General features: G+C 67.1%; 54 protein-coding genes and 1 pseudogene (1 of these 55 running past the window's edge). 41 read left to right on the forward strand and 14 right to left on the reverse strand.

Annotated elements, in window-relative coordinates:
• The 3 genes and pseudogenes from ureC to QZV81_RS04375 all read right to left on the reverse strand — a co-directional run.
• Positions 1-398 (reverse strand): annotated as a pseudogene (gene ureC / locus QZV81_RS04365) (urease subunit alpha); the annotation flags it as partial.
• Positions 385-735 (reverse strand): urease subunit beta, encoded by a 351-nt coding sequence (gene ureB, locus QZV81_RS04370; RefSeq protein ID WP_292833074.1) that lies wholly within the window; start codon positions 733-735, stop codon positions 385-387. The pseudogene ureC and the gene ureB, both read right to left, overlap by 14 nt.
• 9 nt (positions 736-744) lie before the next feature.
• On the reverse strand, positions 745-1047 hold the full coding sequence (locus QZV81_RS04375) for an urease subunit gamma (RefSeq protein WP_292833077.1): 303 nt from the start codon (positions 1045-1047) through the stop codon (positions 745-747).
• 413 nt (positions 1048-1460) lie between these two features.
• Here QZV81_RS04375 and urtA point away from each other — a divergent pair, with 413 nt between their 5' ends.
• The 8 genes from urtA to QZV81_RS04415 all read left to right on the forward strand — a co-directional run bounded on the left by urtA (position 1461) and on the right by QZV81_RS04415 (position 9279).
• Positions 1461-2768, forward strand: a complete 1308-nt coding sequence (urtA, locus tag QZV81_RS04380; protein WP_292833080.1) for an urea ABC transporter substrate-binding protein — start codon at positions 1461-1463, stop codon at positions 2766-2768.
• A 91-nt stretch (positions 2769-2859) separates the two neighbouring features.
• A complete protein-coding gene (gene urtB / locus QZV81_RS04385; RefSeq protein ID WP_292833083.1) occupies positions 2860-3750 on the forward strand; it encodes an urea ABC transporter permease subunit UrtB in 891 nt (296 codons plus the stop codon).
• Positions 3747-4847: an urea ABC transporter permease subunit UrtC gene (gene urtC / locus QZV81_RS04390; protein WP_292833086.1), complete on the forward strand. Its 1101-nt coding sequence runs from the start codon at positions 3747-3749 to the stop codon at positions 4845-4847. The genes urtB and urtC overlap by 4 nt, the downstream gene beginning before the upstream one ends.
• Positions 4844-5611: an urea ABC transporter ATP-binding protein UrtD gene (gene urtD / locus QZV81_RS04395; protein ID WP_292833089.1), complete on the forward strand. Its 768-nt coding sequence runs from the start codon at positions 4844-4846 to the stop codon at positions 5609-5611. The genes urtC and urtD overlap by 4 nt, the downstream gene beginning before the upstream one ends.
• Position 5612: 1 nt before the next feature.
• The gene (locus tag QZV81_RS04400; RefSeq protein WP_292833092.1) at positions 5613-6296 is read left to right on the forward strand and encodes an ATP-binding cassette domain-containing protein; all 684 of its coding nucleotides are present in this window, start codon (positions 5613-5615) and stop codon (positions 6294-6296) included.
• Positions 6297-6365: 69 nt separating this feature from the next.
• On the forward strand, positions 6366-8096 hold the full coding sequence (locus QZV81_RS04405) for a hypothetical protein (RefSeq protein WP_292833095.1): 1731 nt from the start codon (positions 6366-6368) through the stop codon (positions 8094-8096).
• Positions 8093-8689 carry a TetR family transcriptional regulator gene (locus QZV81_RS04410; RefSeq protein WP_292833098.1) on the forward strand — a complete coding sequence of 199 codons (597 nt, stop codon included), beginning with the start codon at positions 8093-8095 and terminating at the stop codon, positions 8687-8689. The genes QZV81_RS04405 and QZV81_RS04410 overlap by 4 nt, the downstream gene beginning before the upstream one ends.
• 2 nt (positions 8690-8691) lie before the next feature.
• A complete protein-coding gene (locus tag QZV81_RS04415) occupies positions 8692-9279 on the forward strand; it encodes a TetR/AcrR family transcriptional regulator (protein ID WP_292833101.1) in 588 nt (195 codons plus the stop codon).
• A 39-nt stretch (positions 9280-9318) separates the two neighbouring features.
• Here the strand turns inward: QZV81_RS04415 and QZV81_RS04420 are convergent, their stop codons facing one another.
• The 5 genes from QZV81_RS04420 to QZV81_RS04440 all read right to left on the reverse strand — a co-directional run bounded on the left by QZV81_RS04420 (position 9319) and on the right by QZV81_RS04440 (position 14307).
• Positions 9319-10101 (reverse strand): SDR family oxidoreductase, encoded by a 783-nt coding sequence (locus QZV81_RS04420; RefSeq protein ID WP_292833104.1) that lies wholly within the window; start codon positions 10099-10101, stop codon positions 9319-9321.
• A 43-nt stretch (positions 10102-10144) separates the two neighbouring features.
• Positions 10145-10726, reverse strand: a complete 582-nt coding sequence (locus tag QZV81_RS04425; protein ID WP_292833107.1) for a hypothetical protein — start codon at positions 10724-10726, stop codon at positions 10145-10147.
• Positions 10727-10734: 8 nt separating this feature from the next.
• Positions 10735-11079, reverse strand: coding sequence for a hypothetical protein (locus QZV81_RS04430; protein ID WP_292833110.1), 345 nt, complete (start codon positions 11077-11079; stop codon positions 10735-10737).
• A gap of 8 nt (positions 11080-11087) precedes the next feature.
• A complete protein-coding gene (locus tag QZV81_RS04435; protein ID WP_292833113.1) occupies positions 11088-12860 on the reverse strand; it encodes a TIGR03767 family metallophosphoesterase in 1773 nt (590 codons plus the stop codon).
• 121 nt (positions 12861-12981) lie between these two features.
• Positions 12982-14307 (reverse strand): NAD(P)/FAD-dependent oxidoreductase, encoded by a 1326-nt coding sequence (locus QZV81_RS04440; RefSeq protein ID WP_292833116.1) that lies wholly within the window; start codon positions 14305-14307, stop codon positions 12982-12984.
• A gap of 247 nt (positions 14308-14554) precedes the next feature.
• On the opposite strand from QZV81_RS04440, the gene QZV81_RS04445 reads away from it, so the two are divergent.
• The 3 genes from QZV81_RS04445 (at position 14555) to QZV81_RS04455 (ending at position 19053) form a co-directional block, all read left to right on the forward strand.
• Entirely contained in the window at positions 14555-15367 is an 813-nt protein-coding gene (locus tag QZV81_RS04445; RefSeq protein WP_292833119.1) for an A24 family peptidase, read from the forward strand.
• 85 nt (positions 15368-15452) lie between these two features.
• Positions 15453-16448, forward strand: coding sequence for a YihY/virulence factor BrkB family protein (locus QZV81_RS04450; RefSeq protein ID WP_292833122.1), 996 nt, complete (start codon positions 15453-15455; stop codon positions 16446-16448).
• A 148-nt stretch (positions 16449-16596) separates the two neighbouring features.
• The gene (locus tag QZV81_RS04455; RefSeq protein ID WP_292833274.1) at positions 16597-19053 is read left to right on the forward strand and encodes a glycogen/starch/alpha-glucan phosphorylase; all 2457 of its coding nucleotides are present in this window, start codon (positions 16597-16599) and stop codon (positions 19051-19053) included.
• A 79-nt stretch (positions 19054-19132) separates the two neighbouring features.
• On the opposite strand, the gene QZV81_RS04460 is transcribed toward QZV81_RS04455, so the two are convergent.
• Complete coding sequence (locus tag QZV81_RS04460) at positions 19133-19999, reverse strand: LysR family transcriptional regulator (RefSeq protein WP_292833277.1); 867 nt, start codon at positions 19997-19999, stop codon at positions 19133-19135.
• A 149-nt stretch (positions 20000-20148) separates the two neighbouring features.
• Here QZV81_RS04460 and QZV81_RS04465 point away from each other — a divergent pair, with 149 nt between their 5' ends.
• The 3 genes from QZV81_RS04465 to QZV81_RS04475 are packed head-to-tail and all read left to right on the forward strand — an operon-like array spanning position 20149 to position 22583.
• On the forward strand, positions 20149-21669 hold the full coding sequence (locus tag QZV81_RS04465; RefSeq protein ID WP_292833125.1) for a CoA-acylating methylmalonate-semialdehyde dehydrogenase: 1521 nt from the start codon (positions 20149-20151) through the stop codon (positions 21667-21669).
• Positions 21670-21726: 57 nt separating this feature from the next.
• On the forward strand, positions 21727-21954 hold the full coding sequence (locus QZV81_RS04470; protein WP_292833128.1) for a response regulator: 228 nt from the start codon (positions 21727-21729) through the stop codon (positions 21952-21954).
• A complete protein-coding gene (locus QZV81_RS04475) occupies positions 21951-22583 on the forward strand; it encodes a CYTH domain-containing protein (RefSeq protein WP_292833131.1) in 633 nt (210 codons plus the stop codon). The genes QZV81_RS04470 and QZV81_RS04475 overlap by 4 nt, the downstream gene beginning before the upstream one ends.
• Before the next feature lie 51 nt (positions 22584-22634).
• Here QZV81_RS04475 and lpdA read toward each other — a convergent pair whose 3' ends face one another.
• Complete coding sequence (gene lpdA, locus QZV81_RS04480; RefSeq protein WP_292833134.1) at positions 22635-24032, reverse strand: dihydrolipoyl dehydrogenase; 1398 nt, start codon at positions 24030-24032, stop codon at positions 22635-22637.
• 147 nt (positions 24033-24179) lie between these two features.
• Between lpdA and QZV81_RS04485 the strand changes: the two genes are divergently transcribed.
• The 3 genes from QZV81_RS04485 to QZV81_RS04495 all read left to right on the forward strand — a co-directional run bounded on the left by QZV81_RS04485 (position 24180) and on the right by QZV81_RS04495 (position 25970).
• Positions 24180-24644, forward strand: a complete 465-nt coding sequence (locus tag QZV81_RS04485) for an FHA domain-containing protein (RefSeq protein WP_292833280.1) — start codon at positions 24180-24182, stop codon at positions 24642-24644.
• A complete protein-coding gene (locus tag QZV81_RS04490; protein WP_292833137.1) occupies positions 24641-25321 on the forward strand; it encodes a MerR family transcriptional regulator in 681 nt (226 codons plus the stop codon). The genes QZV81_RS04485 and QZV81_RS04490 overlap by 4 nt, the downstream gene beginning before the upstream one ends.
• 103 nt (positions 25322-25424) lie before the next feature.
• Positions 25425-25970 carry a MerR family transcriptional regulator gene (locus QZV81_RS04495; protein ID WP_292833140.1) on the forward strand — a complete coding sequence of 182 codons (546 nt, stop codon included), beginning with the start codon at positions 25425-25427 and terminating at the stop codon, positions 25968-25970.
• Between the two features lie 19 nt (positions 25971-25989).
• Here the strand turns inward: QZV81_RS04495 and QZV81_RS04500 are convergent, their stop codons facing one another.
• Entirely contained in the window at positions 25990-26796 is an 807-nt protein-coding gene (locus tag QZV81_RS04500) for a ParA family protein (protein WP_292833143.1), read from the reverse strand.
• A 95-nt stretch (positions 26797-26891) separates the two neighbouring features.
• On the opposite strand from QZV81_RS04500, the gene QZV81_RS04505 reads away from it, so the two are divergent.
• From QZV81_RS04505 to def, 3 genes are read left to right on the forward strand one after another with little or no spacing between them, the layout of a single operon-like run.
• Positions 26892-30299 carry a pyruvate carboxylase gene (locus QZV81_RS04505; RefSeq protein ID WP_292833146.1) on the forward strand — a complete coding sequence of 1136 codons (3408 nt, stop codon included), beginning with the start codon at positions 26892-26894 and terminating at the stop codon, positions 30297-30299.
• Positions 30300-30349: 50 nt separating this feature from the next.
• Positions 30350-31612 carry a MinD/ParA family protein gene (locus tag QZV81_RS04510; RefSeq protein WP_292833149.1) on the forward strand — a complete coding sequence of 421 codons (1263 nt, stop codon included), beginning with the start codon at positions 30350-30352 and terminating at the stop codon, positions 31610-31612.
• Positions 31612-32103 (forward strand): peptide deformylase, encoded by a 492-nt coding sequence (gene def / locus QZV81_RS04515; RefSeq protein ID WP_292833152.1) that lies wholly within the window; start codon positions 31612-31614, stop codon positions 32101-32103. The genes QZV81_RS04510 and def overlap by 1 nt, the downstream gene beginning before the upstream one ends.
• 59 nt (positions 32104-32162) lie before the next feature.
• Here def and QZV81_RS04520 read toward each other — a convergent pair whose 3' ends face one another.
• Positions 32163-33998 (reverse strand): AMP-dependent synthetase/ligase, encoded by a 1836-nt coding sequence (locus tag QZV81_RS04520; protein WP_292833155.1) that lies wholly within the window; start codon positions 33996-33998, stop codon positions 32163-32165.
• Positions 33999-34378: 380 nt separating this feature from the next.
• Between QZV81_RS04520 and QZV81_RS04525 the strand changes: the two genes are divergently transcribed.
• Positions 34379-35716, forward strand: coding sequence for a class II 3-deoxy-7-phosphoheptulonate synthase (locus QZV81_RS04525; RefSeq protein WP_292833158.1), 1338 nt, complete (start codon positions 34379-34381; stop codon positions 35714-35716).
• A 162-nt stretch (positions 35717-35878) separates the two neighbouring features.
• Here the strand turns inward: QZV81_RS04525 and pknB are convergent, their stop codons facing one another.
• The gene (gene pknB / locus QZV81_RS04530; protein WP_292833161.1) at positions 35879-37810 is read right to left on the reverse strand and encodes a Stk1 family PASTA domain-containing Ser/Thr kinase; all 1932 of its coding nucleotides are present in this window, start codon (positions 37808-37810) and stop codon (positions 35879-35881) included.
• A 115-nt stretch (positions 37811-37925) separates the two neighbouring features.
• Between pknB and QZV81_RS04535 the strand changes: the two genes are divergently transcribed.
• Complete coding sequence (locus QZV81_RS04535) at positions 37926-38276, forward strand: Rv2175c family DNA-binding protein (RefSeq protein ID WP_292833164.1); 351 nt, start codon at positions 37926-37928, stop codon at positions 38274-38276.
• 10 nt (positions 38277-38286) lie between these two features.
• On the opposite strand, the gene QZV81_RS04540 is transcribed toward QZV81_RS04535, so the two are convergent.
• Entirely contained in the window at positions 38287-39378 is a 1092-nt protein-coding gene (locus tag QZV81_RS04540; protein WP_292833167.1) for a polyprenyl synthetase family protein, read from the reverse strand.
• A 62-nt stretch (positions 39379-39440) separates the two neighbouring features.
• On the opposite strand from QZV81_RS04540, the gene QZV81_RS04545 reads away from it, so the two are divergent.
• From QZV81_RS04545 to QZV81_RS04635, 19 genes are all read left to right on the forward strand, one after another.
• A complete protein-coding gene (locus QZV81_RS04545; RefSeq protein WP_292833170.1) occupies positions 39441-39818 on the forward strand; it encodes a DUF3040 domain-containing protein in 378 nt (125 codons plus the stop codon).
• A 174-nt stretch (positions 39819-39992) separates the two neighbouring features.
• Entirely contained in the window at positions 39993-40424 is a 432-nt protein-coding gene (gene mraZ, locus QZV81_RS04550; RefSeq protein ID WP_292833172.1) for a division/cell wall cluster transcriptional repressor MraZ, read from the forward strand.
• A 62-nt stretch (positions 40425-40486) separates the two neighbouring features.
• The gene (gene rsmH / locus QZV81_RS04555; protein WP_292833174.1) at positions 40487-41482 is read left to right on the forward strand and encodes a 16S rRNA (cytosine(1402)-N(4))-methyltransferase RsmH; all 996 of its coding nucleotides are present in this window, start codon (positions 40487-40489) and stop codon (positions 41480-41482) included.
• Entirely contained in the window at positions 41479-42060 is a 582-nt protein-coding gene (locus tag QZV81_RS04560) for a hypothetical protein (protein ID WP_292833196.1), read from the forward strand. Before rsmH ends, QZV81_RS04560 begins: the two co-directional genes overlap by 4 nt.
• A gap of 5 nt (positions 42061-42065) precedes the next feature.
• On the forward strand, positions 42066-43877 hold the full coding sequence (locus QZV81_RS04565; RefSeq protein WP_292833199.1) for a penicillin-binding protein 2: 1812 nt from the start codon (positions 42066-42068) through the stop codon (positions 43875-43877).
• A 30-nt stretch (positions 43878-43907) separates the two neighbouring features.
• A complete protein-coding gene (gene murF / locus QZV81_RS04570; protein ID WP_292833202.1) occupies positions 43908-45320 on the forward strand; it encodes a UDP-N-acetylmuramoyl-tripeptide--D-alanyl-D-alanine ligase in 1413 nt (470 codons plus the stop codon).
• A complete protein-coding gene (mraY, locus tag QZV81_RS04575) occupies positions 45317-46426 on the forward strand; it encodes a phospho-N-acetylmuramoyl-pentapeptide-transferase (protein WP_292833205.1) in 1110 nt (369 codons plus the stop codon). Before murF ends, mraY begins: the two co-directional genes overlap by 4 nt.
• Positions 46423-47970 (forward strand): UDP-N-acetylmuramoyl-L-alanine--D-glutamate ligase, encoded by a 1548-nt coding sequence (gene murD, locus QZV81_RS04580; RefSeq protein WP_292833208.1) that lies wholly within the window; start codon positions 46423-46425, stop codon positions 47968-47970. Before mraY ends, murD begins: the two co-directional genes overlap by 4 nt.
• A gap of 7 nt (positions 47971-47977) precedes the next feature.
• Positions 47978-49189 (forward strand): putative lipid II flippase FtsW, encoded by a 1212-nt coding sequence (gene ftsW, locus QZV81_RS04585; RefSeq protein WP_292833211.1) that lies wholly within the window; start codon positions 47978-47980, stop codon positions 49187-49189.
• Between the two features lie 10 nt (positions 49190-49199).
• Complete coding sequence (gene murG, locus QZV81_RS04590; RefSeq protein ID WP_292833214.1) at positions 49200-50273, forward strand: undecaprenyldiphospho-muramoylpentapeptide beta-N-acetylglucosaminyltransferase; 1074 nt, start codon at positions 49200-49202, stop codon at positions 50271-50273.
• Between the two features lie 104 nt (positions 50274-50377).
• Positions 50378-51778 carry a UDP-N-acetylmuramate--L-alanine ligase gene (gene murC / locus QZV81_RS04595; RefSeq protein ID WP_292833216.1) on the forward strand — a complete coding sequence of 467 codons (1401 nt, stop codon included), beginning with the start codon at positions 50378-50380 and terminating at the stop codon, positions 51776-51778.
• A 3-nt stretch (positions 51779-51781) separates the two neighbouring features.
• A complete protein-coding gene (locus QZV81_RS04600; protein ID WP_292833218.1) occupies positions 51782-52777 on the forward strand; it encodes an FtsQ-type POTRA domain-containing protein in 996 nt (331 codons plus the stop codon).
• Positions 52778-52940: 163 nt separating this feature from the next.
• Positions 52941-54086, forward strand: coding sequence for a cell division protein FtsZ (gene ftsZ, locus QZV81_RS04605; RefSeq protein WP_292833220.1), 1146 nt, complete (start codon positions 52941-52943; stop codon positions 54084-54086).
• 25 nt (positions 54087-54111) lie between these two features.
• Positions 54112-54795 carry a YggS family pyridoxal phosphate-dependent enzyme gene (locus QZV81_RS04610; protein WP_292833223.1) on the forward strand — a complete coding sequence of 228 codons (684 nt, stop codon included), beginning with the start codon at positions 54112-54114 and terminating at the stop codon, positions 54793-54795.
• A gap of 32 nt (positions 54796-54827) precedes the next feature.
• Positions 54828-55283, forward strand: a complete 456-nt coding sequence (gene sepF, locus QZV81_RS04615) for a cell division protein SepF (RefSeq protein ID WP_292833226.1) — start codon at positions 54828-54830, stop codon at positions 55281-55283.
• Entirely contained in the window at positions 55283-55585 is a 303-nt protein-coding gene (locus QZV81_RS04620; protein ID WP_292833229.1) for a YggT family protein, read from the forward strand. The genes sepF and QZV81_RS04620 overlap by 1 nt, the downstream gene beginning before the upstream one ends.
• Positions 55586-55714: 129 nt before the next feature.
• Complete coding sequence (locus QZV81_RS04625; protein ID WP_292833232.1) at positions 55715-56332, forward strand: DivIVA domain-containing protein; 618 nt, start codon at positions 55715-55717, stop codon at positions 56330-56332.
• Between the two features lie 5 nt (positions 56333-56337).
• Positions 56338-56946, forward strand: coding sequence for a signal peptidase II (locus QZV81_RS04630; protein ID WP_292833235.1), 609 nt, complete (start codon positions 56338-56340; stop codon positions 56944-56946).
• Position 56947: 1 nt separating this feature from the next.
• Positions 56948-57671 carry the 5' portion of an RluA family pseudouridine synthase gene (locus QZV81_RS04635; RefSeq protein ID WP_292833238.1) on the forward strand. It continues 197 nt past the right edge of the window, so only the first 724 of its 921 coding nucleotides appear in the window; its start codon is at positions 56948-56950; its stop codon lies beyond the right edge, outside the window.

Consider the following 57671-nt stretch of genomic DNA (forward strand, 5'->3'; position numbering starts at 1 on the left):
TCGATGGCGCCCGCGGTCACGATGCGCCCCTCGCCGGAGATGATGTCGGTTGAGGGCCCGATGATCATGTCGATGCCGTCGCTGATATCGGGGTTTCCGGCGTGGCCGATGCCGATGATGCGGCCGTCTCGGATACCGATGTCGGCCCGGACGATACCCCACCAGTCCAGGATGATCGCGTTCGTGATCACCGTGTCGACAGCACCCTCGGCTCGGGTCGCCGTCGACTGAGCCATCGATTCGCGGATCGACTTGCCGCCACCGAAGACAGCCTCCTCACCGCCGACGGTCAGATCACGCTCGATCTGGATCCACAGGTCTGTGTCGCCCAGGCGCACCTCGTCGCCGACCGTCGGGCCGTAGATCGCGGCGTACCGCGCCCGGTCAAGCCAGACCATCGAGCAGCTCCTGACCGTCGGTCTTGATCTGGATGCCGGGCACCCGGCGCGCTCCGCGCAGTGTGACGGCATCGAGTTCCCGGGATGCGCCCGGCTCGAAGCGCTGTGACGTTCCAGAGGCGATGTCGAGGCGAAACCCATGAGCGCGGGCGCGATCGAACTCCAGGGACGCGTTCACGTCAGGCAAGTGGATATGCGAACCGATCTGGATCGGCCGGTCGCCGGTGTTCACAAAGACGAGCCGGATGCGCTCGGCCTCGCTTCGATCGGCATTGAGCTCGATGCGTCCTGGTTGGATTCGACAGGCGCCCGGGCCCTGCGAGGGAGCAGATGACACGGCGACTCCTCAGTCGATCGGGTGGTGGACGGTGACGAGCTTGCGGCCATCGGGAAAGGTCGCCTCGACCTGCACGTCGGCAAGCATTTCGGGAACCCCCGGCATCACCTGGTCACGCGTGAGGATGGTGCGGCCCACCTGCATCAGCTCGGCGACACCGCGTCCCTCTCTAGCTTGTTCGATGACCCAGCAAGACAGCAGAGCGACTGTCTCCGGGTGGTTGAGCAGGATGCCACGTTCGAGCCGATCGCGCGCAACCATTGCAGCGACCGTGAGGAGGAGCTTCTCGGTTTCGGCGGGTGTGAAGTGCATTCGGGCCTCCGACGGGTGATGTCAGAAGTGTGCCATATTGCGCGTGTTCGGGGCAGGCGCCGCGGTGCAGCACCGACCGTGTTCGGCGCTAAGAGGCCCGTGATTACAGGCAACATATCGCCGCGACGCGTCGAACGGTTAACAGAATCGGAACAATCGAGAAATGTCAAAGTAATGTCACGCCCCCATGCTGACAACTACCGCAGCAGTCGGCGATCTCGTGTCGCCGATCGAAACCGGCACCCGAAGCCCGGCACCGTCCGGCACGAAGACGCCACCGCACCGCCCGGCCCACCCGCACTCCACACTGATTCGCCGATCAGACCGCTGGATCGGGCGTGCCATGGGGGCACCTCACCTCACCTCACCTCACCTCAAAACATCACATGCACGACACAGAAACGGAGATCCAAATGACTATGAACGGGACACGGCGGGCGCGCAGCCTGCTGGCCGTTTCCGCCCTCGCGGCGGCGACGGCTGTTGTGCTCGCCGGATGCGGTTCTCGCGCCGGCGACGCCCCCGCGTCGACCGAATCGGGAGCCGCAGCAGCCGAGAGCTGCATCGACACGTCCGGCGACACGATCAAGCTCGGCTTCCTCAACTCGCTCACCGGCGGCATGGCGATCTCCGAGAAGACGGTCTCCAACGTGCTGCACATGGCGGCGGACGAGATCAACGCCGACGGCGGAATCCTCGGCAAGCAGATCGAGTACATCCAGGAAGACGGTGCGACCGACTGGCCGACCTTCGCGGAGAAGACCGAGAAGTTGCTCACCCAGGACTGCGTCGCCGCGATCTTCGGCGGCTGGACTTCGTCCTCACGCAAGGCTGTCAAGCCGGTCGTCGAAGAGCACAACGGGCTCTTCTTCTACCCCGTGCAGTATGAGGGCCTCGAGTCGTCGCCGAACATCTACTACACCGGTGCGACCACGAACCAGCAAATCCTCCCGGCGATGGACTATCTCGCCTCGCAGGGGGTCAAGACGCTCTTCCTGGCCGGCTCCGACTATGTCTTCCCGCGCACGGCGAATGCGATCATCAAGCTCTACGCCGCAGAACTCGGCATCGAGATCGTCGGGGAGGAGTACGTGCCCCTCGACAAGGACGACTGGACCACTCAGGTGTCCAAGATTGTGGAGGCGGATCCGGACTTCGTCTTCAACACGATCAACGGCTCGTCGAACGTCGGCTTCATCAAGGCCTACTACGACGCTGGGCTCACACCGGAGACGACCCCGATCATCTCGGTGTCGATCGCCGAGGAGGAGGCGCCGGCCATGGGTCACGAAGTCACCGGGAACTACGCATCGTGGAACTATTTCCAGTCGATGGACACCCCCAACAACCCGGGATTCATCGAGCGGTGGCAGGCCTTCCCCGACACCAGCGGGGTGACCTCTGACCCGATGGAGGCCGCCTATATCTCGCTCTACCTTTACAAGGCACTTGTCGAGGCGGCTGATTCCTTCGAGGTCGATGATGTGAACGCTGCCGCCGCAGCGGGCGGAATCACTGTCGACGCGCCGGAGGGTGTCGTCACGCTGGACGGTGAGAATCACCACATCTCCAAGCCGGGCAACATCGGCAGGATCAACGCCGACAACCAGTTCGACATCGTCTGGTCGTCCGACGGCTTCATCGATCCCGACCCCTACCTCGAGGGGTACGACTGGTTCCCCGCGGACGTGCGCGATGCACTGGTAGCCGCCGCAGGCTGATCGCCACCGGTGCATGGGTCCCGCACCCGCCCGGGCACGGGACCCACGCACCGGAGCTGCCTCCAGAAACTTCCGACCGCAGAGAGAGCGAATGCACGTGGATGCACTCTTACCGCCGCTGTTGAACGGCACCGCGCTGGGCGCGCTTCTGCTGCTCGCGGCGCTCGGCCTCACCCTCACCTTCGGCCAGATGGGGGTGATCAACATGGCCCACGGCGAGTTCATCATGGCCGGCGCTTTCATCGCCTACATGACTCAGCTGGTCGTGACCTCGAGCGACGTCTCGATCCTGTTGGCCCTGCCGCTCGCGTTCGTCGGCGCGGGACTGCTCGGCCTACTTCTCGAGATCGGCATCATCCAGTGGATGTACCGACGGCCGCTGGACACTCTCTTGGTCACGGTCGGGGTGGCACTGATCCTCCAGCAGATCGCGCTGCAGGTCTTCCCGGCACAGGGCGTGCCGGTGGAGGCCCCCGGATGGCTCGACGGGCAGATCAACGTCTTCGGCTACGCCTGGCCGCTTCGCCAGGCGTTCACGATCCTGCTCGCCGCCGCATGCCTGGCTGCGCTCGCCGCCTGGCTCAGGTACTCGTCCTTCGGACGCCGGATCAGGGCAACCGTCCAGAATCGGGATCTTGCTGAGACCAGCGGCATCCGGACGCGCAACATCGACCGGATCACATTCTTCGTGGGTTCCGGCTTGGCGGGCGTGGCTGGCGTTGCGGCTTCCCTGATCGGCGGCACGAATTCTCAGATGGGCACCCAGTACATCATCCCGGCGTTCCTCGTCGTGGTTGCCGGTGGTGTCGGCCAGATCAAGGGCACCGTCGTCGCCGCATGGGGGTTCGGGATCGCACTGTCACTCTTCGCGGACTGGGCGACGGGAAGCCTTGCGCAAGTGCTCGCCTTTCTCCTCCTGGTGGCGTTCCTGCAGTTCCGTCCGCAGGGCCTGTTCACGGTCCGCACCCGGGGGCTGACATGACGAAACTCAAACCGTGGCTTCCGGTCATCGGCATTGCGCTGTTCGCCGCGCTGCTCCTGGTCGTTGCGCCGGCCGTGCTGTCTATGCACTGGCTCAACAATCTCGGCAAGTACTGCTGCTGGGCGATCGCAGCGGTGGGGATCGGACTGGCCTGGGGGCGCGGCGGAATGCTGGTCCTCGGCCAAGGGGTCTTCTTCGGGCTCGGTGCCTACGCGATGGCGATGCACCTCACGCTGGAGAGCACGGCACCCGGCAGCCTTCCCGTCTTCATGATCCTCTATGATCCGCTAGCCGCGCTCCCGCCATTCTGGGAGCCGTTCCGCAATGAGGCGTTCACGCTGGTGGCCATCGTGTTGCTCCCGGTGATCGTGGCGGGGGCGCTCGGATTCGCCCTGTTCAAGCGTCGAATAAAGGGAGCGTACTTCGCGATCCTTTCACAGGCGCTGGCAGTGGCGCTCGCCGTGCTGATCAGTTCGACGATCCGCGAGACCGGCGGCGACACAGGGCTCAGCGACTTCAAGTACTTCTTCGGGTTCATTCTGAACGACGATGCGAACAAGGTCATGGTCTTCATGATCGCCGCTTCGCTGCTGGTCCTGTGCCTGCTCGCGGTGTGGCAGCTGAACCGCAGTCGCTTCGGCGAACTGCTGATCGCGACGCGCGATGCCGAAGAGCGCGTGCGGTTCCTCGGCTATGACCCCGCCAACATCAAGCTGGTCGCCTACGTGGTCGCCGCCGTGATGGCCAGCATCGCGGGTGCGATGTTCGTCCCCATCGTCGGCATCATCACGCCGGCCGAGATCGGTGCATCCGCCTCGATCCTCATGCTCGCCGGAGTCGCGCTCGGCGGGCGTGCCTCGCTCTTCGGCCCGGCGCTGGGAGCGATGGCGATCGGCTGGGGACAGTCGAGTCTCGGCTCCACCTGGCCCGACGGGTGGATCTACATCCTGGGCCTGGTCTTCATCCTGGTGACCCTTTTCCTCCCCATGGGGCTGTCTTCACTGTTCGGCAAGGCGAAGGCTCTGCTGTGGCGCCCACGCGAATCGCCGGCCACGCCCGCGGCCAAGGCCCACGATCTCGAAGGGGTGCAGAAATGAGCCTGTCTGAGGGTTCGCTCGTCGTCACCGACCTCAGGGTCGCGTTCGACGGATTCGTCGCGGTCGACGGCGTCTCCTTCGACGCCCACCCTGGCGAGGTCCGGTTCCTCATCGGCCCGAACGGGGCCGGCAAGACGACCTGCATCGATGCCATCACGGGTTTGTCGAAGGGCACCGGTTCGGTAAAGCTCGGCGACCAAGAGCTTCTCGGCAGGTCCACCCAGAAGATCGTTCGGCTCGGGGTAGGTCGGACCTTCCAGACGGCGAGCGTGTTCGAGCAGCTCTCGGTCCTACAGAACCTCGACATCGCCGCCGGGCTGCACCGCTCCGCGCTCTCTCTCCTCCGAGCGAGACGCGGCGTGGATCCGGCGATCGAGCTGGCTCTCGAGGAGACCGGGCTCGGTGATGAGCGTGAGACGCCGGCGGGCATCCTTTCTCACGGTCAGAAGCAGTGGCTGGAGATTGGGATGATGCTCGTCCAGGAGCCGCGGGCGCTCCTCCTCGACGAACCCGTCGCCGGTATGAGTCAGGATGAACGCACCGCTACGGGCGAGCTCCTGCAGCGCATTGCCCAGCGCCGCATCGTTCTGGTCGTCGAGCACGACATGGACTTCATGCGTCGCTACGCTTCGCGCGTCACAGTGTTGCACCAGGGAAAGGTGCTCTCGGAGGGTGCCGTTGCGCAGGTGCAATCGGATCCCAGGGTTCAGGAGGTCTACCTCGGCACCGCCGCGGCCGTGACGCCCCAGGTGGAGGGAGCCTGAAGTGCTCGAGCTGAACGATATCCAGGCCGGATACGGCCGTACCCTTGTGCTCCATGGCGTGACGTTGCCTGCCGCGAAGGTGGTCGCTGTCCTCGGCCACAACGGCGCCGGCAAGTCGACGTTGCTGCGCGTCGCGATCGGACTCATCAAGCCGCGCAGCGGCAGGGTGATCTTCGACGGCGAGGACGTCACCGCGTTGCCGCCCAACAAGCGCGTCGCGCGCGGCATGGCCTATGTGCCGCAGGGTCAGCAGTCTTTCCCTCAGCTCACCACGATGGAGAACCTACAGCTCGTCGCCGACGGGCGCAGAGCAGGCAAAGCGCTGATCGAACAGCAGCTTTCGCGCTTTCCCGCTCTGGAGAAGTTCGCCACCCGAAAGGCAGGTCTGCTCTCGGGTGGCCAGCGTCAGCAGCTCGCGATCGCCCGGGCTCTCATCACCGAGCCGAAGCTGCTCATTCTCGACGAGCCGACCGAGGGCATTCAGCCGACGATCGTCGCCGAGATCGAGCAGACGCTCATGCAGCTCGCGAGTGGGGGCCTTTCCGTCCTTCTGGTCGAACAGCACATCGGCTTTGCGCTGGAAGCAGCGGACAAATACCTCGTGCTCGCGAGCGGCTTCGCGTCGAGCGCGGGTGATGGCGGATCGGCTGCCGCCGAAGGGGTACGGGCGGCGATGGCGATCTAGAACGCGGCTTGCTCGCAACACGCGTGAAACACGGTGCAGCGACAATGGCTCACGTGCGAGGCGCGGAGGGTGCAACGTGATGTGCAGGTCTCGGTGAGCAGGGCGGGCAACGCGCGGGCAGCGGCCGAGGACAGTCTCGAGGACTATGCCTTCCGCTTTGTTCCACGGACGTTCCGGAGGTGGAGCGCGGGCTCCATCGGCGTGACGGCTCTCGGCTCAATCGCGTTCCTCGCCGACTTCTCGATCGGCGCGAGTGTCGGAATCGATCACGGAACGAACAACGCCGTTCTCGGCATTCTGTTCGCATCGATCACGATCTTCATCGTCGGCCTCCCCATCGCGTACTACGCGGCTCGCTACAACCTCGATCTGGATCTGATCGCCCGCGGGTCGGGGTTCGGGTACTACGGGTCCGCGATCACGACGGTGATCTTCGCGGTGTTCACGTGCATCTTCTTCGCCCTCGAGGGGGCGATCATGGCGCAGGGGCTGCATGTCGCGCTCGCCATCCCGCTGCCGATCGGCTATCTCATCTCGACCGTCGTCGTCATCCCGATCGTGATCTATGGGATGCGCGCACTCGAGCGCCTTCAGTTCTGGACCACACCGCTTTGGCTCGCGCTCGCACTGCTGCCGCTGCTCTGGGTGATCGTGTCCGAGCCCGAAGCGGTGAGCGCATTCGGGGCGTTCACCGGCGAGTCGGATGGCGCCGTCAGCTTCGATGCAGTCGTCGCGAGCGCCGCCGTCTGCTTTGCGCTGACGCCGCAGCTGGCCGAGCAGATCGACGTCATCAGAGCCATGCCGCCGCGCACACGACGCAATCGTCGGTCGTGGTGGACTTCGCTCCTGTTCGCGGGTCCGGGCTGGGTGCTCTTCAGCGGCATCAAGCAGGTCATCGGCGTCTTCCTTGCGGTCTACCTCATCACCCGCGTCGATCCGGGTCTCGGTCAGCAGGCTGCCGAACCGGTCCGCCAGTTCATTGCGCTCTACGAATCGATCATGCCGGAGTGGCTCGCGATCGCACTGGCGCTCGTTCTCGTCGTCGTTGCCCAGGTCAAGATCAACGTGACCAACGCTTATTCGGGCTCTCTTGCGTGGTCGAACGTCTACACGCGGCTCACCAAGACCTACCCGGGCAGATCGGTTTTCATCTTCTTCAATCTCGCGATCGCCCTCGCTCTGATGCTGATGGATGTGTTCAGTCTCATCGGCTTCGTTCTCAGCCTCTATGCAAACGTCGTGATGGCGTGGCTCGTCACGATCGCGGCCGACATCGTGATCAACAAGCACATTCTGCGCATCGCCCCCGTCTACCCTGAGTTCCGCCGCGGGATGCTGCGCGACTGGAATCCGGTCGGCCTCGTCTCGGTGAGCGTGGCGTCCTTGCTATCGCTGGCTACGTTCGGAGGCGTGTTCGGGGAGGGGCTCCGGCCGTTCTCCGTGCTGATCGCCATCGGCGTTGCGGCGATTGCGACTCCGCTCATGGCGTTGGCCACGCGGGGGAGATTCTATTTGCGGCGCCAGACGGATGGCATCGCGTCGTCGAGACTTGATGCGGACGGCAACCCTTCGGGTGAGCGACTTCGCTGCCACGTCACCGGCTACACGTTCGAACGTCCGGATATGCTGGCATCGGCTGAGCGCGGACCATACGGGGAGATGCAATATGTCTCGTCTCTCGCGCTGACGCTGGACCACTCTGACCGCTATGTCCTGCCAGCCGACCCGGTGTCGCGGCGAAATCGTCCGGCGAGGCCGAAGACCAGGGCGATCAGACGAGAGAAGGGTGAGGGCGGATGATGGCGGAGGGTCTGGACACTCCGACTGCGATCCTCGCCAATGCCGCCGCGGCTCTCCGCGAGCGCGCTTTCGACGAGATCTCGTACCGGACTTTAGGTGACTCCGTCGGCGTGTCGGAGAGGACGGTCTACCGCCACTTCCCGACGAGGTCCCACCTGCTGGAGGGCGTCGCCGGTTGGATCGAATCGACAGAGTTCCCCTTGTCATCCTTCGTGACGATCGACCAGTTCCAGGATGCTGTGCGCGCCCGGTTCGTGGCGTTCGATTCGTCGCCGGCCTTCGCGTTCGTGTGCGCTCGAGCGGCATCGATTTCGCCGACCGGTGAGCCGGAACCCACGTTCTTCACTCGCGCGCTGGTGGCGATGCTCGCCGCCAGTCACCCCTCCGTGAACGAGCGGGATCTTCGCCGGGCCGCAGCGACCCTGCGCTACTTCGCCTCAGCTTCGTTCTGGGCTCGCATGCGTACCGGCTTCGAGATGAGCGCCCCAGCGATCTCCGACGTCTTCGAGCGCACGGTCGCAGAAGTTCTCGGAAATCGGTTCGCTCTCACCGCCACCGGCATGGATGGCACTTCGCAACGGGTGGCGGGCTGACGATGTCGGTGACATCCGAGTGCGACGCACGAGCAAGCCTGAACGTCAGTCGCACGCAAGAGGCGATTCTCGCAGCCTATACCGACCTGATCGAGGAACTCGGCACGGACGACGTGTCGTTCCGGCTGATCGCCAGACGTGCGGGCGTCGGTGAACGCACGATCTTTCGAAACTACCCGACAAAGGTCGATCTTCTGCTCGCGACAGCGGGATGGATCGAGGCAGAGATCTTCCCGCGGCAGGATGCTCAGAGCATCTTCGACATGCCGCTCACGATTCGGGCCGCTATGGAGTCGTACGACCATCGTCCAGAGCTCGCCCACGTGGTCGCTGAAACGACCATGCGCGGGATCAGCGGGGGTGCGCCCAGCCCGCGACGTGCGACGCTCGAGGCGATGATCGATGCCGAGATTCCTGCGCTCGGCGAGGGTGAGCGCAGGGCGATCGTCGCTGCGCTCGCCCACCTCGATTCAGCGGCGACTTGGGTCACGTTCCGCCGAGAGTTCGGGATGGGCCGCGCCGATATCGCCGATGCCGCGGGATGGGCGGCGGAGGCAGTGCTCGATCCGATTCGCTCGCGGGTCGGCTGAAGCGGGCATCGTCGCGACGCGCGGCGCGGCGCGGACCTCTCACCAGGTCGAATCGCCCCGGATGACGGCATCCGAGCCGCCGTCGATGAATACGATCTGACCGCACAGGTGCGCGTTCTCTTCGCTCGTCAGCCATGTCAGCAGGTACGCGACGTCGCGCGGTTCGAACATCCCGTTCAGCGGCATCGGCACCGTGTCGAGCACCGCCTTGCGTGCGTCGTCGGAGCCGGTGAGCTCCGCTGTCATGGGCGTGAGCACGATCCCGGGAGCGACACCGTTCAGTGGTACGCCGGCGCCGGCCCATTCGGCGGTCGCGGCGTTGCGCCGGATCCACCGGGCGAGCGCCTGCTTCGTGGTGCCGTAGATGCGGCTGGCGGTGTCGCCGCCAGCCGCTTCGAGCTCTGCTCCGCGTGCAAGCGCACCCGGCTCGTCGCCCGCGAGCAGCAGATCCAGGAGGGCGGCGTCGGGCGGGAACAATGATGCCATGGATGCCGTGGCGACAGCCCGCGGTGCGGACGAGCCGGCGAGCAGAGGGCGCAGACCCTCGAGCGTCGCGACCGTGCCGAAGAAGTTCACCGCGACCGTGGTCGCCGTCGGCGCGAGAAGGCCCGCGTTGGCGATGATCGCATCGATCGTGCCGCCGCTGAGTTCGCTGACCTTCGCGACCATGGTCTCGCGTCCATCGGCGGTGGCGAGGTCGGCGTCGATATCGGTTCCCCGAAGGTCGACGCCGATCACGCGGTGTCCGCGCTCAGTGAGAAGCGTGGCCGTGGCCTTGCCGATTCCGCTGGCGGCACCGGTGATGACATATGTCCGAGACATGCGTGATCCTCCCCTCTGGTGTCGCAGTCTGCGACGGTGCGCACTATACCCCTTCCGGGCTGACGAAGAGTGAAGGACGCATGACCAGCGACGTCCAGGCAGACAGGAGAGCGGTGCCGAGCGCGCCGAAGGCCAGCCACGTCAGTGCCGCGGCGAGCCACCCGGTGACGAAGAATCCGAGAAGCAGCGCGCCGATCCACAGCAGGCCGACGGCCAGCAGTGTGGTGAGAGCGAGGGCAGCAGCACGCAGGGGTGTGCGGCGGAACGCGGCGAACGCCGTGGATCCGTCACCCGAAGCGACCCCGGCGAGTACACCGAGGGCGATCGTCATCGCCGGCGGGACGAGCCACAACGAGGCCAGTCCGGCGAGGGCCACGGCCAGAACGACCACAAAGGCCGCCGCACCCTCGGCCCATCGGGGACGCGATCGGCGCGCGCCGGAAGCAGAAGCGCGCACCTCGGCGACAATCACAATGAGCGCGGCCCCACACGAGGACGCCGACACGAGGGCCAGCGCCACGAACGCGAGCGCGGTGGACGGCGTGGCGAACGGGGCCGCTGTCGCGGACTGCACGACAGCGTTGCCTACGACCGCGACCACGAAAACAGGCCAGCCCCGAGCCATGAGCGCGATCATCCGTTCCTCGCGGCATTGTTCAGGACGTCGATGATTGAGCCTGAGTAGAGCTCGCGATCGCCGACCGTCACCGAGACGACGGCTTGATCGTCACCGGGCGAGACCACCATGATGTCGCCGCCGTCCATCGTCTCGCCCGCGCATGTCACCTCACCCGACGAAGCCTGCACACAGACCGGGGCAACGAGGATCGCCGTCTTCTCGGCGAGCAGGACGTCGATCGCCGCATACCGCACCTCGGCCAGATGGTCGCCGCCGACGGGGGCGATCGCCGCGACCTGCGAGCATCCCGCCAGCCCCATCACCCCGGCGAGCACGATCGCCGCCGCACGCACTCTCACCCGCACCATCACAGGCCGCGCGCCCTTTCATAGGCGACGAGCCTCGCCCGCTCGGTCATGTGCTGACTCTCGAGCGCGGCATCCGTGATCGCCGAAAGATCGAACGGTGCGCGCAGCAGCAGCTCGGTGTTGCGATCCAAAGGCGAGCCGCGCCGCATCATGGGTGTCTCGGCCCAGTCGTTCGCTGCGAACTCGCGACTGCGCGAAGCGAGATCCCGCAGACTGCCGCTCGTGCCTGGCACCGCGGGGGAGGCATGATCGAGCACGGTGGTGAACAGCGAGAGCGTGCCGTCGCGGTTGTCGACGATCTCGACCACTTGCTGCTGCTGGGGGAAGTCGATGCACGACGCGGTCGTGATCTCCCAGAACCCTCCGCCGGGGGACGTGTGCGCGAGGATCTGGTTGAGGTGCGTGTGGCCGTTGAGCCATCCGACCACGGACGGATACCTCAGCAACAGGTCGATGAACTCTTCCGCACCGTGCAGCACTTCGGCATCACCGGGGCGCTGCGCGCGGTTCTCGAGGGTGAGGCTGTTGTGGTGGCTGAAGATGAGCGCGAGCTTCTTCTCCGTCCTCGCCTTCTCCAGCTCGCGTTCGAGCCAGCGGAACTGCACATCCGGTACTGCCCCGTCGGGCCCGGCGACCTGGTTGCAGGTGTCGAGACCGAAGGCGCGGACGTGAGGCGAGAGATCGGCCCGCCACCAGGTCTCGCCCGTGTTGAGGTTGTGCTGGGTGAAGCCGTGGCCGACGGGACCCGGCGCCGATTGAGTGCGGAAATGCTCGGCCATGAAGTCGCGCTGCTCGAACAGGTAGCGGTCGGGGTTGGCGGTGACGCTCCGGAATCCCGGACGGCCCAACGCGAGCCCGAGCGCGTCGACTGCCTGCTGAAAGGCGCTCCCGCTCGAGGCGTAGCCGTTCAGGATGCTGCCCGCCGTGCTCGTGAGCGTCGATGACTTCTGTCCGCCGACGGCCAGAGCGCGCAGCTGCGGGCTGAGGTCGAACGTGCCGAGCAGGAGCGTATCGTGATTGCCGTAGACGGCATACCACGGCGCAGGTAGGCCGACCGATTCGACGGGCTCGGCGATCGCCTGAGCGAGCAGTTCCGGCAGGCGCGGGAACCCGTACTCGCCGAACGCACCGCCCGACGGGTCGCCCGGCCGGTAGGCCCACGTCGCTCCGGCCCAGGCCTGCACGCCCTGGAAGCTCGGGCCGGAACTAGCCGGGTCGACGCTGCGTCCGTCCATCAGATCGATGTACCAGCGCAGCTCGAGGTGAGAGTGCATGTCGGCGCTGTCGCCCGTGACGATTGCCGCAGCCATCGGCGCACCGGTGAGCGGACTGTACCGCGCGTCGGAAAACGCCTGCACCATGGCCGCGGTGGTGTGCGGACTGAGCGGGTCGTGCGGGTGGAAGGCCGACCCCCAAGCGGGGTGGTCCTGCACGATCATCGGTTCGATGCGCCCGGGCGACTGTGCGTCTATCACATGCAGATCGGAAAGGTGCCCCAGATAGAGGAGCGACCGACGGGATCCCGAGCGAGCGGCATCGGGCTTGGCGCGCAGCACGTCGAGTCGCGGAACATAGGGCTCTCCGGGACCGATCATGAGGCCGCGGTAGCTGCGTTCGATGACCGAGCCCTGCCGGATCGTCTGGACGAGTGTCGTGGGGGTCTCCGCCGCGGTCGTCACTGCCGTCAGGCGCGGCGCAAGGTCGTCGATGCGCACTCCGGTGGCCGCTGCGAGCAGCGCGCTTCGGAACAGGAACTGCCTACGGGACAGCACGTGATTCATCCGTTTCGGGTGGAGCGAGGGAGACGATCGGCCGGTCCGCGCCGCGCGGCACGATCATAGCGTTTGCGTCGCGCCATGTGTGGACGCTTCTCGTTGCGCGCGTGCCGGTCATTCACGCCCAGACGTCGCTGATCGGGATGTCGTGTCCCAGCACGTCCTGTGCGGCGCGGTGACCAGACAGCATCGCGCCGGGCACGGTGGCCGGGTCGTCGCTCCAGGTTGCCTCGCCGGCGAGGTGCAGGACCCCGCCGATCGGAACCGCGAGCTGGTCGTGCTCTTCGGGGAGGGAGCCGATGGCCATGTACGCATAAGCGCCGTGTGAGAACGGGTCCTCCTGCCAGGAGGTCATCTTCACGTCGATCGGTTCGGGAACTCCTGCGCCGTACAGGCGGCGCAGCTGGACCATGACCGACGCGCCGACGTCGGCGGACTCCCACCCACGTGTCTGGATGGCCGCCGGGCCTGCGGCGAAGGTCAGCAGTGTCGGTGCACCGTGCAGGGCAGAGAGGTCATACCAGGAGTGCCACCACCGGCTTTCAGAGCCCTGCTGACGGATCGCGTAGACGCCGTCGTCCCAGAACTTCTGCGGGAAGGTCAGGAAGATCTTCTCGAACGCGTTCATCTTCAACCGGCTCAAAGGATCGGCGTGCGTCTCGGGCAGGGGCGGGTCGATCGTGAATGCGCCCGAGGTGAGCACTCCGATGGGAACGGTCACGACCGCGCTCGCCGCGGTGAACCCCCCGCCGCGAGAAGTGCGTGCCGTGACCCCATGGGTCGACCACTCGACCGACTCCACGACGTGGTGAAGGCGCACATCGAGCCCCTCGGCGATGTGCGCCGGCAGCCGGTCGTAACCGTCGGGAAAGACCACCTCGTCGCCGTTGACGGTGTCGTCGTCGAGACCGTGCGCGCCCAGCTCTTCGATCCAGACGCCGTATTGCTCTTCGACACGGTGTTCGAGGTACTCGCGGACACGCTCTGTGCGCTCGGCGCTCCACTTTCGACGTGCCAGGACGACCTCGGTGACGTCTCGATAGGAATCCCCGGGGGCGGATGCTTCGATCACCTCGACGAGGTCGGCGTTGACCGCGTGGATATCGGCGGCGTACGCCGCGGCCTCCTCGTCGCTCAGGCGCGTGCCGTCGGGGGAGTAGTGGGCGATGGGCCGGCTGTCCGGCTGATAGCCACCGACGGTGAACTCCACCATCCGCATGCCGAACGCGGTCGCAGCCGCCGCGACCGGGCTGTCATCGATGCCGTGGATCCACGACGCGCCCCGGTCTGTGGGATTGCCGTCGGTGCGGTCGGTCCACGTGCGTCCGCCGATGCGATCCCGTGCCTCGAGTACGACGACGCTCCTTCCCGCGCGCTGGAGCAGCTTTGCGGCCGTGACTCCCGAGACGCCGGCGCCGATCACGATGGTGTCAAACCCCTCCATGGCGTTCTCCTTCCGCTCCCTCTGACGCTACGGGAAGCCGCGATCTGGGCTTCGTCTCCATGATGGCGCACCTCGCGGGTGCGACGTACAAGCTTGCCGGCGGACGCCCAGGGGGCCGGCGCCGGGCGTGGCGCACCGGGACGCTGGGTCACCGCGAGCGCCTGAGGCGCATTTCGTCGTCTGGTCTATGATTCTGTGGACGCCGCGGGCAACGCGGTCGACACGAGCGGCGGGCGGCGGGAGCATCGTGACCGAATCTGCGGCCGCACTCGCCATACCGCTCATACCGGCCGCACTCGCGCTTCCCGTGGCCGCGGGCCTCGGCGCTCTGATCGGCTCGTTCATGACCGTGGTCGTCCAACGAGTGCCGCAAGGCATGAGCGTCGTCCGATCCTGCAGCCGCTGCCCTCAGTGCGCGCACCGGATCGCCTGGTTCGACAGCCTCCCGGTACTCTCCTACTTTGCGCTGCGCGGGCGGTGTCGGCACTGCGGAGCGCCCATTTCGTCGCGCTATCCGCTCATCGAAGCACTCACGGCCGTCGTGTTCGTGCTCGTCATCTGGGCCGCGTACCGCGGCACCCAGCCGGCGATCCTCACGCCGCTCCTGCTGTACTGGGCGGCGACCGCGGTGGCACTCGGCTTCATCGACCTCGAGCACCATCGGCTTCCGAACGTCATCGTGCTCCCGGCTTACGTCGTCTCAGCGGTGATGTTGGTGATCGCGTCGATCGTCACCGGCGAGTACGGAAGGCTCGCCTCCGCCGCGATCGGGATGCTCGCGCTCGGCGGCTTCTATTTCGCGCTCGCGACGCTCCAGTCCGGAGGTATGGGATCAGGTGATGTCAAGCTCGCGGGCGCGCTCGGCATGATCCTCGGCTGGCTGGGCTGGGCGCAGCTGGTCGTCGGCGGATTCGCCGCGTTTCTGCTGGGCGGTGCGTTCGCCGTCGCGCTCATGGTCAGTGGGCGCGCGAACCGCAAGACCGCATTGCCCTTCGGCCCCTTCATGATGCTGGGCGCCGCCGTCGGCGTGTACGCGGATCCGGCGTCCGTTCTGCTGTAGGCCGCGAACTGAGCGGGCCCGACGTTTCCGGAGGAGGCCTGTCAAGCCCTCCTCGCCGGGTCGCCGGGCGGCATAGCCTGGGCTGATGAACATTGCGCGCATGATCGCGTGGGCGTTGACCCTGGTGCCGGTACGCGCGTTCCTGCGGTACAGCGAACAGCGCGGACCCGTCCTCGCCGACAGCGTCACCTATCGCGCGCTCTTCAGTGTGTTCGCCGGCGTGCTGCTGGGCTTTTCCGCGGCGGCGCTCTGGCTCAGCGGGAACCCTGATGCGTGGAGCGCGCTCGTCGATGCCGTCGACCGCGTGATTCCCGGGCTCGTCGGCCCCGAGGGTCTCATCAAGACCGAAGCGATCGCGGTACCCGCGGGACTTTCGGTCGCCGGCATCCTGTCGCTGGTCGGCCTCATCGGCGCGGCGATCGGGGCGATCGGGTCGCTCCGCGCAGCGATGCGCGCGATCTGCGGGCAGGTCACCGACGACGTCCCCTTCTACTGGGTCATGCTGCGCAATCTCGGCCTCGCGATCGGCGCCGGCGGCGCGCTCGCGCTCTCGGCCGTCGTGACCGTGCTGGGCACAGCCGGCCTCGGCACGGTCGCGGGATGGCTCGGCATCCCTCCGGACGATGCGCTCATCGCCTGGGGCAGCCGCATCCTCGCGATCGTGGTGACGTTCACACTTGACGCCATCGCGATCGCGGTGCTCTTCCGTGCACTCTCGGGAGTCCGCGCCCCGGCCCGCGCACTGTGGACGGGCTCGCTGCTCGGTGCCGTCGGCTTGAGCGTGCTCCAGCAGCTCTCCGGCCTGTTCGTCGGCGGAGCCGCATCCAACCCGCTGCTGGCCTCATTCGGGGCGCTGATCGCGCTCCTCATCTGGTTCAACCTCTCAGCGCAGGTCATCTTGATCGCGACCTCGTACATCGCGACCCTCGTCGAAGAGGAGGGTGACCGGGTTCGCGCCCGCTTCGGCGCGACGACCTTCGCTCAGCGCCGCGTGCGCCGCGCCGAGGACGCCGTGCGCGCCGCGGCCGCCGAGCTCTCCGCGGCACGCGAGGCGGCGGAGCGGGAGCGAACGGGCGCGTGACGCTCGGGTAAGCCCTGTGTTACAAGCCGCGTTCCAGAGCGCGACGGGACGGGCGGGGCACTAGCGTGGAATCGTGCCAGAACATGAACCTGTGACTGTCCCCAGTTCCGCGGCGGCGGCCCCCCCTCCGCGCCGGGCGACCCACCCGCTGGCGCTCGCGCCGGTCGCCGGTCCGGCGAGCACGGTGGACGGTTTCGTGCGTCAGTTTCTGCGCAATCTGAACTATGAGCGTGGTGTGCCGCTCTCGGCCGCGAGCGCCAACGACCGCTACTTCGCCTTCGCGATGACGGTCCGCGACTACCTCATGGCCCGGTGGCTCGAAGACCTTCGTCGTCAGAGGGTCGCCCAGGCAAAGGGCGTCTGCTACCTTTCCGCGGAGTATCTGCTCGGCCGACAGCTCGACAACAACCTGCTTGCGAGCGGCCTCACCGACATCGCCACGACGGCGATGGCGGAGTGCGGCATCGACATCGAGGACCTGCGCGCGGCGGAGGTCGAGCCCGGTCTCGGCAACGGCGGACTCGGGCGGCTCGCGGCGTGCTTCATCGACTCGCTCGCCACGATGGGCGTGCCGAACATCGGCTACGGGATCCGGTACGAGTACGGGATCTTCCGGCAGACCTTCGAGGGCGGCCAGCAGGTCGAGCAGCCCGACTCGTGGCTGGCGATGGGCTCCCCCTGGGAGTTTCCGCACCCGGAGGCTGCTCAGCTCGTCTCATTCGGCGGTCGCACCGAACTCTACGACGACGAAGGCACCGAGCGCACCCGCTGGATCCCCGCCTGGAACGTCCTGGCGCTTCCGTACAACTACATGGTCCCGGGCTACCAGAATGGGCGCGTCAACACGCTCCGCCTGTGGAGCGCGAAGGCGACGAACTCCTTCGATCTCCGCGTCTTCAACTCGGGTGACTATGAAGAAGCTGTGCGGTCACAGACGTTCGCCGAGAACATCTCCAAGGTGCTCTACCCCGAGGACTCCACTCCGCAGGGCAAGGAGCTCCGCCTGCAGCAGCAGTATTTCTTCGTCGCGGCATCCATCAAGGACTTCTTCGACTATCAGCTCTCCGCAGACTTCGACCTTGCCGCTCTGTCCGACCGGGTCATCTTCCAGCTGAACGACACTCACCCCGTGATCGGGGTTCCTGAGTTCATGCGCGTCCTCATCGACGAGAAGAAGCTCGAATGGGATGACGCGTGGGCGATCACCCAGCAGTGCTTCGCGTACACGTGCCACACGCTGCTGCCGGAGGCACTCGAGGTCTGGTCGGTCGATCTGCTGGGGCGGCTTCTGCCCCGGCACCTCGAAATCATCTACCGGATCAACGACGAGTTCCTCGCTGCCGTCCGCGCACGCTTCGGCGATGACGAGATGCGCCTGCGCAACATGTCCATCATCAGCGAATTCCCCGATCGCTCGGTGCGCATGGCCTATCTCGCCACGGTCGCCGGAGCGAAGGTCAACGGCGTCGCGGAACTGCACTCGCAGCTGCTGCGCGACAAGGTGCTGCCCGACTTCAACGAGTTCTACCCGGGCAAGTTCACAAACGTCACCAACGGCATCACGCCGCGCCGGTTCGTCCGACTCGCGAACCCCGGCTTGTCCGACCTCATCACCGACGCCATCGGCACCGGATGGCTCACGGATCTCGAACGGCTGCGAGAGCTGGAGGCTTCGGCCGAGGACCCGCAGTTCCGCGCCGCGTTCGCAAGCGTCAAGGCGGCGAACAAGCGGCACCTGAACGACGTGTTGCACGCGCGCGACGGGTTCGACGTGAGTGACGGGCACATGCTCGACGTCATGGTCAAACGCTTGCACGAGTACAAGCGGCAGATGCTGAAGGTGCTGCACATCGTCACCGTGTACGAGAGCATCGTGTCGCAGCGGATCGCGGTGTCGGACGTCCAGCCTCGCACCTTCATCTTCGGAGCCAAAGCCGCGCCCGGCTATGCCATGGCCAAGCGGATCATCCACCTCATCAACGCGGTCGGTACGGTGGTCAACACAGACCCACGGGTCGAGGGCCGCCTGAAGGTCCTCTTCCCGCCGAACTACAACGTCACCCTCGCCGAACGGGTCATTCCTGCCGCGGACCTCTCCGAGCAGATCTCGCTCGCCGGCAAGGAAGCGTCGGGCACGGGCAACATGAAGTTCGCCCTCAACGGCGCGCTGACGATCGGCACGGATGACGGTGCGAACGTCGAGATCCGCCAGCTCGTCGGCGACGACAACTTCTTCCTCTTCGGAATGAGCGAGCCCGAAGTCGAGGCGCTGTGGGCGCGCGGCTACAAGCCGGCGGACTTCTATCAGCGCGACGAGAACCTGCGACACGCGATTGATATGATCGCCTCGGGTGTGTTCTCGGGCGGCGACAAGAGCGTGTTCGAGCCGGTCGTGTCGAACTTGCTCTACGACGACCGTTTCATGGTGCTCGCCGACTACTCGGCATATATCGCGGCCCAGGAGAAGGTCGATGCCGCATACGCCGATCAGGATGCCTGGACGCACGCGGCGATCCTCAACGTCGCTCGCAGCGGATTCTTCTCATCCGATCGGTCGATGCGCGACTACATCGATCGCATCTGGCACGCGCAGCCACTGCGCTGACGCAGAGTCGGCCGTCAGCGGGCGGGGCGATCGTCTGCGCGGGTGGACAGGAGCAGGGATCGCTTCAGAGTCTCCGGATCTAGGAGAGTGCGAACCCGCCCTGCGCCACTCGAATGTGCTCTGTGATCGCCTGGAGCGTCGCTGCGACAGCAGGATTGCGCGCACCCTCGTCGCGCGCCACGGCCCAGTACGCGAGCGGATGCTCGTACCGGCCGTCGAGCACCCGCATCAGCCGCGGATCGGGGTCACCGAGGAAGTCCGGGAGGAGCCCGATGCCCGCCCCGGCCGCGGTGGCCTCGACGTGGGCGAACACGCTCGTCGACCGCAACGACGGAGGAGATCCGGGCAACTCCTGCAGAGCGCGGTCGAGTTCGTCGACCTGCAGCGAGCTCTCGACGTAGTAGATGAGGGGATGCCCTGCGAGATCGGCGACGGAGGCCGGGGTGCTGTGCATCCCGAGGTATTCCCGGCTCGCGTAGAGCCGCAGCGCGTATGCGCACACCGGGGTCGCGTACGCGCGGAGGACCTGCGGGCGACCGACGACGATCTCGAGGTCGACGCCCGAGCGATTCTGCCGCACGCGCTGCGTCGCGGACAGGATCTCGACCGCGAGAGCCGGGTGCTCCTTCCGGAGAGCCGCCATCGCTGGTGCGAGAAACACCGACGTGAAAGCGTCGGGGGCGCCGATGCGCACCATCCCGTGCACGCGGTCGCCGTCGGCGCCGTCGATGAGCTCGCGCATCGCTCCTTCGATGCTCTCCGCGGTTCCGACGGCGCGGCGTCCGAGCGCGGTGACCTCCCACCCGCCGGTTCCGCGCACCAGCAGTCGACCTCCCATTGCAGCCTCCAGCGACGCGATCCGGCGCGAGACCGTGGAGTGGTTGACGCCGAGCACGCCACCGGCCGCCGTGTACCGTCCGAGACGCGCGACCGCGAGGAACGTCATGAGGGCATCCAAGGGAGGTTCCGGGGCGGGGGAGCTCACTCACCAAGTGTGCGCCAACGCACAGCATCAGTGCAAGAATGTCGCCCTTACGTGCATTGATCTACATGCCTTGGGCGCCTAGCCTGACTCAGCCGGAGCAGGAGAACACCATGAGCATCGAGACACCCACCCGCACTGACGCTGGTCTCACGACGGTCGCGCATTTCGTCGGCGGACGCCGAATCGCCGACACCGGCGGTCGCCGCGGCCCCGTCTTCAATCCCGCGACCGGGAGGCGGACCGGCGAGGTCGTCCTCGCGTCGGCCGAATTCGTGCGCGCGAGCGCGCGAGCCGCGCAGGCGGCGCAGCGCGGCTGGCGCGACACCGCTCTCGGCAAGCGGCAGCAGGTGATGTTCCGTCTGCGGGAGATCATCTCGTCTCGCGCCGACGAGCTGGCCCGCATCATCACGGCGGAGCACGGCAAGACGGTCGACGACGCGCTCGGCGAAGTGGCCCGAGGGCTGGAGAATGTGGAGTTCTGCACGAGCCTCATGCACCACCTCAAGGGCGACTACTCGGAGCAGGTCGCGGGCGGTGTCGACGTGCACCAGGTGCGTCAGCCGGTCGGGGTCGTCGCGTGCATCACGCCGTTCAACTTCCCTGCCATGGTGCCGCTCTGGATGGTCACCACGGCCATCGCCGCGGGCAATGCCGTCATCCTGAAGCCCTCCGAGCGCGACCCTTCGGCGGCCGTGTGGCTGGCGGAGGCGTTCGCAGAGGCGGGGCTCCCGGCGGGCATCCTCAACGTCGTCCATGGTGACAAGGAAGCGGTCGACGCGATTCTGGACGACCCGATCATCCGTGCGGTCTCGTTCGTCGGATCGACCCCGATCGCCCGCTACATCTACGCGCGCGCCGCTGCGAACGGCAAGCGCGTCCAGGCTCTCGGCGGGGCCAAGAATCACATGGTCGTCATGCCCGATGCCGACCTCGATGCCGCGGCCGATGCGGCTGTCTCTGCCGCGTACGGCTCGGCGGGGGAACGCTGCATGGCTGTTTCGGTCGTCGTCGCGGTGGGCGAGGTGGCGGGCCCGCTCGTGGACAAGGTCGCGGAGCGGATCGCCGGCCTCACCGTCGGAGACGGATTCGATCCCACCAGCGACATGGGCCCGCTCATCACTCAGGACGCGCTCGACCGTGTCACGAGCTTCGTTGCCGGTGCCGCCGCCGAGGGCGCGCGCGTCGTCGTCGACGGACGGGAGCGGCAGTTCGATGGAGAAGGTTTCTTCATCGGCCCCTCACTGGTGGACGGCGTCACCCCCGGCATGCGCGTCTACGATGAGGAGATCTTCGGCCCGGTGCTCTCGGTCGTCCGCGTCCCCGGCTTCGACGAGGCTGTCGCCCTCATCAACGCGAACCCCTACGCCAACGGCACGGCCGTCTTCACCCGCGACGGCAAGACAGCGCGCCAGTTCGAGTACGACATCGAGGTGGGTATGGTCGGCATCAACGTGCCCATTCCGGTGCCGATCGGTGCCTTCTCGTTCGGCGGATGGAAGGACTCGCTCTTCGGTGACACGCATATGTACGGGCCCGAGGCGTTTTCGTTCTACACGCGACGCAAGGTGGTGACCACCCGCTGGCCCGACCCCAGCGAAAGCCAGATCAGTCTCGGGTTCCCGACTCACTGAAGCGGTCAGGACCGGCGTGCGGCACCCCGGGCGATAGGGTGGGCTGAGGAGGTTCAGATGGCCATTGCACGACTGCACGGAGGTCCGCTCGACGGGCAGGTGCTTCCCCTCGACGACGACAGCCTCACGCGGCTGATCGTGCCATACAGCGAGACCCAGATCGTCTATGAGCGCCGAGGCGCTCTCGAGGGCACCGGCGACAGCGACGGGCCGACCACGGCGGCGTTTCATTTCGTAGAGGCGCAGGACGACATCAATCCCGATCTGGATGGTCACGACGAGTGACCGAAGCCCGCGGCGCCGCCTCGGTCGAGATCGAGCTGAAGTTCGACGTCGGCGAAGAGACGCCGCTGCCGGACTGGACCGGTCTGCCGGGTGTCGCGCGAGTCGACGGGCCAGAGCGCCGCAACCTCGACGCGCGATATCTCGATGTCGCCGATGCCGCTCTCGGTCGCGCCGGGTACGCGCTTCGCCGCCGATCGGGCGGGCCGGACGAGGGATGGCACATCAAGGGTCCACGCCGCGCCGATGGCGGCCGCGTCGAGACTCACTGGCCCCTTGATGACAGGGATGGTGTCGTGGTTCCCGACGCCGTGGCCTCAGCCGTGTCCGAGATCGCACCCGGCACGCTGACGGCGCTTGCTCGTATCCGCAGTGCGCGTGTCGCCTATGCGTTGACCGATGCCGATGGACGCCTCATCGCCGAGTTCGTGGACGACCGGGTGCACGCGACGGACGAGCGACGCGGCACAGTGTCGACCTGGCGCGAGTGGGAGTTCGAACTCGGTCCCGCGGCCCCGGCCGACGCGGCCGCTCGCGTTGCGCTACTCGACGCGGCCACGGCCGCGGTTGAGCGAGCCGGTGGCCGGGTGGCGGCATCCGACTCGAAACTCGCCCGCGCGCTGGGTGTCTGACCGGAACCAGCGCGCGACGAGGGGGAGTGCGAGACGACTCCGTGAGGTCTTTCACATGTTGATCATGTGACCGACGAGGCCGTGAAAACCCTCCTGCAGCGCTTCCGACAACGTCGGATGCGTGTGCACGTTGCGGGCGGCTTCGTGGGCCGTGAGATCCCACTTCTGCGCGAGGGTGAGCTCGGGAAGAAGCTCAGAGACGTCCGGACCGATCAGATGTCCGCCGAGCAGTTCGAGATGCTGTCCGTCGGCGATGAGCTTGACGAAGCCGATCGGCTCGCCCAGGCCGTTGGCCTTGCCGTTCGCCGAGAACGGGAACTTCGAGACCTTGACGTCGTATCCGGCGTCGCGGGCCTGCTGCTCGGTGAGGCCGAACGAGGCGACCTGCGGCGAGCAGAAGGTGGCACGTGGCATCATTCGATAGTCGCCCAGGGCCTGTGTCTCCGCTTTGCCGATGGTCTCTGCAGCCACGACCCCCTGCGCCTCGGCGACGTGGGCGAGCTGCAGCTTGGCGGTGACATCGCCGATCGCGTAGATATGCGGAACGTTGGTGCGCATGTAGTCGTCGATGCCGATCGCTCCGCGCTCCGTGAGCTCGACTCCGGTGGTCTCCAGGCCGAAGCCTTCCACGCGCGGAGCGAATCCGATGGACATGAGGACCTTGTCGGCCTCGAGCGACCCGTGCGAGCCGTCCTTGGCCGTGTACGTGACGGTGACACTGTCACCGGCATCCACGATCGTGTCGACTCTGGTGGAGGTGAGGATCTCGATGCCGTACTTCTTGTACTGGCGCGCGATCTCCTTCGAAACATCCGCGTCCTCGTTGGGCAGCGCGCGGTCGAGGAACTCCACGATCGTGACCTTCACGCCGTAGTTCGACATCACGTACGCGAACTCCATGCCGATCGCACCCGCACCCACGATGACGATCGAGGCGGGCAGGTCGCGTGAGAGGATCTGCTCTTCGTAGGTCACGACGTTTTCGCTGAGCGTGACGCCCGGCAGAAGCCGCACGGTCGAGCCGGTCGCGACGATCGCATTGTCGAACGTGACCTTCTCGGTGGAGCCATCCGCCTTCGTCACGACGATCGAGTTCGCATCCGCGAACGCACCATGGCCGTCGTACTCCGTGACCTTGTTCTTCTTCATCAGGAAGTGGATGCCCTTGACGTGCGTCTCGGCAACGGTGCGGCTGCGATCCCACGCGACGCCGAAGTCGAACGAGACGTCGCCGGAGATTCCGAAGAGGTCGGCCTTGTGCGTGAAGGTGTGCGCGACCTCGGCGTTCTTCAGGAGCGCTTTGGAGGGGATGCAACCGACGTTGAGGCAGACACCGCCCCAGTACTTCTCTTCGATGACGGCGGTGGAAAGGCCCAGTTGAGCGGAACGCACAGCCGCGACATAGCCGCCAGGGCCGGCACCGAGGATGACGACGTTGTAGTGAGGCATGTATTCAGCCTAGTCCTCGGGGGCGGATTGATCCCGGTGAGGCCTACCCAGTGGGAGCCGATCCGTTAGGGTGAGACGGAGGAGGACAACGTGGAGGACAACGATCGAATCGGTCGCCCGGCCGGACCGGAGGGCGACGGGCTCGACCTGCCCGCGGGCATCCACCGCGACGTCGATGGCGGCCCTGCCGACACGACGCAGACCTTCGGACACGACTCCGATCTGTCCTTCGTCCCGTTCGGCATCGATCTGACCGACGTCGAGATCGAGGCCATCAACGCCCTCCCGTCGCGCTCGGCACTGCTGCTCGTGCGCTCCGGCCCCACGGCCGGTGCCCGCTACCTCCTCGACGGAGATGTCACGACGGTGGGGCGGCACCCCGAGGCGGACATCTTCTTCGACGATGTGACCGTCTCGCGTCGGCATGCTGAGATCACGCGCACGGGCCGCATCTTCGAACTCGTCGATCAGCGCTCGCTCAATGGGACCTACGTCAATGGGGAACGCGTGGACCGCGCCCTGCTCAGCGACGGCGCCGAGGTGCGCGTGGGCAAGTTCCGATTGAACTTCTTCGTCGCCCCACTTGACCGCGGTCAGGTGACCGGCGCGTGACGCCGGCGCCATCCCCCCGAAGTCGTTCAGCGGCGACGGGCCACCTCAGCATCGGCCAGGTGCTCGCACGCCTCGCCCCCGAGTTCCCCCAGCTCACTGCCAGCAAGCTCCGTTTCCTGGAGGTCCAGGGCATCGTCACGCCGGTGCGCACCGAGTCGGGCTACCGTAAGTTCTCGCCGTCGGACCTCGAGAGATTGAGGACGGCGCTCACTCTCCAGCGTGATCATGACTTCAAGCTCGCCCGCATCCGTGAGTATCTCGATGTGCATGACGCCGAGGACGGCGCTGTGGTCCCTCCGTCGATCCTGGAGGTTCCGCGTCGGTACCGCCGCGACGAGCTGTTGGCCGCATCCGGCGCGAAAGCCGGGTTGCTCGGCGACGCCGTCGCGTCGGGTCTGCTCGTGGCGGCGGAAACGTATGACGACCGCGCGCTGGCTCTGCTGCGCGCGCTGGTCGCGCTCGAGTCGCACGGCATCCAGCCGCGGCATCTGCGCACGATCCGGCAGGCGGCGGAACGCGACGTCGCGCTCGTCGAGAGTGCGCTGGCGCCGCTCCTGCGCCGGACGGATGCCGGGTCCCGTGCCCGCGCGAACGAGATCGCGCCGGAGCTGCTCCGCCGTATCGACGATGTGCGTGCCGGGTTCGTCCAGACCGCGCTGGATCGGCTGACTCCGTGATGACCCGTCGCGACACGCCACACCTGTCCGCTCGGATGTCGTTGCCGGTGGGCTCCGGCTCCTCTAGCGTGGGAGCATCCCGACCGCACCGCAGGAGGCCACGATGACCGCGCATGACGCGTTCGGCGACACACCATTCGCCACGGACCTGCTCTTCACCGACGGCTTGCCGCAGATGGACGACGAGGTGGGCTATCGCGGTGCGATCGCTGCTCGAGCGGCCGGGATCACCTATCGCCAACTGGACTATTGGGCCCGCACCGAGCTGGTGGAACCCACCGTTCGCGGGGCGAGCGGTTCGGGCTCACAGCGTCTCTACGGCTTCCGCGACATTCTTGTGCTCAAGCTCGTCAAGCGCCTGCTCGACACCGGCATCTCGCTGCAGCAGATCCGCACGTCGGTCGAGCAGCTGCGCGCCGCCGGCATCCGCGACCTGGCTGGCATCACGCTCATGAGCGATGGAGCATCGGTGTACCTGTGCACGTCGAACGACGAAGTGATCGACCTCGTCAGCCGCGGCCAGGGTGTCTTCGGCATCGCAGTCGGCAAAGTGCTCCACGAGGTGGAGTCGACCCTGCTCGACTTCGACGCGCAAATGCCGGACCCCGTCGATGAGCTCGCCGCGCGCCGCACGCAACGCTCCGCCTGATCTCGAGCAGCCGCTTCACTCAGGCGCGCTGTTCACCGCCGACGATGCGTCCCGTGCGCATGACGCGATCCAGGAGCGCGTCGAAATCGCCCGCGAGCTCCTGCGCCGAGTCGCCCGGCCAGATGTGCAGCGGCTTGGCCGCTCCCTGCGCCTGCTGGAGCGATGTGCGCTCGGGCAACTGGGGCGAGAGTACCAATGGGCCGAACATGTCGCGCAGTTCCTTGATGCGGAACTGGTGCTCGATCGATTGAGGGCGCACGCGATTGACGACGATGCCGAGCGGTTGCAGACGCGGCGAGAGACCCCGCCGGATCTCCTCGATCGCCCGGAGGGCGCGGTCCGCAGCGGCGACGGAGAAGAGGCCGGGTTCGGTGACGACGATGACGCGGTCCGACGCCGCCCACGCGGTGCGGGTCAAAGCGTTCAGTGAGGGAGCGCAGTCGATGAGCACCAAGTCATAATCGGCCTCGATCGTCGCGAGCGCCTCCTCGAGTTTCCACACGTCGCGGACGCTCGGGTGCGGGCCGTCGAAGTTGATGGCGGACGGACTCCCGATCATGACATCGATCGTGCCTGGGTGCACCTTCGCCCACCCACTCGAGGTGATGGCCTGGCGGACGACCTTCTCCCTCGGATTCGCCAGAACATCGGCGACGTTGAGGCGTCCGCCCACCTGGATGTCCATCCCCGTGGACACGTCAGACTGCGGGTCGAGGTCGACGACAAGAGTTCGAACCCCGCGGGCGAACGCTGCTGAGGCGAGGCCGAGGGTCACGGTGGTCTTGCCGACGCCACCCTTGAGGGAGCTGACGGAAAGTACGTGCACGAGGCACCACGTTACCGTCCCCTAGGCTGTGAGGGTACTCAGCCCGCCGACGGTGGCTCGATGCACTGGAGCCCCGGCATCCCAGTGAGGTGTGCATGTTCCGCAAGATCCTGGTTGCCAACCGCGGGGAAATCGCGATTCGCGCCTTCCGAGCGGCCGTCGAACTCGGCGCACGCACGGTGGCGGTCTTTCCCTGGGAAGATCGCGGGTCGCTGCATCGCCAGAAGGCGGATGAGTCGTACGAGATCGGGGAGCCGGGGCGGCCGGTCCGCGCCTATCTCGATGTCGAGGAGATCATCCGCGTCGCACTCGCCTCCGGGGCCGACGCAATCTACCCCGGCTACGGATTCTTGTCTGAGAACCCCGTTCTCGCCGCGCGCGCGGCCGAGAACGGCATCACGTTCATCGGTCCACCGTCCCGCGCCCTCGAAATGGCCGGAAACAAGGTCACCGCGAAAGAGTATGCGATCGCAGCGGGCGTGCCGGTGCTGCGCTCGACCGCCGCCGCGGATGACGTGGACGCGCTCGTCGCGCAGGCCGCCGAGATCGGGTTCCCGATCTTCGTCAAGGCTGTCGCGGGTGGCGGTGGGCGCGGCATGCGGCGCGTCGAGACCCTTGCCGAGCTTCCGCCCGCCATAGCCGAGGCGATGAGGGAGGCCGGTGCCGCTTTCGGGGACGCCCGCGTGTTCCTCGAGCAGGCCGTCATGCGCCCGCGTCACATCGAGGTCCAGATCCTTGCGGACGCCGCCGGCGAGACGGTTCACCTGTTCGAGCGCGACTGCTCGGTGCAGCGCCGGCACCAGAAGGTCATCGAGATCGCTCCTGCGCCGAATCTCGATCCCGCGATCCGCGACGCGCTACACGCGTACGCGGTCGCCTTCGCCCGCTCGATCGGCTACGTCAACGCCGGCACGGTCGAGTTCCTGCTGGAGACCGCCGGTCCTCGCGCCGGCGAGGTCGTCTTCATAGAGATGAACCCTCGCATCCAGGTGGAGCACACCGTCACGGAAGAGGTTACCGACGTCGATCTCGTCCAGTCCCAGATGCTCATCGCGGCGGGTGCGACGCTCGGCGAACTCGGCCTTCATCAGGAAGACATCCACCTGCGTGGGGCGGCTCTGCAGACCCGCATCACCACGGAGGACCCGGCGCAGGGGTTCCGTCCCGACACGGGGCGGATCACGACGTATCGTTCGCCGGGCGGCGCCGGCATCCGTCTCGACGGCGGCACGACGGCGGCCGGTTCGCAGATCAGCCCGTACTTCGATTCGATGCTGGCCAAGCTCACGTGCCGGGGCCGCGACTTCCCGGCCGCCGTCGCGCGTGCCAAGCGAGCCCTGGCGGAGTACCGTATCCGCGGCGTGTCGACCAATGTGCCGTTTCTTCGAGCCGTCCTCGACGACCCCGCGTTCGTCGCGGGGGATCTTTCCACATCCTTCATCGACGAGCGACCCGAACTGCTCTCGGCCAACCCGTCGCGCGACCGTGCCACGAAACTTCTCAACTGGCTCGCCGACGTCACCGTCAACCGTCCATATGGTGAGAAGCCGCTGTCGGTCTCGCCGGGCAGCAAGCTGCCCATCATGGATCTGACGTCTCAGCCTCCCCGCGGAAATCGTCAGGTGCTGCGCGAGCTGGGTCCGGCCGGGTTCGCGGAAGCGCTGCGTGCTCAGACCGCTCTGGCCGTCACCGAGACCACCTTCCGCGATGCGCACCAGTCGCTGCTCGCGACCCGCGTGCGCACCCGCGACCTCGTACGCGTCGGCCCGCACGTGGCGCGGATGACGCCGCAGCTGCTGTCCGTGGAGGCATGGGGCGGCGCGACGTACGACGTGGCGCTGCGCTTTCTCGCGGAGGACCCGTGGGAGCGGCTGGAGGCACTCCGTGACGCGATGCCCAATATCCCCATCCAGATGCTGCTCCGCGGGCGGAACACGGTCGGCTATACCCCGCGGCCGACGGCGGTGACGGACGCCTTCGTGAAGGAAGCCGCCGGGTCCGGCGTGGACATCTTCCGCATCTTCGACGCGCTCAACGACGTCGATCAGATGGTCCCCGCCATCACCGCCGTGCTCGAAACGGGAACCACCGTCGCCGAAGTGGCGCTCTGCTACACGGGCAACCTGCTGGATCCCGCTGAGCAGCTCTACACTCTCGACTACTACCTGAAGCTCGCGGAGCGGATCGTCGCGTCCGGCGCGCACATGCTCGCGATCAAGGATATGGCGGGGCTGCTTCGTCCTGCTGCGGCCGCGACGCTCGTCAGTGCGCTGCGGGAACGCTTCGATCTGCCCGTTCAGGTGCACACCCACGACACCGCTGGGGGCCAGCTCGCCACACTGCTGGCCGCGAGCGCTGCCGGAGCCGACGCGGTGGATGCCGCCGCGGCACCGCTGGCCGGGACGACGAGCCAGCCGTCGCTCTCCGCCCTGGTGGCCGCGCTCGCGCACACCGACCGCGACACCGGCCTGTCGCTGCAGGCGGTGAGCGATCTCGAGCCCTACTGGGCGGGGGTCCGCCAGCTGTACCGCCCGTTCGAGTCGGGCCTCCCCGGCCCCACCGGGCGCGTCTATCACCACGAAATACCCGGGGGGCAGCTCTCCAATCTGCGCCAGCAGGCGATGGCGCTGGGCATGGTCGATGACTTCGAGCGCATCGAGGACATGTACGCGGCTGCCGACCGGATCCTCGGACGGATCCCCAAAGTCACGCCGTCGTCGAAGGTCGTCGGGGACCTCGCCCTCGCTCTCGTGGCGGCGAAGGCCGACCCGGATGATTTCGAGCAGAATCCGCAGAACTATGACATCCCTGACTCGGTCATCGGGTTCATGGCCGGCGAGCTCGGCGACCTGCCCGGGGGCTGGCCGGAGCCGTTCCGTACGAAAGTCCTGGCCGGACGCGAGATCAAGATCGACGTCGCGGCGCTGACGGCTGATGAGCAGCTGGGTCTCGCCGGTGATGGCGCGACGCGCCGCCGTACGCTCAACCGTCTGCTGTTCCCCGGTCCGGCCAAGGAGTTCGAAGCTCATCGCGCGGCCTACGGAGACCTGTCCGCCCTCGGCACACCCGACTACTTCTATGGCCTGAAGCCCGGAGAGGAGCACGTCGCCGAGATCGACCCCGGAGTGCAGCTGTACGTGGGTCTGGAGGCGATCGGTGAGCCGGATGCCGCTGGAATGCGCACCGTCATGACCACCCTGAACGGGCAACTGCGCCCCGTCTGGGTGCGCGACCGATCGATCAAGATCGACAAGGTCACCGTCGAGAAGGCCGACACGAGCAAGGCCGGCCAGGTCGCGGCTCCGTTCGCCGGTGTGGTGACGATCAAGGCTACGGTGGGTGACCGTGTACGGGCGGGTCAGCCGATCGCATCGATCGAAGCCATGAAGATGGAGGCGGCGATCACCGCTCCCGTCGACGGCACGGTGGAGCGCCTCGCGATCACCGGCACGACAGCGGTCGAAGCAGGCGACCTTTTGGTCGTCGTCCGGCCCGCCGAGTAGCCTGGGTTGCTGGATGCCCGGCATCCGATGACCTTCTGGGAGAGTGCACCGTGAGCCATGACCATGACGAGAACTCATCGAACGACTCCGAGAACGGTGTCCTGACCCCTTCGGGTAGCGTCGACGTCTCGGGGGTGGGGATCGTCGACGGGTCCACTGCGCACGTGGACATCGCGGTGTCGACACCGGGTGACCGGGATGATTTCGACGACGATGATGTCGTGCTCGACGACGCCCAGGCCCCGGTCGCCGCCGAGCCGACCGTCGACGTCGCCGCCAAGCGCGACCTTGACAGTCATGAGCGGATTCGGCCGCACGCGGCGGAGGTCGCGTTGCAATCACGGCGCCTGGGCGATTTCGAGGCCGATCGCGAGAGTTCTGATCTGCTGACCCCCGACCGGCTGCTTGATCCGGCCCACGTCGTCCGCCCCGAGCCTGAGGGAACCTGGCCGCACATCGTCTACACCCTCTCCGGCCGTCGCATCAACCTCGGCGACAGCAAGCGCGCTCGTGACCGCAAGGATCTGGACCGGCGAATCGCCGGCCCCCTGACCGGTGGGGCACGGTTCGTCCCTGTGCTCTCGCGCAAGGGGGGTGTCGGCAAGACGACGGTGACGACGCTGCTCGGCATGGCCCTCGCCGATGCGCGCGACGACCGCGTCATCGCCGTCGACGCCAATCCCGACCGGGGCACGCTGGCCGATCGGATTGGACGGCCCAGCGGTCAGACCGTCCGCGATCTCGTCCGCGCCCGCGCGGATGTCCGCGGCTTCAACGACATCTCACGCATCGTGGCCCGCGACGAGACGCGTCTGGATGTGCTCGCGTCCGAAACCGATCCACACGTGTCGGAAGCCTTCAGCGACGCCGACTATCTGCAGGTCGCAGAGATTGCGGCGCACTTCTACTCGATCGTGCTGACCGATACCGGCACCGGAATCGTGCATTCCGTCATGGAGGCGACGCTCGACCGGGCTGACGAATTGGTGATCGTCGCCGGCTTGAGCGTGGACGAAGCGCGGCTGGCCGCCGAGACGCTCACCTGGCTCGAGACGAACGGGTTCGCCGACCAGGTGCGGCGCGCAGTCGTGGTGCTCAACACGGCCCGTCCGGGCGCTCCGCTCGTGCGTGCGGGCGAGCTCGAGACTCATTTCGGCAGCCGTGTCCGCGCCGTCGTTCGTGTTCCATACGATCCCCACATCGCCTCAGGGAGCACCATTTCGTTCCTGGGCCTCCAGCCCGAGACTCGCCAGGCGGCGCGTGAGCTCGCCGCGACCGTCGTAGAGGGCCTGCGGGTCCCGGCTGCCGTCTGATGCCGGTCCGCACGATCCGTCTCTTCGGCGATCCGGTCCTTCGCGCGCCGAGTGCGCCGATCGAGGCTGTGGACGACGGCATCCGCGCGCTCGTGCGCGACCTCCTCGATTCCGTTCAACCCGCCGGGCGCGCGGGCGTCGCAGCCCCGCAGATCGGAGTCGGCCTACGGGCTTTCAGCTACAACATCGACGGCGTCATCGGCTATGTACTCAACCCGGTCCTCGTCGAGGTTTCGGGGGATCCGCAGCTCGTGGGTGAAGGGTGCCTGTCGGTCCCCGGCCTGTGGCATGACGCTCTGCGATACCCGTGGGCGAAGGTCGTCGGCACGGATCTCGACGGTAACGAGGTGGTGCTGGAAGGTGAAGGCCTTCTTGCTCAGGCGCTGCAGCACGAGACCGATCACCTCGACGGAAAGCTCTACCTCGACCGGCTTCCCGCCGAGAGCCGGCGCCAGGCGATGCGTGAAATCCGCGAGAGCTCCTGGTTCTGAGGTTCACGCCCGGCGAACCCACGCGGAGGTGGCGCGAGGGTACGCCGAGCATGGTCGCATCAGCGGGTGAGCGGGGTACTCGCGACCGACTCGGGTGTGTGGTAAAGGGCTTCGACCACGTCGGCGAAGTCCTGCAGGATCACACTGCGCTTGATGCTCATCTTCGGGGTGAGATGCCCGGACGCCTCCGTCCACTCCGTCGTGAGGATGACGAACTTTCGGATCGACTCAGCGCGCGAGACCTGCTTGTTGGCGGTGTCGATCGCGCGCTGCACCTCTTCACGCACCTTCGGGTTGACGGCGGCGTCGGTCCGCGACATGTCGGTGGGCAGGTCGTTGTTGGCGAGCCAGGTCGGCAGCATTTCCGCGTCGAGAGTCACCAGGGCTGAGATGAACGGCTTCTGATCGCCGACGACGACGACCTGATCGACGATCGGGTTCGCGCGGATCGAATCCTCGAGACCAGCGGGAGCGACGTTCTTGCCGCCCGCTGTGACGATGATCTCCTTCTTGCGGCCCGTGATCGTCAGGAAGCCCTCGTCATCGAACGCGCCGATGTCACCGGTGCGCAACCATTCGCCGTCGAACGCGTTCGCTGTCGCGTCGGGATCACGCCAGTACTCCTTGAAGACATTGATTCCGCGGACCTCGATCTCACCATCATCCGCCAGGCGGACGCCGACGCCCGGAAGCACGGTGCCGACCGAGCCGATCTTCGACTTCGTCGTGAGGTTGACCGTCGCCGGCGCCGTCGTCTCGGTCAGCCCGTATCCCTCGAGGATGGAGATGCCCAGGCTGTGGAAGAAATGCCCGAGTCGCGCACCCAGCGGAGCCGATCCGGACACCGCATACGTCACCCGGCCGCCCATGGCTTCGCGCAGCTTACTGTAGACGAGCCGATCGAACAGCGCGAACTTGATCTTCGTGCCCAGCGGGATCCTCTTGCCCTCCTGCAGCAGGCGGGAGTGCTCGACCGCGGTCTCGGCCGCGGCGCGGAAGATCCTGCCCCTGCCACCGGCTTCGGCCTTCTGCTCGGCGGAGTTGTACACCTTCTCGAAGACGCGCGGAACGGCCAGCAGAAGCGTCGGTTTGAAGGATCCGAGCGCCGGCAGAAGCTGCTTCGTATCGGGCTGATGCCCCGTTCTGACGCCCGCGTGGATGTAGAGGATCGAGATCAGCCGGGCGAAGACGTGCGCTGTCGTGATGAAGAGGATCGTGGACGCGTTCGGCACCGAGAGCACATCGTCCAGCGCGGCGGCCGCGTTTCGGCTGAGTTCGACGAAGTTGCTGTGGGTGAGAACGCACCCCCGCGGACGCCCGACCGAACCGGACGTGTAGATCAGCGTCGCCATGTCGCTTCCGACGGCGAGCGAACGGCGACGGACGATCTCTTCATCCGCGATCCCGGTGCCTTCGGCCGTCAGCGCGTCGAGGTCTCCGGCGTCCATCATCCAGACGTGGCGGAGGAGGGGCACTTCGCTGCGGATCTCCGAGATGCGCGCCGCATGCTCCTCGGTTTCGGCGATGCACCAGGTGGCACCTGAGTCGGAGAAGATCCAGCTGATCTGCGACGCCGAGCTCGTCTCGTAGACGGGCACCATCACCGCTCCCGCGTAGAGCAGCGCGAAGTCGACCAGAGTCCACTGATAGGTCGTTCGGGCGATGAACGCGACCTTGTCACCCGGCTCGATGCCAGCGGCGCAGAAGCCCTTCGCCAGGGCGATCACCTGGCGCTCGAACTCCGCCGCGGTGATGTCGCGCCAACCGTCACCGTCGGGGACGGAGAACAGCGCGCGTGACGGCGTGGCCTTCACGCGATTGACGAGAAGATCGGCGATGTTCGCCTGCGGATCGGCGGGGACGATCGCGGGCAGTTCGAACTGGACGGCGCTCATGGCGGCAGCTCCTTTGTTACCGGGTGGCGTCAGGTGATGACGATGGAATCGAGTCCAATTATAGGTGACACCCAGTACCGCGGGGAGCCGGGTGCTCAACGTCTGCATCCGGACCGGAGACGGTCATACCGGCTCCTTACATGTTTCGCGATCGGGCCGACCCTGAGAGCCGTCTTCCGGCCCTGGATCGCGGCCGTACGGAGATAGCGCGGATGGCTCTCGAAGCCCGTGTCATGGTCCCGCTTCAGCGATTCGGAGGCCGGCGACACCACGACGTGTACGCGTCGACCGTGAAGGACAGTCGCCCGACCGCCCGCGAGCGCACCGCACGCGGCGTGATGCGGCATCCACCCGCAGGGTGCCGCCACTAGACTGGCCGGATGCCCACTCTGCACGACGACCTCGATCACTGGCGCTCGCTCCCGATCAAACAGCAGCCGAGCTGGACCGATCTCGACGCGGTCGCGGCGGTCTCGGACGAGATCTCGACGCTGCCGCCGCTCGTGTTCGCCGGCGAAGTCGACATCCTGCGTGAGCGACTCGCGCGCGCCGCGGCCGGGAAGGCCTTCCTCCTCCAGGGTGGCGACTGCGCCGAGACCTTCGCCGGGGCCACCGCCGAGCAGATCCGCAACCGGATCAAGACTGTACTGCAGATGGCCGTCGTCCTCACCTACGGCGCATCCATGCCCGTGGTGAAGATGGGCCGCATGGCCGGCCAGTTCGCCAAGCCCCGCTCGAGCGACACCGAAACGCGCGGCGATGTCACCCTGCCCGCGTACCGGGGTGACATCGTCAACGGTTTCGACTTCACCGAGGCTGCGCGCCAGCCCGATCCGAACCGGCTGCTGAAGGGGTACCACACGGCCGCCTCGACCATCAATCTCATTCGGGCATTCACGCAGGGTGGTTTCGCCGACCTGCGCGAAGTGCACAGCTGGAACCGCGGCTTCGCGGAGAACCCCGCCAACCAGCAGTACGAACGCCTGGCGACCGAGATCGATCGTGCCATCAAGTTCATGGAGGCGGCCGGTGCCGACTTCGACGAGCTCAAGCGTGTGGAGTTCTACACGGGACACGAAGGCCTGCTGATGGATTACGAACGCCCGATGACGCGCGTCGATTCGCGCACCTTGACGCCCTACAACACCTCGGCGCACTTCCTGTGGATCGGGGAGCGGACGCGCGAGCTCGATGGCGCGCACGTCGACTACTTCTCGAAGATCCGCAACCCCATCGGAGTGAAGCTCGGGCCCACCACATCGCCGGAGGCGGCGCTGCAGCTGATCGACAAGCTCGATCCCGATCGTGAGCCGGGCCGCCTGACCTTCATCACGCGGATGGGTTCCGGCAAGGTCCGCGATGCGCTTCCGCCGCTGCTGCAAGCAGTGAAGGATTCCGGCGCCACTCCGTTGTGGGTCGCAGACCCGATGCACGGCAACGGCATGACGACGCCCACCGGGTACAAGACCCGCCGCTTCGATGATGTCGTGGATGAGGTGCGCGGATTCTTCGAGGCGCATCGCGCCGTCGGGACGTTTCCGGGCGGCATCCACATCGAGCTGACCGGCGATGACGTCACCGAGTGTCTGGGCGGATCCGAGCACATCGACGAGGCCACCCTCGCGACGCGCTACGAGAGCCTGTGCGACCCGCGCCTGAACCACAAGCAGTCCCTCGAGCTCGCCTTCCTGGTCGCCGAGGAGCTCGAGAAGCGCTGATCCCGCGCTGCGCCCCGCCCCGCCCTCCCGCCGACGGCCTACCCCCGAGACACCATCCCTGCCCCGAGACACCGGTCCGCACCCGGTGTCTCGGGGCATAGCCGGTGTCTTGCGGCATCGGGCCCGGGCGCGGTGGAGCCTCGGCACGGGGGAGGGAACGCGTCAGCCGGTGACGGTCAGCTGCAGCGTGATCGTCGTACCCTTCGCGCGCAGAGCGCCGCCCTCCGGGTCCTGACTGTTCACGTTGGTGAATCCGTCGGGCCAGGCATCCCACAGGCGCGAGTAGGAGTAGGTGAACCCGGCCGCGTCGAGCGCGTCCTTGGCCTCGTCGCGCGTCATCCCCACGACGGTCGGCACTTCGAACAGCTCAGGGCCTTTCGACACGACGAGCGTGACGGTGTCGCCGGGGCGCAAGCTGCCCTCATGATCGCCGATGCGGATGACGATGCCTTCGTCGACGTCGTCGTCGAACTCCTCCACGACACCCGTCTCGAGTTGAACGGCCTTCAGGGTCGAGGTCGCCGTGTCGACGGTTTCGCCGACCACGTCGGGGATGGGGCCGAGCGATACGTCGAAGCTCACCGTCGATCCCTCGAGCGCCGCACAGCCGTTCGTGCAATCGGCGGCCTCGCCGCCGTCGGGCGGAGTGATCCGCGCGCCGATGATCGTGCCGTTCGGGGAATCGGTGAAGAAGGTCGCCGGGTCGCCGGAGGGGGTGATGTACATGTCCGCGAGAGTCGACGTCGCAGACTCGACGCTCATCCCGGCCAGCGCGGGGACGGCGCGGGATGCCGGGCCGAGCGACATCACGACGGTCACCTCGCTGTCCCGCTCGACCCGGGTCCCCGAGGGGGGATCGGTGCCGATCGCCTGCCCTGCCGGCACATCGCGGCTGTAGTCCTCCGCGGGGATCGCGGCGAGCGATTGGCCGGCCAGCAACGCGGTGGCATCTTCGATGGAGCGGCCCGAGACGTCGGCGACGGCGACGAGGGAGCCCGGTCCCGATCCGAACCACCAGCCAGCGCTGCCGGCGAGACCTGCCAGCACGACGACGACCGCGATCAGCCAGCCTCCCTTGACGGAGTTGCGACGTGTCCGCACCAGCAGACGGGTCGCGTTGTCGGTGGCGTCTGTCACGGTGGGCGCCGTGAAGGTGCCGGGTATGATCTTGGTCATCCCGCCGGAGTCGAAAGCGTCGTCTTCGCGGGTGACGCCCGGGGCGACGGTGCGCACGACGTGCGGGAACACGCCGAGCTCCTTCTCTATCTCTCGAAGGCGTTCAAGCATGACGTGGGCATCGGTGGGCCGATTGTCCGGCTCGCGCTCGGTCGCCCACATGACGAGTTCGTCGAATTGTTCCGGTACACCTGGGTTCTTCGCGCTGGGGCGCGGCACCGATTCGGTCGCGTGCTGGTAGGCGATCTGCATCGGCTGCTCGCCCTTGTACGGCTGCTCGCCGACGAGCATCTCGTAGAGCATGATGCCGAGGGCGTAGATGTCGCTGCGGGCATCGGCCGTACCGCGGGTCACGAGCTCGGGGGCGAGGTAGGCGATCGTGCCCAGAAGCATCTGGCCGGTCGCCGTGTTCGCGCTCGTCGCCCGGGCCAGTCCGAAGTCGCCGATCTTGATCCGACCGTCTTCCGCCAGCAGCACGTTCTCGGGTTTGACATCGCGGTGCACGATGTCGGCGCGGTGAGCGGCCGCGAGGCCGGACAGGACGGCATCCATGATGGTGATCGTCTGAGGGATGCTGAGCCGGCGTTGTTCCCTCAGGAGCTCGCGCATGGTGATGCCCGGGAGGTACTCCATGACGAGATAGGCGAGCTCGCCGTCCTGACCCTGGTCGAACACATTGACGACGTGCGGATCGGCGAGCCGCGCCGCGGCGCGCGCCTCCCGGATGAATCGGCTCTGAAAGACGGCGTCGTCCGACAGGTGACCGTGCATGACCTTCAGCGCAACGCGGCGCTCCAGACGCAGATCGGTGGCGACGTACACCGTCGCCATTCCTCCGCGGGCGATGCGAGCGCGGACTCGATAGCGGCCGTCCACCAGACGGCCGATCAGCGGATCCGTCTGCTGGCTCGTGCTCACCTACGAGATTCTACGGATCGGACCCTGTGCGGCGCGGGAACGGCTCACCCTGGGATCCAGGAGTGCTGGATCGTCACTGCGCCGAAAGCCACCCGTGCAGTGGAATAGTGGAGGAGTGACTGGTGAGACACCCGCAGCGACCCCGACCGATTGGCTCACGCTTCCCGACCTCGTGGAGCGACTCCGCGAACCTCTCGGGCGCGTGCGTCGCCTCCTCGACGACAAGCACCTGATCGGGTCTCGGCGGACCGGTCTGTTCGCGGTGCCCGAGGTGTTCGTCGTCGATGACCATCCGCTTTCGTCGCTGCGCGGCACCGTGATCGTCCTGCAGGATGCCGGGTTCACCGACGATGAGGCGATTGATTGGCTCCTCGGGCACGACGAGACCATCGGCCGCGCGCCGATCGCGGCTCTGCGGGACGGACGCAAGGCAGAAGTGCGGCGCGTGGCCCAGACCCTCGGCTGAGCCCCTCAGCTCAGGCGGTGCGGACCGTGGCCTCGCGGGCCAAGTCACGGAGCAGGCCGACCGCCGATGTTCCCAGTGGGGCGCCGCGCAGCGCCCGGTCGCCGTCCTTGGCGTATCGCACGATGTGCTCCTCGACTCGCGCGAGTGCGCCGGAATCGATGATCGTCTGCTGGAGGGCTGCGATTTGGGTATCGTCCAGCGTCGGGTCGCCGATCAGCTCGTCCAGGACGCGGCGCGCACCGGGCGCCAGACCCTCGCGGGCGTAGGCGATCAACAGCGTCCGCTTGCCTTCGCGCAGGTCATCGCCGGATGGTTTGCCGGTCACGGCGCTGTCACCGAACACGCCCAGAACGTCGTCACGCAGCTGGAAGGCGAGTCCCAGGGGATGGCCGAAGCCGCTCAGTGCGGCGGCTTGCACCGCGGTGGCGCCGGCAAGGGCACCACCGAGCAGGAGTGGATGCTCGATCGAATACCGTGCGGACTTCAATGACGCCACGCGCAACGCCCGCTTCGCCTGCGCGCCGTCGGGTGCGGTCAGGTAGGCTGCCTCCTCTGCTAGATCGAGGAACTGACCCACCGTCACCTCGCGGCGCATCAGTGCGTAGACATCTCGGGCCTCGGCGGCATGAATGCTCTCCCGGATCCCTTCCTCGAGCAGGTCGTCGCTCCACGCGACGAGGAGATCGCCCAGGAGGATCGCCGCCGAGCGGCCGAAGGCGGTGGCATCGCCCGCCCAGCGGTCGTCACGATGGCCCGCCTCGAAAGCGCGGTGCGCTGCAGGGCGACCGCGGCGAGTGTTGGAATTGTCGATGATGTCGTCGTGGACGAGCGCTGCCGCGTGAAAGATCTCCAGAGCGGCCGCGGCGGCGATGGCGTCCGCCGTGACCGACGCGGGACGCCCGTCGCCATGCTCGGCCACGGCGCGCCATCCGGTGAGGCAGAACCGCGCGCGCAGCCGCTTTCCGCCGCCGACGGCGTCCGCCGCCGACTGCACAAAACCGGCCGCTTCATCCCCCCATGCCCCCGCGGCATGTCGCTGCTGCGCCGTGAATCTCTCCAGTCGCTGAGAAACAGCCTCAATCGGGTCTGCAGGAGCGCTCACGGGCCTAGCCTAGTTCTCGAGTGCATGCGTAGAATCAGTGCACCGGAGCCCGAGGGGGATGCATGCCGCTGTCAGAGCAGGAGCAGCGTCTGCTCGATGAGATGGAACGTCACCTCATGAGCAAGGACGCCGACGTTGTCACTGCGCCTCGAGAAGGTCAGACGCTGAGCTATCGCAACATCGTCTACGGCTCGATCCTCGTGCTACTCGGCCTCGGCGGACTCATCGTCGGGGTATCCACCGATCTCATCGTCGTGGGCGTTCTCGCGTTCCTCGTCATGGTCGCCGGCGTCGTCCTGGCCGCCACACCCAACCGCAACGGTGGCCCGACGACGCGCGGCACGACCGGCGAGCGGAAGTCGGCGCCCGCCGCGCGCACATCCGCTTCCTTCATGGACCGCATCAACGAGCGATGGGACCGCCGCCACAGCGCTGAGTAGACCTCGCGCCTCGAGCGGACCGCCGCACAAAAGCACCGACCTTCGGGTCGGTGCTTTTTTGCGTGCGAGGGCGCAGCTCGAGGCGAAGTGACACGAGATGATGGTGAAGTGGAGGGAAGTGGAGTAAAGTGGTGCACCTAGGCGACGGCCGGGTCGACGAGGGGGGAGGGTCCGATGCTGCTGGGCACCTACACCCCCAAGCTCGACGACAAGGGCCGAGTCATACTTCCCGCGAAGTTCCGCACCGACCTCGGTGACGGCGTCGTCGTCACCCGCGGTCAAGAGCGCTGCCTGTACGTGTTCAGCACGAACGAGTTCGAGCGCGTCTACGAGAAGATCCGCGAAGCGCCGCTCACCAACAAGCAGGCCCGTGACTTCCAGCGCATGTTCCTCTCCGGGGCGAGCGATGAGAAGCCCGACGGGCAGAGTCGCATCACGATTCCTCCGCCTCTGCGCACCTATGCCCACCTCGGACGCGAGCTCGTTGTGACCGGAGTCGGCGCGCACGCAGAGATCTGGGACGCGGATGCCTGGAACGCCTATGCCGAAGGAAACGAAGACAGCTACTCGGACATGGAGCAGGAGGTGATCCCGGGCTTGTTCTGATCCGTGGCCGTGACTCCCAGCCGCACGCCCTGACACACTTCCCCGGTGCCAGGTCGCGGCGGATGGGGATCACGACTCCGGATCACGCGCCCCGCGTCATGGACCTCCGCCATATCCACACTCCCGTCCTGCTGGACCGCTGCGTCGAGCTTCTCGGTCCTGCGCTGCACCGCGACGGCGCAGTCCTGGTCGATGCGACCGAGGGCATGGGCGGCCACTCTGAGGCGCTCCTGGAGCGGTTCGGCAACATCCGACTCATCGGCCTGGACCGTGACACCGATGCGCTCCGCATCTCGCGGGACCGGCTCGCGCGTTTCGGAGATCGAGTCACGCTCGTCCACACGGTCTACGACGGCATCGCCGACGCGGTCGCGTCCGCCGGTGCGCCGAAGGTCGACGGCATCCTCTTCGACCTCGGCGTCTCGTCTTTGCAGCTCGATGAGGCCGGTCGTGGCTTCGCCTATTCGCAGGACGCGCCACTGGACATGCGGATGGACCAGACCGCGGGAGCGACGGCGGCCGAGATCGTCGCCACGTACGGCGAGGGGGATCTGCGGCGCATCTTCGAGCGCTACGGCGAGGAGAAGCTCGCGGGGCGCTACGCGCGTGCCATCATCGCGGCGCGCGCTGTCTCTCCGATCGAGAGGTCCGGAGAGCTCGTCGACATCCTCATCGCTGCGACGCCGGTCGCCGTCCAGCGCGAGGGGCGTGGGCACCCCGCGAAGCGTGTCTTCCAGGCACTGCGCATCGAGGTGAACTCTGAGCTCGCGGTGCTCGAGCGCGCGCTGCCCGCAGCGCTGGGCGTGCTCGCGATCGGCGGTCGAATCGTCGTCATGTCGTACCAGTCGCTCGAGGACCGGCTCGTGAAGCATGTTTTCGCGGACGCCGCTGCCTCGACCGCGCCGCCGCGGCTCCCGGTCGAGTTGCCCGAGCACGCCCCTCGCTTCCGCCTGATCACCAAGGGTGCAGAGGTGGCGTCGGATGCCGAACGCGCCCGCAACCCTCGCGCCACCCCCGTGCGTCTGCGGGGCGCCGAACGAGTGAGGGAGGCACCATGAGCGCTGATCTGCTGGCGGTCGGTTCGCCGGCGCCGGCGCCGGAGCGCGAGTGGACTGCCCGTCTACGCGCCGTCGAAACCCCGCAGCCCGCTCGTCGACCCCGCCTGCTCTATGGACTCGTCGCTGTCGCCGTGGCGATCCTGATCGGTGCGACGCAGATGGGACTGTCCGTCCTGACGACTCAGACGTCCTACGACATCGCAACGCTCACGCAGGAGCATCGCGCGCTCGACTGGCAGCAGCAGATACTCGAAGATCAGGTGGCCGGCCTCAGTTCGCCGCAGTATCTTGCAGCCAACGCCTCGGCTCTCGGCATGGTCGTCGGTCAGCCGCCCAGCTACCTCCGCCTCAGCGACCGCGCGATCATCGGCGACAGTGCGGGAGCCACGGGAGTGACCTCGATCGACGCGCTGACAAAGGCCGCGGTTCCCAACGCACTGATCGGTGGCGTGCCTCTCGTGACGGATCCGGCATCCAGCCTCAGCAGCGGCGCGACCGTCGAGACGGTCGCCCTCGCGGCCGATTCCCCGACACCCCCCGCGATCGCCGACGGTCTGCCGACTCCCGACACACACTGAGAGACATGACGACTCGCGCCACCCGCAGTCCGCGCCGCCGCACGGTCGTCGCGCTCGCCGTCGTCCTCGCGGTGCTGTCGGTGTTCGTCGTTCGGCTGATTGACATCCAGGTCGTCAATGCGAGCGACCATGTCCAGGACTCGCGGGACTACGCAACCGGGACGACCATCACGCTCCACGGCGGTCGAGGCGACATCATCGACACGAACGGGACGGTGCTGGCCGACAGCGCGACGCGCTACGACGTGCAGATCGACCCGGCCCTGGCGGTCAAAGGTGCACCTCAGCGCGACGCCGACGGTGCCGTCGTGACCGGCCCCGACGGGGATCCCGTGATCATCCCGTGGGCGTCGCTCGCGGCGCAGATCGCGACCATCACGGGACAATCCGCCGACGACGTGCAGAGGATCGTGGCGGACGCGCTGGCGATCGACTCCGAATCGCAGTACGCGCTGATCAAGCAGCGGGTCTCGACCGAGCACTACCGGGCCCTCGCCGATCTGAAGCTTCCCTTCCTTTCGTTCCCGCCGGATCCGACGCGCACCTACCCCGATGGAGCGGTCGCCGGCAACCTGATCGGTTTCGTGGGATCGGATGGAACCCCCCTGGAGGGGCTGGAGAGCCTGCAGAACTCGTGCCTGGCGGGCGCAGACGGGAAGTTGATATACCAGCGCGGTGCCGACGGGGTCATCATCCCGGGCACCGAGGTGGAAACCGCTGCAACGGCGGGTGGCACTCTTCGTCTCACGATCGATTCTGACCTTCAGTGGTACATGCAGCAGCTGATCACCGAGGAAACCGACCGGCTGCAGGCCAACTGGGGCGGGATCATGGTCGTCGAGGTCGATACCGGGAAGATCCGGGTCGCCGCAGAAACCGACACCGTCGATCCGAATGATCCGGGCGCATCGGACGCGGAGAGCCGTGCCTCCAAGCTGCTGCGTTACTCCTACGAGCCCGGTTCGACGTTCAAGCCGGTGACCGCGGCGACCGGAATAGACGTCGGGGTCTTGACGCCGTTCACGACGGTCTACGACCCCGACCGGATGGAGTTCCCCAACGGCGCCGTGATCAACGACGACGAGCACCACGATCCGCTGACCCTGACCCTCAACGGTGCGCTCGTGCGATCCTCGAATGTCTCCATGTCCCAATTCGGCGCGATGATCGATCCGCAGACGCGACTGGACTACTTGCAGAAGTTTGGCGTGGGGCAGGGCACCGCTCTGGATTGGTCGGGCGAGCCACAGGGCAGCTATCACGAGGTCGCGGACTGGGACAATCAGACCTACTACACGACGACCTTCGGCCAGGCGTTCACCGTGACCGTCCCGCAGGTCGCGAGCGTGTACCAGACGATCGCAAACGGCGGGGTGCGTGAACCCCTGTCCCTCGTGGAGTCGTGCACCGCCGCGGACGGCACGGTGACCACCCCGGCGCGCCCTGAACCCGTCCAGGTCATCAGGCAAGACACGGCGGCGCAGGTCGGTCAGATGCTCGAGAACGTGTTCGCGCAGGGCACGCTGGCCGACGATGTGAGGATCCCGGGGTACCGCGTCGCCGGGAAGACCGGGACTGCCCAGGTCTCGAACGGGGCTGGCGGCTACAAGGACGGTGTGTATTTCACCTCCCTCATCGGTTACGCACCCGTCGACGATCCGAAGTACGTTGTCATCACGGTCTTCGACGAGCCGCAGACGGTGCGCATGTCGTCGGCCAACCGCACGTCGTTCAAGAAGGCCATGACCCAGGTGCTCACGCACTATCGCATCATGCCGTCCGGCTCGACGACGCCGTTGCTTCCCGTGACACCATGACGCGCCTCGCCGCGTGAGAAACCAGACACCATGATCCGCATGACCCTGGCCGAGGTGGCCGCCGCCGTCGCAGGGACCTTGCACACAGCGGGGGAGGACGCCCCTGCTACCGTGGTCAGCGGTATCGTCGACACCGACTCTCGGACGATCGGCCCGGGTGACATCTTCGTCGCCAAACCGGGGGAGACGACCGACGGTCACCTTTTCGTGCCGGAGGTCGCCCGCGCGGGGGCGGCCCTCGCGATCGTCGAGCACTCGGTGGATGCTGCCATCTCCCAGATCGTGGTGCCCGATGCCGTGGCCGCCCTCGCCGACCTCGCACGTGAGGTCGTCGCCCGTGTCCGCGCCGGAGGGCAGCTGACGATCGTCGGCATCACCGGCTCCAACGGCAAGACCACCACGAAGAACCTTCTTGCCCGAATCCTCCAGGACGAGGGCGAGACCGTCGCCCCCCGCGGGTCGTACAACAACGAAGTGGGCGCACCCCTGACGATGCTCCGTGTCACGGAGGACACTCGATTCCTCGTGTCGGAGTTCGGCGCGTCCGGCCCCGGCCAGATCGCCCGGCTCGCGGGGCTGGTCACCCCGGATATCGGCGTGGTCCTGATGGTCGGCCTCGCGCACGCCGGGGGCTTCGGAGGGGTGGAAGCGACGCTGAAAGCCAAGACCGAGCTCGTCGAAGCCGTCCGCCCGGGCGGCACCGCAGTGCTCAACGCCGACGATGCGCGGGTCACGACGATGGCGGCCGTCGCGGAGGCGCGCGGTCAGTCCGTCCGCTGGTTCGGCCGGGGATCCTCTGCCGAGGTGCGTGCCGAGGACGTCGAGGTCTCGGCATCCGGGACGACCTGCACGATCGTCGTAGGAGAGGAGCGGCTGCCGTTGCGACTGCGCGTCCTCGGCGAACACCACGTGATGAATGCCCTTGCCGCGCTGACGGCGGCCCGGGAGATCGGCGTTTCGGCGACCGACGCGATCGCTCGGCTGGAGACGGTCGCGCTCGCCGAACGCTGGCGCATGCAGCCCCTGGGATCCGACCGTGTGCGCATCATCAACGATGCGTACAACGCGAGCCCGGACTCGATGGCTGCGGCGTTGCGCACGCTCGCGCAGATCGTGGAGCCCGGACAGCGCAAAGTCGCCGTGCTCGGCGCCATGAGCGAGCTAGGGGTGTACGCCGGCGAAGAGCATGACCGCGTGGGGCTGCTCGCGGTGCGACTGGGAATCGAGCGCATCGTCGTGGTCGGCCCCGAGGCTCGACGGCTCTTCATCGCGGCGATCGGCGAGGGTTCGTGGGACGGAGAGGCGGTCTTCTTCGCAACGGCCGATGAAGCGTACGACTATCTCCTGGACGAGCTTCGCGACGGTGATCGCGTGCTGGTCAAATCGTCGAACTCTGCAGGGTTGCGGCATCTCGGTGATCGTCTGGGAGAATTCTTCTCGTGAGATCACTGCTTGCCGCCGCCACGATCTCGCTCGCGTTCACGCTGTTCCTGACGCCGCTGTTCATCCGCCTCTTCGAGAAGCTGGGGTGGGGTCAGGTCATCCGCACCCCGGAAGACGCGACGAATCCGAATCACGAATCGAAGCGCGGAACACCCACGATGGGCGGCATCATCTTCATCCTGGGTGCTGTCATCGGCTACTTCGTGGGAACGCTCACGGGTGGGGCGCCGCCGACGCTCTCCGGACTCTTGGTCATCTGGATGATGATCGGGCTGGGTGCCGTCGGCTTCGTCGACGACCTCATGAAGGTGCGCCAGCAGCGCAGCCTGGGCCTCTCGGGCTGGCGAAAGGTGATCGGGCAGATCGCTGTCGCGGTGCCGTTCGGCATCGTCGCGCTGAATTTTCCGAACTCCTACGGTCAGACGCCGGCGTCGCCCTACATCTCCTTCTTCCGCGACATCCCGATGCTGTCCTTCATGGCACTGGGTGCTGTCGTCGGCTGGATCGTCTACCTCATCTGGGTGTCCTTCATGTCGGTCGCGTGGTCCAACGCCACCAACCTCACCGACGGTCTGGACGGACTGGCAACGGGCGCGGGCATCTTCACCGTGTCGGCCTACAGTCTCGTCACTTTCTGGCAGTTTCAGCAGCGGTGCCACACCAGCGAGCTGGTGGATGCGTATGTGACCGCGTGCTACCCGACCCGAGATCCCATGGACCTCACGATCGTCGCGGCCTCGTTCGTCGGCGCCCTCGTCGGATTCCTGTGGTGGAACGCGCCCAAAGCGCGGATCTTCATGGGCGACGTCGGCTCCATGGCCATCGGTGGAGTCATCGTCGCCATGGCGGTGCTCTCGCGCACCGAGATCTTGTCCGTGATCATCGCGGGCGTCTTCATCATCGGTCCGGGATCGGTCATCCTGCAGCGCTACTACTTCAAGGCGACCGGGGGCAAGCGCCTGTTCCTGATGAGTCCGTTCCACCACCATCTCGAGATGCGCGGGTGGCCTGAGATCACGATCGTGGTCCGGATGTGGATCATCGCCGGCATGCTCGCCGTCGCTGGGGTGGGCCTGTTCTACGTCGCCTGGCTCGCAGCACTGTGACGGCACGTACGGACTCCCTGAACAGTTGGCACGCTGACTGGGCGGGTCTGCGCGTCGCGGTTCTCGGGCTGTCCGTGACGGGTTTCGCGGTCGCCGACACGCTCGCCGAGCTCGGCGCGGACGTGTACGTCTTCACCGAGCGGGCAGACGAGGAGTATGAGCGGCTGCTTCCGGTCATCGGCGCTCGACAGTGGATCGGACTGCTCGACGCGGTTCCGGGTGTGCTGACAGACTTCGCACCGGAGATCGTCGTCGCGTCGCCTGGTTTCCCCCCGCACCACCCCGTGATCGCCTGGGCGCGGGAGAACGGCATCGAACTGTGGGGTGATGTCGAGCTTGCCTGGCGCGTGCGCGACAAGGTCACTCGCGGGGACGGCCGTCCCGCCGACTGGGTGCTCATCACCGGCACCAACGGCAAGACGACCACGACACGACTGACCGCGACCATGCTCGCGTCCGGTGGTCTGCGGGCGGCGCCGTGCGGCAATATCGGCATCCCGGTACTCGACGCCGTCCGTGATCCGGCCGGGTTCGACGTCTTGGTCGTGGAACTTTCCAGCCACCAGCTCTGGTACCTCTCGCAGCACAGCGGTCCGGATCCCCTCTCGCCCTTTGCAAGCGTCTGCCTCAACCTCGCCGACGACCACCTCGAGTGGCACGGATCGGCTCGCGCCTACCGCGACGCAAAGGCGTTCGTCTACCAGCACACGCGCACGGCCTGCGTTTACAACAAGTCGGATGCCGCCACCCGAGTGATGGTGGAGGAGGCGGACGTCATCGATGGATGCCGCGCCGTCGGGTTCGATCTAGGAGTTCCCGGACCCGGTGATCTCGGTGTCGTGGACGGCATCCTCGTGGACCGCGCCTTCCTGGAGGAGCGATCCACGAGCGCCCTCGAGCTGACCACGGTCGCCGAGCTCGCCGAGCGAGGGCTGGCTGCACCGCACATCGTGGCGAACGCGCTGGCCGCGGCGGCTCTCGCCCGCTCACTCGGCGTCACGCCCGAGGCGATTCGCGACGCGCTGCGTGGTTTTCACCTCGATCCGCACCGGATCGAGGTCGTCGCCGTCTCGGCCGGCATCACCTGGGTGGATGATTCGAAGGCCACCAACCCGCACGCGGCGGATTCGTCCCTGGCCGCCTATCCCGGCGCGGTGTGGATCGTCGGGGGTCTGCTGAAGGGGGTCGACATCGCCGGGTTGGTCGCCGGCCGTGGTGGCCGTGTGAAGGCCGCGATAGTGATCGGGGTCGACCGCAGCGAGATCACCGAGGCGTTCGCCCGACACGCGCCCGCGGTTCCCGTGTTCGAAGTCGACCACGCTCAGACTGAAGACATCATGGCAGAGGTCGTCGAAGTGTCGGCGGGCGTCGCGCATGCCGGAGACGTGGTCCTTCTCGCTCCGGCTGCGGCATCCTTCGATCAGTTCGAGTCCTACTCGGACCGGGGGCGGCGCTTCGCCGACGCGGTCCGCGAACGGATCGGGAGGGGGACCGGTGACCACCACGACGTCGAACCCGACCCGTCCGGCACATCCGAGGCCTGAACCGCCCGTGTCGCCACGCGGCCACGCCGCGCGCATCTCGCTCGGCCGCGTGTTCGCCCCGGTACCGAGCGAGTTCCTGCTGATCGCCTCCACGGCTCTCCTGCTCACCGGCTTCGGCCTCGTGATGGTGCTGTCAGCCACCATGGCGCGATCGGTGGCGGCGGGCGACAGCCCGTTCGAGGTGGTGCTGAAGCAGGGGATGTTCGCGATGATCGGCGTCCCGATGATGTTCGTCGCGAGCCGTTTCCCGATCTCCTTCTGGAAGAAGATCGCGTGGCCGGCACTGATCGTGACCACAATGTTCCAGCTCCTGGTCTTCGTGCCCGGGCTCGGTGTCAACGACGCCGGAAACCGCAACTGGGTCAACATCGCCGGGATGCAGATGCAGCCGTCGGAATTCATCAAGCTTTCGCTCGCCCTGTGGCTCGGGTACGTTCTGTACCGGAAGCAGACGCTGCTCGGGCTGTGGCATCACGTCTTCATTCCCGTCGTGCCGGTCGGCGGCCTTGTGATCGGCACGGTCCTCGGCGGGCATGACCTGGGTACCGCGATGATCCTGATGGCGATCCTGCTCGGGGGGCTCTTCTTCTCCGGCGTGAAGCTGCGCATCTTCGTTCTGCCCCTGCTCCTGGTGCTGGGTGTCGTCGCCGTGTTCGCCGTCACAAGCCCCAATCGCATGGCCCGCATCCTCAGCAACTTCAACGTCGACACCCTGGATTGCTACTACGCGGCCGTGGGTGACTGCTACCAGGCCGTGCACGGCGTGTGGGGTCTCGCGAACGGCGGGGTGTTCGGGCTCGGTCTCGGCAACTCGCGCGAGAAGTACGGGTGGCTGCCGGCGCAGTCCAACGACTACATCTTCGCGATTCTCGGCGAAGAACTCGGCCTGATCGGATGCCTCGTCGTGCTGGCGCTGTTCACTCTGTTCGCCGTCGGTGCGTTCCACGTCATCCGCAAGACGGACGACCCGTTCGTGCGCATCGTCGCGGGCGGCATCACGGTATGGATCATCGGCCAGGCCATCGTGAACATCGGCGTCGTTCTGCGGATCTTCCCGGTGCTGGGTGTCCCGCTGCCGTTCATGTCCCAGGGCGGCACGGCGCTGCTGTCGGTCCTCCTCGCGTGCGGAGTGCTCTTGTCCTTCGCGCGCAGCCTGCCGACGCGCACCGAACGAGCGGCGCCGGCGGCACGACCGGGACGGTCCCTCCGCGCCCGGTAGTCTCGATCCGGTGACGACTTACCTGTTGACCGGGGGCGGAACCGCTGGCCATGTCAACCCTCTGCTCGCTGTCGCCGACGCCCTCCGGGCGCGTGACGTCGAGGCATCCGTCCTCGTGCTGGGTACCCGGGAGGGGTTGGAGACCAGGCTCGTCCCCGACCGCGGTTACGAGCTCCTCTTCGTCGACAGGGTTCCCTTCCCTCGTCGCCCGAACGGGGCTGCAGCCCGATTCCCAGTGCGGTTCCCGCGTGCGATCGCGCAGGTACGCACGCACATCCGCACGCGCGCGGTCGATGTCGTCGTCGGGTTCGGCGGGTATGCGTCGGCTCCCGCCTACCTCGCGGCCCGCCGTGAGGGCGTGCCGTACGTCGTCCACGAGGCCAACGCCAAGCCCGGGCTCGCGAACGTCCTCGGTGCACGCGCAGCGTCCGGCGTCGGCGTCGTGTTCGAGGGCACGCCGATCCGCGGCGGACGCGTCGTCGGCATGCCGCTGCGGCGCGAGATCGTCGATCTCGATCGCGATGAACGGCGTGCGGAGGCCGCCGACGCGTTCGGACTCGATCCTTCCCGACCCGTTCTGCTGGTCTTCGGAGGATCGCTCGGGGCGCGACGACTCAACGGCACGCTGGCCGAGGCGTGGCGCGACATCGTGGGCGCGGGCTGGCAGATTCTGCACGCGACGGGAGAGCGCAATGACGCGGTCGACCCCGGGCAGCCGGACTATCGCATCGTGTCGTATCTGGACCGCATGGAGCTGGCCTTCGCACTGGCCGACGTGATCGTGTCGCGGTCGGGTGCGGCCACCGTCGCCGAGGTCAGTGCGCTCGGGATCCCCGCTGTCTATGTGCCCTACCCGGTGGGCAACGGTGAGCAGGCGCTGAACGCCGCGTCCGCCCTCCGCGCGGGTGCCGCGCGAATCATCCCCGACGCGGACTTCACTCCCGTCCGCGTGCGGAGCGAGGTGGTCCCGCTGCTGCAGGATGCCGCTGCACTCGCCGCTATGCGCGCGGCTGCCGCGACGATCGGCACGCGCTCCGGCACCGCGAACCTCATCGAGATGATCGACGCAGCGCTCGTCCGCTGACGGAGCGGAGGTTCTAGCCGCGTTCGCGATCGGACGAGATCATGCGTTCACCGTGGGCGCGCCCTCGGTCGCGCCCACGGTGGCCGACTTAGACTTGACGGGTCATGATTCGACCCGACCTCACCCTCCCGATACCCGCGGATATCACTGCCGCCCATTTCATCGGCATCGGGGGATCGGGCATGTCGGGACTGGCCGGCATGTTCCTGGACCGCGGCATCCGCGTGTCAGGATCGGACCGTGCCGACAGCGCTGCTCTTCGGGCACTCGCCGTGCGCGGCGCGAGCGTGCATGTGGGCCACGACGCGTCGAATCTGCCCGATGGCGTCGACGCCGTGATCCACACCGGTGCGATCTGGCCGGACAACCCCGAATTCGTCCTCGCGAGAGAGCGAGGACTGCCCGTCATCCATCGCTCGCAGGCCCTGCACTGGCTCATCGGCGGCCGCCGGCTCGTGTCGGTCGCCGGCGCGCACGGAAAGACGACCTCGACCGGAATGATCGTCACGGCGCTGCGCGCGCTCGAGGCAGATCCGACCTTCGTCAGCGGCGGTGTCATCGCCGACCTCGGCATCTCGAGCGGTACCGGCGCCGATGACCTCTTCGTCATCGAGGCGGACGAATCCGATGGCACTTTTCTGCTCTACGACACCTCGATCGCCCTCATCACCAACGTCGATCCCGATCACCTCGACCACTGGGAATCGCGCGACGCTTTCTACGCGGGCTTCGTGCGCTTCGGCAACGCGGCCCGCGAGGCGGTCGTGATCTCATCCGACGATTCCGGGGCCCGGCGCGTGGCCGCGGCGCTCGCGCATCGCACGGTCATCACGTTCGGCACGGATGACGGTGCGGATGTCCGAGTGGGCGACATCGTCACCGAGGGTTCGGTGCGCTTCACGCTCACTCACGCCGGAGTCACCGTCGACGGCGCGCTGGTGCTCCCGGGAGCCCACAATGCGATCAACGCCGCGGGTGCCGTCGCGGTGCTGCTCACCCTCGGCTACCGGCTCGAGCCCGCTCTGCGGGCAGTGGAAGGCTTCGGCGGCACGGTGCGCCGCTTCGAACTCCACGGCATCGCGCGCGGAGTGAGCGTGTACGACGACTACGCGCACCACCCGACTGAGGTCGCCGCGGCGCTCGACGCGGCGCGCAGCGTCGTCGGACCGGGCCGCTTGATCGCCCTTCACCAGCCGCACACCTACTCCCGCACGCAGGAGATGTACCGTGAGTTCGCCGAGGTCCTCGAATCGCGAGCCGATCACACTGTGGTTCTCGACGTGTACGGCGCGCGCGAAGACCCCGTTCCGGGTGTGACGGGTGCGCTGGTCAGCGGGGCATTCGTGGACCCCGAGAAGGTTCATTTCGTCGCCGACTGGGATGATGCGGCCGCGTATGCGGCGTCGGTTGCGCGCGCCGGTGACTTCATCATCACCCTCGGCTGCGGCAACGTGCACCTCATCATTCCGCAGGTACTGCAGGCCCTGTCCGCTGCGGAAGGCTAGCCTGTGCAACGGCCTGCACCGCTGTCGGCATCCACACCCGCGTCTCGTCCGGAGTTCGTCGGGGAAGAGATCGGTGTCACGCCGATCGGTCGCCCCGAGACATCGATCGCCGGCTCGACGATCGACCCGTCTCAGGCCGCCCCGATCGCGTCGCTCCGGAACGACGGTCGGGATGCCGCTGACGGGTCGGAGTTCTTCTCCCCCACGCCCGAGGCCACGACGGACGCTGACGCCGAGATCGGTGCCCGCGCGGTCTGGGCGGCAGCCCGGGCGCGCCGCCGGGCGTTGCGCGCAGAGGTGCGTCGCTTCACGGGCCGTCAACGGCGCCGGCGGATGCTCTGGATCACGGTCGCCGGCGCGTTCGTCCTGCTCGTCCTCGGCACGCTGGGCGCCGCGTACAGCCCGCTGTTCGCTGTTCAGCGGGTGCAGGTCGTGGGTACGACGACGTTGGAGGCCGGAGCGCTCGAGTCGGCGCTTTCCGACCTGATCGGGGTTCCGTTGCCGCTCGTGGATTCGTCTGCGGTGAAAGCCGTTCTCGTGCAGTTTCCCCTCGTGGAGACCTACACGCTTGAGGCACGCCCGCCGAACGGCCTCGTCGTCCGGATCGTCGAGCGCACACCGATCGGCACCATCCGCTCCGCCTCCGGCTACACGCTGGTCGATGCGGCTGGTGTCGCACTGTCCACGACGGCGGAACCGCCCGCCGGCCACCCGGCGATCGAGGTCACCGGGGGAATCGGGACTCCCGCGTTCGCAGCCGTCGGTACCGTCTTCCGTGCGCTGCCGGACAGCATCCGCACGCAGGTGACGGGGATCACCGCGACGACGGCCAACGACGTGACGCTCGCACTCGGCGGTTCCGGGACGTCGGTCGTCTGGGGCAACGCCGACGACTCGGAGTACAAGGCGATCGCGCTCGAGACGATCATGACCGCTCGTCCGCCCGGCGCCGTGTACAGCTATGACGTGTCCTCACCCGACGCCGTCGTCGTCCGCTGAGCGAACGACGAAGCCTTTCTGCGCGACACGCCCGCGGCCTCGGCTGGTGCGTGCGTCCGGCCGCATACCTTCAACTCAGGGAATTGCATACTCGGCAATTTTTTAAACCTCAACTAGAGGGTAAGGGTTTACGGACAATCGTTCGGGACACGAAGGAGCCGGCATGAGCCAGAACCAGAACTACCTCGCGGTGATCAAGGTCGTGGGTGTAGGCGGCGGTGGCGTGAACGCCGTCAATCGGATGATCGACCTGGGACTGCGGGGGGTGGAGTTCATCGCCGTCAACACGGACGCGCAGGCTCTCCTGATGAGTGACGCGGATGTCAAGCTCGACGTCGGCCGCGAACTCACGCGCGGTCTCGGTGCCGGAGCCGACCCCGAGGTGGGCCGCCGCGCGGCGGAGGACCACGCAGAGGAGATCGAGGAGGCGCTCGCGGGTGCTGACATGGTCTTCGTCACAGCCGGTGAGGGAGGCGGAACGGGCACCGGCGGCGCTCCCGTCGTCGCTCGGATCGCCAAGTCGATCGGCGCGCTCACGATCGGTGTCGTCACGAAGCCGTTCTCCTTCGAGGGCCGTCGCCGGCAGGGCCAGGCCGAGGCCGGTGTCGACAAACTCAAAGAAGAGGTCGACACCCTCATCGTCGTGCCCAACGATCGCCTTCTTGAGATCAGCGACCGCGGCATCTCGATGATCGAGGCGTTCGCGACGGCCGATCAGGTGCTCCTCGCCGGTGTTCAGGGCATTACGGACCTGATCACGACCCCCGGCCTCATCAACCTCGACTTCGCTGATGTGAAGTCGGTCATGCAGGGCGCCGGATCGGCGCTCATGGGCATCGGCTCGGCACGCGGCGCCGACCGGGCGATCAAGGCCGCCGAGCTCGCGGTCGAGTCCCCGCTGCTGGAAGCGTCGATCGAGGGCGCTCATGGCGTCCTTCTGTCCATTCAGGGAGGGTCCAACCTCGGCATCTTCGAGATCAACGATGCCGCTCAGCTCGTCAAGGAAGCGGCCCACCCCGAGGCCAACATCATCTTCGGAACCGTCATCGACGACACTCTGGGGGATGAGGTGCGCGTCACCGTCATCGCGGCTGGGTTCGACGGGGGCGAGCCGCTCACGCGCATCGAGCCGATCACCGCGCAGCGCACGGTGACTCCGCCGATCCTCCCGCAGGTGTCGGCAGACGACGCCGCGCGCGAGACCCCGGCCGCCGAAGGGAAGCAGCCGGTCTCGGTCGCGGCGTCGACCGAGCCATACGACTCGGTCCTCGGGGATGATGATCTGGACATCCCCGACTTCCTGAAATAGGCGTTCGACGGCTTCGGGACTCACGGTGGATCTGCGGTCGCGCCTCTCCGCTCTCGATGCGCGCGTCGTGGACGCGGCGCGTTCGGCGGGTCGCGACCCTTCAGAGCTGACCCGCATCGTCGTCACCAAATTCCACCCGCCGGAGCTCATCACCCGGTTGTGCGAATACGGTGTCCATGACGTCGGCGAGAGCAGGCAGCAGGAGCTCACGGCGAAGCGGGGCGAGCTTGCGGCTCTGGACGGAGTGCGGTGGCACTTCATCGGCCAGGTGCAGACCAAGAAGGCACGCGCAATCCGGGCGGCATCCGACTGCGTCCATTCGGTCGACCGCGATCGACTCGCCGATGCCCTGCACGCTGCCGACCCTGATGGCGCGCGGCTCGACGTCTTCCTGCAGGTGAACCTCACCGATGACCCGAGTCGCGGGGGAGCGGCCCCTGGCGATGTCGCCGGACTCGCCGAGCACGTTGCCGCCTCTTGTCCCTCGCTCCGCGTCCGCGGCGTCATGGCCGTCGCACCGTTGGGATCCGAGCCCGCCGAGGCATTCGGCCGGCTCGCGGGCGCGGGCGCGCTCGTCCGCCGGATCGTCCCAGACGCGACCTGGATGTCGGCGGGCATGTCAGGAGATTTCGCCGAAGCGATCGCGGCGGGCGCGACACACCTGCGGATCGGCACGGCAATCACCGGTCCGCGGCCCGCGCGCGATTAGCCTCAGAGCAGACGAGCAAACGGAGGATGCTGATGTCGAACCCGCTCAAGAAGACCATGGTGTACCTGGGCCTCGCCGACGAAGAAGAGGCCTATGAGCAGACGGCTGCAGAGGCATCCTCGCGCCGCGAGCGTCCGGTCGAGAAGGCCGCTCCCGTGACTCCTCTGCACCGCCCGACCGTCGTGCGTCAGCCGACGTCCGGCACGGTCAGCGAGATCCTCACGGTGCACCCCAAACAGTATCGCGACGCGCAGATCATCGCCGAGAACTTTCGCGAAGGCATCCCGGTGATCATCAACCTGTCGCAGATGAGCGATGCAGATGCGCGGCGTCTGATCGACTTCGCCAGTGGACTGTCGCTCGGGCTGTACGGCCGCATAGAGCGGGTTACCAGCAAGGTCTTCCTGCTCACGCCCGAGAACATCGCCGTGTCCGGTGATGGCACGCTTGCGCAGGCCGACTCCGAGACCGCAGCCTTCTCCGCATAGTGGAGATCGTGCGCGCGGCGGCCGGGGTTGCCGACGTCCTTCTCCTGCTCTATATCCTCATGCTGCTCGCGCGGCTGATCCTCGAGTACATCCCGATGTTCAACCGTGAGTGGCGCCCGCGCGGCATAGGTCTCGTGCTGGCAGAGGCGGTCTTCACGGTCACCGATCCGCCGTTGCGGTTCTTCCGACGCCTGCTCCCGCCGTTGCGCATGGGCCCCATCGCTCTGGACCTGGGATTTCCCGTCACGATGCTCACCTGCTTCGTGGCGCTGACGATCGTTCGCGTGGTCGAGCGCCTCTGAGGCGTTTCTCGCACCAAACGATACGGCCAGCTATGCTGAAGTTCGTACGGTGTTCAGTTCGCACGGCATGCTGTAGGACACGCCGCGACGACCAGACCCGCGTAGTGAGCCCCCGAAAGAGGTAACACCATGGCTTTGACCCCAGAAGACGTCGTCACCAAACAGTTCCAGCACGTTCGCTTCAAGGAGGGCTTCGATCCGGATGAGGTCGACGACTTCCTCGATGAGATCGTGGTCGAGTGGCGGAAGACGATTGCCGAGAACGATGAACTGAAGGCGAAGCTCGCCGCGTACGAATCGGGCGACGCGCCCGCACAGGTCGCGCTCGCTCTCGTCGACGAAGTGGTCGTTGAGGAAGAATCGGCGCCGATCTCTGCGATCGTCGCGGAGGTTCCCGTGGCCGCGGAAGAGCCGGCCCTGGTGGCAGGGGGCGGTGGTGCCTCCGCTTCGGCCGGCATTCTCGAACTCGCGCAGCGTCTGCACGATGAGCACGTCGCCGAGGGTCTGGCCCAGCGTGACAGGCTCATCTCCGAGGCCGAGATCCAGGCGCACGCGATCGTCTCTGAGGCCAAGGCGAAGGGACGCGACGAGCTCGCCCGTCTCGAGGCCGACCGCGCGACGCTCGAGACCCGCATCAGCGAGCTGCGCCAGTTCGAGAGCGACTACCGCAACCAGCTCCGCGGATTCATCGAGGAGAAGCTCCGCGATCTCGACGTCACCGGCGCGACCTCGACCGTCAGCCGCTGAAGGCTTTGACGGGCGGAATACCTCCGCGCGCGGCGGCGGCCGGCATCCTCACGGCGATTCCCGCCGTTCTGGTGCTGGCCGCCGATCAGTTCACGAAGGCCCTCGCGCTCGAGAACCTTCCGTATCAGCAGCAGGTCCCGGTCATCGGGGATCTCCTCCAGTTCTACCTGACGGGCAATCCGGGCGCGGCATTCTCCCTCGGTGAAGAAGTCACGTGGATCTTCACGATCATTCTGGCTTTCGCCGCCGGGCTGATCATCTTCCTGGCCGCGACCCGTGTGCGTTCACGGTGGTGGGCGGTGGTGCTCGGGCTGCTCCTCGGCGGCATCCTGGGAAACCTGACCGACAGAGTGGTGCGCGAGCCGGGCTTCGCGGTTGGACACGTGGTCGACTTCATCTACACGCCGTGGATGATGCCGGCCATCTACAACGTCGCCGACATTTTCATCGTCACGATGATGATCATCGTTGCGATTCTCATCCTCTTCGGATTTCACCTGGACGGGACACGCGAGATCCGCGCCGCTGAGGGTCCTGACTCAGCTCCGGCGACGCACGACCACGCATCGCAGGCGGGCGCAGCCGATTCGTCCGGCAGCCAGGTGGACGACTGACGTGGGGGTTCGCACCCTTCCGGTTCCTGATGGTCTGGACGGATTGCGCGTCGACGTCGCGCTGGCGAAGATGCTGGGCTTCTCACGCACATTCGCCGCGGACGTCATCGACGGGGGAGGCGCGCGTCTGGACGGCCGGGTCCTCGGCAAATCCGACCGCGTGCACGGCGGCGGCTGGCTTGAGGTGGAATGGCAGGACAAGCGCGCGCCGGAGATCATCCCGATCGCGGTCGCCGACCTCGGCATCGTCCACGATGACGAGGACGTCGTCGTCGTCGACAAGCCGGCCGGCGTGGCGGCGCATCCGTCCCTCGGATGGGAGGGGCCGACGGTTCTCGGTGCTCTGGCGGCCGCGGGGTTCCGCGTCGCGACGTCTGGTGCCGCCGAGCGGCAGGGCGTCGTGCACCGCCTCGACGTGGGCACGAGCGGCCTGATGGTCGTGGCGAAAACCGAGCGTGCGTACACCGCGCTCAAGCGGGCGTTCAAAGAGCGTGAAGTCGAGAAGATCTACCACGCCGTCGTGCAAGGGCATCCGGACCCGCTCGCGGGCACCATCGATGCGCCGATCGGACGGCATCCGTCCCACTCCTGGAAGTTCGCCGTCATCCCTCACGGCAAGGACTCCGTGACTCACTACAAGACACTCGAGGCGTTTCCGCGCGCAGCACTACTGGAGGTACACCTCGAGACGGGGCGTACCCACCAGATCCGCGTACACATGGCCG

Source organism: Microbacterium sp. (assembly GCF_011620665.1).
Taxonomy (GTDB): Bacteria; Actinomycetota; Actinomycetes; order Actinomycetales; family Microbacteriaceae; genus Microbacterium.

Bases quoted from the DNA above. Each gene is read 5' to 3' on its own strand.
- QZV81_RS04415 (WP_292833101.1), top strand. From the start codon at position 8,692: ATGTCGGTGACATCCGAGTGCGACGCACGAGCAAGCCTGAACGTCAGT.
- QZV81_RS04375 (WP_292833077.1), bottom strand. From the start codon at position 1,047: ATGCACTTCACACCCGCCGAAACCGAGAAGCTCCTCCTCACGGTCGCT.
- QZV81_RS04465 (WP_292833125.1), top strand. From the start codon at position 20,149: ATGAGCATCGAGACACCCACCCGCACTGACGCTGGTCTCACGACGGTC.
- murF (WP_292833202.1), top strand. From the start codon at position 43,908: ATGATCCGCATGACCCTGGCCGAGGTGGCCGCCGCCGTCGCAGGGACC.
- mraZ (WP_292833172.1), top strand. From the start codon at position 39,993: ATGCTGCTGGGCACCTACACCCCCAAGCTCGACGACAAGGGCCGAGTC.
- urtB (WP_292833083.1), top strand. From the start codon at position 2,860: ATGCACGTGGATGCACTCTTACCGCCGCTGTTGAACGGCACCGCGCTG.
- QZV81_RS04440 (WP_292833116.1), bottom strand. From the start codon at position 14,307: ATGGAGGGGTTTGACACCATCGTGATCGGCGCCGGCGTCTCGGGAGTC.
- QZV81_RS04450 (WP_292833122.1), top strand. From the start codon at position 15,453: ATGAACATTGCGCGCATGATCGCGTGGGCGTTGACCCTGGTGCCGGTA.
- lpdA (WP_292833134.1), bottom strand. From the start codon at position 24,032: ATGCCTCACTACAACGTCGTCATCCTCGGTGCCGGCCCTGGCGGCTAT.
- QZV81_RS04420 (WP_292833104.1), bottom strand. From the start codon at position 10,101: ATGTCTCGGACATATGTCATCACCGGTGCCGCCAGCGGAATCGGCAAG.
- QZV81_RS04505 (WP_292833146.1), top strand. From the start codon at position 26,892: ATGTTCCGCAAGATCCTGGTTGCCAACCGCGGGGAAATCGCGATTCGC.
- QZV81_RS04520 (WP_292833155.1), bottom strand. From the start codon at position 33,998: ATGAGCGCCGTCCAGTTCGAACTGCCCGCGATCGTCCCCGCCGATCCG.
- sepF (WP_292833226.1), top strand. From the start codon at position 54,828: ATGTCGAACCCGCTCAAGAAGACCATGGTGTACCTGGGCCTCGCCGAC.
- urtD (WP_292833089.1), top strand. From the start codon at position 4,844: ATGAGCCTGTCTGAGGGTTCGCTCGTCGTCACCGACCTCAGGGTCGCG.
- QZV81_RS04545 (WP_292833170.1), top strand. From the start codon at position 39,441: ATGCCGCTGTCAGAGCAGGAGCAGCGTCTGCTCGATGAGATGGAACGT.
- rsmH (WP_292833174.1), top strand. From the start codon at position 40,487: ATGGGGATCACGACTCCGGATCACGCGCCCCGCGTCATGGACCTCCGC.
- urtC (WP_292833086.1), top strand. From the start codon at position 3,747: ATGACGAAACTCAAACCGTGGCTTCCGGTCATCGGCATTGCGCTGTTC.
- QZV81_RS04625 (WP_292833232.1), top strand. From the start codon at position 55,715: ATGGCTTTGACCCCAGAAGACGTCGTCACCAAACAGTTCCAGCACGTT.
- QZV81_RS04565 (WP_292833199.1), top strand. From the start codon at position 42,066: ATGACGACTCGCGCCACCCGCAGTCCGCGCCGCCGCACGGTCGTCGCG.
- murC (WP_292833216.1), top strand. From the start codon at position 50,378: ATGATTCGACCCGACCTCACCCTCCCGATACCCGCGGATATCACTGCC.
- def (WP_292833152.1), top strand. From the start codon at position 31,612: ATGCCGGTCCGCACGATCCGTCTCTTCGGCGATCCGGTCCTTCGCGCG.
- QZV81_RS04470 (WP_292833128.1), top strand. From the start codon at position 21,727: ATGGCCATTGCACGACTGCACGGAGGTCCGCTCGACGGGCAGGTGCTT.
- QZV81_RS04425 (WP_292833107.1), bottom strand. From the start codon at position 10,726: ATGGCTCGGGGCTGGCCTGTTTTCGTGGTCGCGGTCGTAGGCAACGCT.
- urtA (WP_292833080.1), top strand. From the start codon at position 1,461: ATGACTATGAACGGGACACGGCGGGCGCGCAGCCTGCTGGCCGTTTCC.
- ftsZ (WP_292833220.1), top strand. From the start codon at position 52,941: ATGAGCCAGAACCAGAACTACCTCGCGGTGATCAAGGTCGTGGGTGTA.
- QZV81_RS04410 (WP_292833098.1), top strand. From the start codon at position 8,093: ATGATGGCGGAGGGTCTGGACACTCCGACTGCGATCCTCGCCAATGCC.
- QZV81_RS04525 (WP_292833158.1), top strand. From the start codon at position 34,379: ATGCCCACTCTGCACGACGACCTCGATCACTGGCGCTCGCTCCCGATC.
- QZV81_RS04560 (WP_292833196.1), top strand. From the start codon at position 41,479: ATGAGCGCTGATCTGCTGGCGGTCGGTTCGCCGGCGCCGGCGCCGGAG.
- QZV81_RS04495 (WP_292833140.1), top strand. From the start codon at position 25,425: ATGACCGCGCATGACGCGTTCGGCGACACACCATTCGCCACGGACCTG.
- QZV81_RS04460 (WP_292833277.1), bottom strand. From the start codon at position 19,999: ATGACGTTCCTCGCGGTCGCGCGTCTCGGACGGTACACGGCGGCCGGT.